The organism is Acinetobacter sp. 1542444 (assembly GCF_000581835.1).
Classification (GTDB): Bacteria; Pseudomonadota; Gammaproteobacteria; order Pseudomonadales; family Moraxellaceae; genus Acinetobacter; species Acinetobacter pittii.
In genome coordinates this window covers 346,029-403,699 of sequence record NZ_JEYA01000003.1, presented here as the reverse complement: position 1 = coordinate 403,699, position 57,671 = coordinate 346,029, and the positions used below count along the sequence as shown (strand labels likewise).

The window sequence follows — 57,671 nt, the reverse complement described above, 5'->3', positions numbered from 1 at the left end:
GCTGAAGAAGACGAACACGGCACCTATTTTATGAACTCTAAAGATTTACGTGCGGTACAACATGTAGATCGTTTAACCAAAATGGGGATTGCCTCACTGAAAATTGAAGGCCGTACTAAATCCTATTTTTACTGTGCCCGTACTGCTCAAATTTATCGAAAAGCTATTGATGATGCTTTAGCAGGTAAACCCTTTGACCCAAGCTTAATGACCCAACTCGAAGGTTTGGCAAACCGTGGTTATACCGAAGGCTTTTTGAGACGTCATGTGCATAGCGAATATCAAAACTATGCTGATGGTTCATCGCGTTTCGACTACCAACAATTTTGTGGAGAGGTTTTAGAACGTCACGGCGATTATATTCGCATTGAAGTTAAAAACCGTTTTGTGGTGGGCGACTCACTTGAGCTGATGACGCCTCAAGGCAATATCACCTTTACCTTAACCGAAATGCGCGATTTAAAAGGTAACCCAATTACCGATGCTAAAGGTTCGGGGCATTTTGTTGAAATTCCACTCTCACAAGATGTTGAGGTTAGTTATGCCTTACTCATACGCAATTTGCCTCATGCCAAGGAAAACATTACTGCCTCTACGTTAACCTATTCAGCGAGTTAAATATGGCGCTTTTGATTACAAGTGACTGCATCAATTGTGATATGTGCTTACCAGAATGCCCCAATACAGCTATTTTTGAAGGCAACAAGGTTTATGAAATTGATCCACACCGTTGTACCGAATGTGTAGGCTTTTATGATGCACCCACATGTAAGGCGGTTTGCCCTATCGATTGCGTAAAACCAGACCCTGCACATATTGAAAATAAAGAGCAACTGCTAGAGAAATTTAAGGATTTAAATATACTCGGCGAATCTATCTCTTAAAAAGTCTATCGAGGATCAGGCTAAGGTGGCTGATCCTCTTAAATGACTATACAGATCAATGATTAAATAAATGAATAAATAGCTTAAGCCACTTTGCTAATGATAAAATCAAATGATCAGTTCAGTTTGTTTTACTGGTATTTTTGTACCCCAAAAATTGCACAATCGTTAAAACTGGTCTAACCATTTCAACATTTCATATAGATTGATTAAAACTCTTTCTGGCGTAGCTCCCCATGTCTTATCTTTATTTAGCAATTGCAATTGCTTGTGAAGTCGTTGCAACTTCAGCCTTAAAAGCATCTCAAGGTTTTACTGTTCCCATTCCGTCCATCGTTACTGTTGTGGGCTATGCAATTGCTTTTTATTTATTATCCCTGACGCTAAAAACAATTCCGATCGGGATTGCATATGCCATTTGGTCGGGTGCGGGTATTATTTTAATTTCTGCAATTGGCTGGATATTTTACAAACAGCATTTAGACTTGGCGGCCTGTATTGGTCTTACTTTAATGATTGCAGGTATTATCATTATTAATGTGTTTTCTAAAAATACCCATTTATAAAATATAAATAAAAAGAAACCGAGTACGATGAAACTCTTTTTATAAAAAATTTCACCTTACTCGGTATGAACAGCTTATTTCAAACTGCCCGTCAAAAATTGTTTTAAACGCTCACTTTTCGGGTTATTGAGTACTTCATCAGGATGGCCCTGTTCCTCAATTTTCCCTTGATGCAAAAAAATCACTTGATTAGATACATGACGCGCGAAGCCCATTTCATGTGTCACCACAATCATAGTACGTCCTTCTTCAGCCAAGCCCTGCATTACCTTTAGTACCTCACCCACCAACTCTGGATCAAGCGCGCTGGTTGGTTCATCGAACAACATAACTTCTGGTTCCATAGCCAAAGCACGAGCAATCGCTACACGTTGCTGCTGACCACCAGATAAAAATGCCGGATATTTACTTTCAACACTTTCAGGTAATCCAACTTTGCGTAGATATTTCCTTGCACGCTCTTCAGCTTCAGCACGTTTCACCCCAAGTACGTGAATGGGCCCTTCAATGACATTTTCCAGCACTGTCATGTGAGACCACAAATTAAAATGCTGAAATACCATCATGAGCTGGGTACGCATTTTTTGTAGTTGCTTTGGTTGAACTACTTTTAAATTGCCTTTTTTATCAAAGACTGTACGCAGTTTTTCACCATTAAGCTTAATGGTGCCATTGCTCGGTTGTTCCAAAAAGTTAATACAACGCAGCAAGGTACTTTTACCTGAACCCGATGAACCAATGATACTAATTACATCACCGGCATTTGCATCAAGTGATATTCCTTTAAGCACTTCATGATCGCCGAATTTCTTATGTAAATCGCGAATCACTAGTTTTGCAACGTGTTCCATTTATGTCTCCTAATGATTCGATGGCTTTAAAAATGCCAACCAACGTTTTTCCAACTTACGAAATATCCAAATCAAAATAAATGCCAGCATTGCATACAACACCGCGGCAATTCCAAAAGCATTGAAGGTGTCATAGGTTGCCGCATTCACATCACGCGCAATTTTTAAAATGTCAGGAACAGTTGCTGTAAATGCAATGGTTGTCGCGTGCAACATTAAAATGACTTCATTGCCGTAAAAAGGTAAAGCACGGCGTAACATCGATGGAATGATAATGCGAGTGTACCGTTTCCATTTTGACATACCGAAAGCTTGTGCAGCCTCAATCTCTCCATGGGGAATAGAACGAATCGCCCCAGCGAAGATTTCAGTGGTATATGCACCAGTATTGAGCGCGAATGCCAAAATGGTGCAATTTATGCCCTCTCGAAAAAAAGCATCAAGTGTCTGGTGCTCATGGACATAATCAAAGCTATAAATACCTGAATAAATAATCAGCAGTTGGATATAAAGTGGTGTGCCACGAAAAACATAGGTATATAACCAAACTGGGCCACGCAACCAGATATTTTCTGATACTCGTGCAAGTGATAAAGGCACAGCAAGCACAAAACCAATGCCAATAGAAAGCACCAATAACCAAGTCGTCATCGCTACGCCAGTCATTTGCAAACCATCAGTCCAAAGGTATGCCTGCCAATATTGTTGAAGGATTTCAATCATAATTGTCCCTTCCTTACACCAGCAGAATAACGACGTTCAAGCCACATTAAAATCAGATTCGACACGGTGGTAATTGCTAAATAAATGGCAGCAGCTACGATGCTGAAAAAGAACAGTTGCATGGTACTTCTACCCGCATCTTGCGTAATTTTTACAATGTCAGTCAGGCCAATAATAGAAACTAGTGCGGTCGCCTTAATCAAAACTTGCCAGTTATTACCAATACCAGGCAAAGCGAAACGCATCATTTGAGGGAATAATACACGGTGAAAAACCTGCCACGGAGTCATTCCATAGGCCATTGCTGCTTCAATTTGGCCTTTAGGAACCGATTGAAATGCACCACGAAAGGTCTCGGTAAAATATGCACCATAAATGAACGCTAAAGTAATCACCCCCGCCACAAATGGGTTGATATCAATTTGGTCCATTTGCAGTGCTTCAGTAATTTGGTTGAGCCCCAACTGCAAGCTATAAAATAACAGCAGCATAATCACCAAGTCAGGCACACTTCGAATGAGCGTAGTGTAAGCGGTTGCTATATAACGTAAAATTTTAATACTAGAGAGTTTTGAGCTCGCACCAATTAAGCCAATAATCACAGAAAGTAAAAGTGACAACAACGCAAGCTGTATGGTCATCCATGTCCCGCTGAGCAGGAGTGGCCCAAAGCCAGAAAAAAACATGACTCATCTTCTCCTTAAAAACAATATCTAATATTGATGAGATGAGAATAGATCTAAAAATGTCGGCTTAAAGCCGACATTTTTCACATCATTAGTAAATGCTAAAGGAGAAATATTTTTTCTCGAGTTTTTTGTATGTACCATCTGCAATGATTGCAGCGAGTGCTTTATTAATATTGGCTTTTAAATCCGCATCTTCTTTGCGTAAACCAATAGCTGCGCCTACACCTAGTGTTTTTGCATCAACCACATTACCGCCAGCAAAACTGAAGTTTTTACCTTTTGGTTGTTTTAAGAAAGCGCCATCAACCATAATTGCGTCTTGTAAAGTTGCATCCAAGCGACCTGACATCATGTCTTGATAAATCAAATCTTGGACTGGATAAGGTACAACCGTTACACCTTTTGGCGCCCAATAGGTTTTAGCATAAGTTTCTTGAATTGTGCCCTGTTGTACACCGACACGTTTACCTTTCAAAGAGGCAGCTGTAGGTAATAAAGGCGAGCCTTTTTTTGCAACCATACGGGTTGGTGTATTGTAGATTTTGCTACTAAATGCAATTTGTTTTGCACGTTCATCAGTGACTGTCATTGATGAAAGAATGCCATCAAATTTTTTCGCTTTAAGTGCTGGAATCATCCCATCAAAAGAGTTTTCAACCCAAACACATTTGGCTTTGAGTTTTGCACAAATTGCATTACCCAAATCAACATCAAAACCAGTTAACTTGCCATCTGGTGTTTTATATTCAAACGGCGCATAAGACGACTCAGTACCAAAACGAATCACCTTCCAATCCTTTGCTTGAACATTCGTCGCAACAGCAGCCAAAACTAGGGTTGTTGAAACGAACATTTTTTTCATAAAGCTTGCCATCTTGAAGCTTCTCCTTAAAATCCTAATAAGGTGATAAAAACTTGAGCAATTTCTAAATTACTCTTCTGCTGAAAGAATTGCAATTTCTATACCAGTAAATTAAGGATTTATGAAGATGACTAAACAGTGGATTCTATTAATTGATTAAATGTTGAAAAATCACTCAAATTTTAAGTTAGTTTTTGAGTGTATAAGCTTCTGCCATATTTTCATTTTCAACCAATGTCCGAATGGTGTATTCATGATTATGTTCTTTAGCACTGGCAAATTCACATTTTTGATCCAATGACATTGAACAACCACTCAACAATGGACAACCTGCAAATAATTCAGCCACCCAATCTACGAAGACTCGAACTTTAGGCGATAAATGACGATTTTGTAGATAAACGACTGATATTGGCATAGGTGCAGGTAACCATTCAGTCAATACTTCCCTAAGTGCACCAGATTCCAAATGTTTTGCTACCATGTAATATGGGCATTGAATTAAGCCAAAACCTTGCACTGCCAAATCAATATATGAATCACCATCGTTGACAGAAACACGCCCTTTCACACCAACGCTATGAATCTCACCGTTCACCATGAAATCCCAGTCGATATTGCGTCCTGTACGGCTGTTAAAGTAATGCACGACCTGATGTTTTTGTAGATCCTCAATAGTTTTGGGTTCGCCATGCTCCATTAAATAACGTGGTGCAGCAACTGTCACACACTGAATTGTTCCGATACGGCGCGCAACTAAACTTGAATCTTTCAGTTGACCAATACGAATGACACAGTCCACTGCATCTTGAACCAAATCGACCGGACGATCACTCATTCCAATCACCAAATCAATATCAGGATACTTGGAATGAAAATCACAAAGCATCGGAATCAGAATCAGCCGCCCGATTGAAGCTTTAACATCAATACGCAGTCGTCCTCGTGGTCCGCGCTCCGAATCATGAAAAGTTGATTCTACGTCTTCGACATCAGCTAAAATTCGCGAAGTACGCTCATAATAAACCGCACCATCTGGTGTCAAACTAAGTTTGCGGGTTGTTCGGTTAAGCAATCGAACTTGTAAATGTTTCTCTAAAGCCTGAATAGTTGTAGTCACTGAAGCACGCGGTAGGCCTAAACTGTCAGCCGCTAAACTGAAACTATTTGTTTCGACAACTTTGTTAAATACTTTCATGGCATGAAATAGATCCACACGCACACTCCTATCAATCAATGCATTTTTTAATCAAATACACCAATTGTTATAAAAATACGAATAGTGTTATCGAATTTAATATATTTATTCGTGATTGACAAACTTTTATGCTCCGTCCATCCCATAAACCCTGTTTCTCCCATACGGACCAAAACTAAAAGTCTGAAAACAGGTATCCAAATAACTAGGAGCACCTCATGTCATTTTCCCGCAAACAGTTCGCACTGTCTGCCATCTTTGTTGCCCTTTTAGCAACAGGAGGCAGTTTTATGTTTTTACATGAAAATGCCGATGCAAAAGCTGCACCGACCACAGCCCAACAAGCTGCAACTGTTGATATTTCTAATGTCATCAGCAAAACCATTACCGATTGGCAAGAATATTCCGGTCGTTTAGAAGCCATTGATCAAGTCGATATTCGGCCTCAAGTTTCCGGCAAACTCATTGCCGTTCACTTCAAAGATGGAAGTCTCATAAAAAAAGGCGACTTACTTTTTACCATTGATCCACGGCCTTTCGAGGCAGAACTGAATCGTGCCCAAGCTCAACTCACTTCAGCTGAAGCACAAGTCACTTATACGAGTTCTAACCTTTCTCGTATTCAACGTTTAATTCAAAGTAATGCTGTCTCACGTCAAGAGCTAGATTTAGCTCAAAATGATGCACGCTCAGCCAGCGCCAACTTGCAAGCCGCTAGAGCAGCCGTTCAATCTGCCCGCTTAAATCTAGAGTACACCCGTATTACTGCGCCTGTCAGCGGTCGAATTTCCCGTGCCGAGGTGACCGTCGGCAATGTAGTTTCTGCAGGTAACGGCGCACAGGTCTTAACAAGTTTAGTATCTGTCTCTCGTCTCTATGCATCTTTCGATGTTGATGAACAAACTTATCTGAAATACATCAGTAACCAGCGTAATTCTGCACAAGTTCCTGTTTATATGGGACTTGCTAATGAAATTGGTTTCTCTCGCGAAGGTACGATCAACTCAATTGACAATAACCTAGATGCAACCTCAGGCACGATTCGTGTTCGTGCGACTTTTGATAATCCAAACGGTGTTTTATTACCAGGCTTATATGCACGAATCCGTTTAGGCGGTGGACAACCTCGTTCAGCAATTCTGATTAGCCCAACCGCAGTTGGGGTCGATCAAGATAAACGCTTTGTCGTAGTAGTTGATGCTAAAAATCAGACGGCTTACCGTGAAGTAAAACTCGGTGCACAACAAGATGGTTTGCAAATCGTGAATAGCGGATTACAAGCGGGTGATCGTATTGTGGTGAACGGTTTACAGCGAATTCGTCCAGGTGACCCTGTGACCCCGCACCTCGTTCCTATGCCAAATTCACAAATCACTGCTAATGCTACTCCTCCTCAACCTCAGCCAACAGATAAAACATCAACTCCGGCAAAAGGTTAATCAAATATGAATATTTCTAAATTTTTTATTGATCGGCCGATCTTTGCTGGTGTGTTATCAGTACTGATTTTACTCGCCGGTCTGCTTTCGGTATTCCAGTTACCGATTTCTGAATATCCAGAAGTTGTTCCGCCATCTGTGGTGGTACGTGCTCAATATCCGGGTGCAAACCCGAAAGTAATTGCTGAAACTGTTGCTTCTCCGCTTGAAGAGTCGATCAACGGCGTCGAAGACATGCTGTACATGCAATCTCAGGCTAACAGCGACGGCAACTTAACCATTACGGTGAACTTTAAACTTGGTATTGATCCAGACAAAGCGCAACAACTGGTTCAAAACCGTGTGTCTCAGGCCATGCCTCGTTTACCGGAAGACGTACAGCGTTTAGGTGTCACTACTTTAAAAAGCTCACCAACTTTAACCATGGTAGTACATCTGACCTCACCAGATAGTCGCTATGACATGACTTACTTACGTAACTATGCGGTACTCAACGTGAAAGACCGTTTAGCGCGTTTACAAGGAGTTGGTGAAGTCGGATTATTTGGTTCTGGTGACTACGCGATGCGCGTATGGCTCGACCCGCAAAAAGTAGCACAGCGTAACCTTACCGCGACTGAAATTGTGAATGCAATTCGTGAACAAAATATTCAGGTTGCAGCGGGTACAATCGGTGCATCACCAAGTAATTCCCCTTTACAGCTTTCAGTCAATGCTCAAGGACGTTTAACGACTGAGCAAGAATTCGCAGATATCATTTTAAAAACTGCACCAGATGGTGCGGTCACCCGATTGGGTGATGTTGCTCGTGTTGAACTTGCAGCTTCACAATATGGCTTTCGTTCATTACTCGATAATAAACAAGCAGTCGCAATTCCAATTTTCCAAGCACCAGGTGCTAATGCTTTACAAGTTTCCGATCAAGTGCGCAGCACGATGAAGGAGCTTTCAAAAGATTTCCCATCTTCAATTAAATACGACATTGTTTATGACCCGACTCAATTCGTACGTGCCAGTATTAAAGCGGTAGTTCACACCTTACTTGAAGCAATTGCACTGGTTGTTGTGGTTGTTATTTTATTCTTACAAACATGGCGTGCCTCAATCATTCCATTGCTTGCTGTACCAGTTTCAATTATTGGTACATTTGCGCTCATGCTCGCTTTTGGTTACTCAATCAATGCGCTATCACTGTTCGGGATGGTACTTGCCATCGGGATTGTGGTCGATGACGCCATTGTGGTCGTCGAAAATGTCGAGAGGAATATTGAAGCTGGCTTAAGCCCAAGAGATGCAACTTATCGCGCGATGAGAGAAGTGAGCGGACCAATTATTGCGATTGCTTTAACGCTCGTTGCCGTGTTCGTACCACTTGCATTTATGACAGGCTTAACAGGGCAGTTTTATAAACAATTTGCCATGACCATTGCCATTTCAACGGTTATTTCGGCATTTAACTCCCTTACCCTATCTCCTGCTTTGGCTGCCATGTTACTAAAAGGACATGATGCTAAACCTGATGCATTAACACGCCTTATGAACCGTGTATTCGGACGTTTCTTTGCATTATTTAACCGCGTATTTACTAGAGCGTCGGACAACTATGGTAAAGGCGTAAGTCGTGTTATCTCTCATAAAGCTTCGGCAATAGGTGTCTATGCTGCGCTTTTAGGTTTAACCGTCGGTATCTCTTATATTGTTCCGGGCGGTTTCGTTCCTGCGCAGGACAAACAATATTTGATTAGCTTTGCTCAATTACCAAATGGCGCATCATTAGATCGTACTGAAGCGGTCATCCGTAAAATGAGTGATACGGCACTTAAACAACCTGGTGTGGAAAGTGCTGTTGCCTTCCCTGGCCTCTCAATTAACGGTTTTACCAACAGTTCGAGTGCCGGTATTGTCTTTGTAACCTTAAAGCCATTCGATGAACGTAAGGCTAAAGACTTATCTGCAAATGCAATTGCTGGTGCACTCAACCAGAAATATTCAGCCATTCAAGATGCCTATATTGCAGTTTTCCCACCACCACCTGTGATGGGTTTAGGAACCATGGGTGGCTTTAAGCTCCAACTCGAAGACCGAGGTGCCTTAGGCTATTCAGCCTTAAATGATGCTGCCCAAAACTTTATGAAAGCAGCACAATCAGCCCCTGAACTGGGTCCAATGTTCTCAAGTTATCAAATTAACGTACCTCAACTCAATGTAGATTTGGACCGCGTGAAAGCTAAACAGCAAGGTGTTGCCGTGACAGATGTTTTCAACACCATGCAGATTTATTTAGGTTCTCAATACGTTAACGACTTTAACCGCTTTGGACGTGTTTATCAGGTTCGTGCACAAGCCGATGCTCCTTTCCGTGCAAATCCTGAAGATATTTTGCAGCTTAAAACCCGAAACAGTGCGGGACAAATGGTGCCGTTATCTTCATTGGTAAATGTAACTCAAACCTATGGTCCTGAAATGGTCGTTCGTTATAACGGCTATACCTCAGCAGATATTAACGGTGGCCCTGCCCCAGGTTATTCATCTAGCCAAGCTGAAGCTGCGGTTGAACGTATTGCTGCACAAACTCTACCTCGTGGCATCAAGTTTGAATGGACAGATTTAACTTACCAAAAAATCTTGGCTGGTAATGCAGGACTCTGGGTATTCCCAATTAGCGTATTACTGGTATTCTTGGTTTTAGCTGCTCAATATGAAAGTCTGACTTTGCCTTTAGCTGTAATTTTAATTGTACCGATGGGAATCTTGGCGGCTCTGACAGGTGTTTGGCTGACAGGTGGAGATAACAACATCTTTACCCAAATTGGTCTGATGGTACTAGTCGGGCTGGCTTGTAAAAATGCCATCTTAATTGTTGAGTTTGCACGAGAACTTGAAATGCAAGGTGCAACTGCCTTTAAAGCAGCTGTTGAAGCAAGTCGTCTACGTTTACGCCCAATTTTAATGACTTCTATTGCATTCATTATGGGTGTCGTACCACTGGTTACCTCAACAGGTGCAGGTTCTGAAATGCGTCATGCCATGGGTATTGCAGTGTTCTTCGGCATGATCGGTGTAACGCTGTTTGGTTTGTTCCTGACCCCTGCCTTTTATGTCCTGATTCGCACATTGAATAGCAAACATAAATTGCATTCGGCAGCAGTTCATGAAGCACCTTTATCTACCCCACATGATCATTAAGGAGGACATTTAATGGCTACAGCAAAACAAAGCTTATTATTGTCCTCACTCATGGGAAGCCTGCTGCTTGCAGGCTGCTCTTTGGCTCCAGAATATCAACCTGCAAAGGTCATAGTTCCCGTCAAATTTAAAGAGTCTGACCCTAAACTTGAAGACAATAACTGGAAAATTGCTCAACCTGCCGATCAGCAGGTTCGAGGTGAATGGTGGCGTGTTTTTAATGATGCTCAATTAAATGAGCTCGAACAACAAGCCATTTCTGGAAACCAGAGCCTTAAAGCGGCAGCGGCTAATATTCAGGCTTCACGTGCGTTACGTTCCGCAGCACAAGCTGAACGTTTGCCAAATATTGGTGCTGGCTTTGGCCCAACTCGTCAAAAACCCTCTCCGGCTTCATTGGGTTTAGATGACAACGCTCATACATCTGCACAAACCTTATGGCGTGCTCAAGCGAATGTTTCATATGAACTCGATTTATTTGGGCGTATCGCCAGTAGTGTCAATGCAGCAACAGCTGATGTACAGCAACAAGAAGCCTTATATCAGTCGGCGCTTTTAGCCTTACAAGCAGATGTTGCCCAAGGTTATTTCCTGATCCGTCAGTTGGATGCTGAACAAGCAATTTATAATCGCACTATTAAACTGCTTGGTGAGACAAGAGACTTAGTTCAAACACGTTTTAGAAATGGTTTAGTCAGTGAATTAGATGTTTCTCGCGCACAGACTGAACTGGCTACCGCCCAGACCAATGCACTGAACATTGCTCGTAACCGAGCCAATGCAGAACATGCACTTGCAGTATTGTTAGGCAAAACACCTGCTGAGTTTAGCTTGACAGTTCAACCTTTAACTGCAAACAGCATTCGTCTTCCAGCAGGTTTACCTTCGGCTTTACTGGAAAGACGACCTGACATTGCGGCTGCCGAGCGTGCTATGGCAGCAGATAATGCGCGTATTGGAATTGCACGTGCTGCTTTCTTCCCAAAACTGGACCTAACAGGTGCACTCGGTTATGAATCATCAAGTTTAGGTGAGTTGGGTAAATGGTCGAGCCGTACATTCTTACTTGGTCCAGTCGCAGGTACTATTTTATCTTTGCCATTATTTGACGGTGGACAACGTAAGGCTGGAGTTGCTCAAGCACGAGCTGCCTATGAAGAAAGCGTGGCAAACTATCGCCAAACTGTATTGAATGCATTTCGCGAAGTTGAAAATGGTTTATCAGATCAAAGAATACTTGATCAGCAAATTCAAGCTCAAAATCAAGCACTCTCCTCTTCTCGTCATGCAAATCAACTGTCTCATTTACGTTATCGAGAAGGTGCTATCAGTTATCTTGATGTGATTGACTCAGATCGGACTATTTTGCAACAAGAACAACTTTCTGCACAGCTTAACGGCACTAGAATGATGGCTAGTGTAAATTTAATCCGTGCATTAGGTGGTGGCTGGCATAATGCCGAGTCATCGGTAAAATCTAAAAGTTAATTCTTATCTAATTAACTTGATAAAAAAAAGCGCCATACGGCGCTTTTTTTATATTTACAACTTATTGTGCGTATACAGGGAATTTTGCACAAACAGTTTCAACTTTCGCTTTTACGTCAGCAATAACTTTTTCGTCACCTTTGCTGTCAATCACGTCAGCGATCCAACCAGCAAGTTCACGAACTTCAGCTTCACCGAAACCACGAGTTGTTACCGCTGGAGTACCGATACGGATACCAGAAGTCACGAATGGAGAACGTGGGTCATTTGGAACTGAGTTTTTGTTCACAGTAATGTGAGCAGCACCTAACCAAGCATCTGCATCTTTACCAGTTACATCTTGCTTGATTAAAGATAACAAGAACAAGTGGTTGTCTGTACCGCCAGAAACAACATCATAACCACGAGCGATGAATACTTCAGCCATAGCTTGAGCATTTTTCACAACTTGTTGTTGGTAAGCTTTGAAGTCATCAGACATAGCTTCTTTGAAGCAGATTGCTTTAGCAGCAATCGCATGCATTAATGGACCACCTTGGTTACCAGGGAATACAGCTGATTGAAGTTTTTTCTCGATTTCTTCATTCGCTTTCGCAAGGATTAAACCAGAACGTGGACCACGAAGTGTTTTGTGAGTCGTCGTCGTTGTTACGTCAGCAATTTGAACTGGGTTTGGATATACACCAGCAGCAACAAGACCTGCAACGTGAGCCATATCAACAAAAAGGTAAGCGCCAACTTTGTCCGCGATGTCGCGGAAACGTTGCCAATCTACAACACGGCTATAAGCAGAGAAACCAGCAACGATCATACGTGGCTTGTGCTCTAACGCTAAACGTTCAACTTCTTCGTAATCGATCTCGCCAGTTTCAGCGTTTAGACCGTATTGAACTGCATTATAAGTTTTACCAGAGAAGCTTACTTTTGCACCGTGAGTCAAGTGACCACCGTGAGCCAAGCTCATACCTAAAACTGTATCGCCCGGATTAAGAAGCGCTAAATAAACAGCAGAGTTAGCTTGTGAACCAGCGTGTGGTTGAACGTTTGCGTAATCTGCACCAAAAAGTTCTTTAGCACGATCAATCGCCATTTGCTCGATGATATCCACATACTCGCAACCGCCATAATAGCGTTTGCCTGGATAACCTTCTGCATATTTGTTCGTAAGTTTTGATCCTTGCGCTTCCATCACAGCAGGAGAGCAATAGTTTTCAGATGCAATTAACTCGATATGTGCTTCTTGACGCTCACCTTCAGAAGCAATTGCTTGAGCTAATTCTGGATCAAATTCAGAAATGGAAATATTGGCAAACATTAGCGGGGGTCCTATAAATTAGGGCTTTTAAGCCGTGCTAAGATTGCGGCATATTGTAGCATGAACTTTATAATTAAACAGAATGAAGTTAGCTCAGTTTTAAATAAAAATGGCTCAAGTTTTATAAAAAATGAGCCATTGTTTATAAATCAATTAAAAAGCTCGTTTAAAGCTTATATTTTAAATTTCTCTATCATTAATTTTAGCTCTCGCCAATATTAAAAAAGTATTAAATATCAATGACTCTATTGAGCTGACAGTAAGGTCTGAACATTTCCAACAATATTATCTACATTACTGCTCATCACCGTGCCATGATCCCAGTTACCCGTCACATAGCTATTAATTTTAGTGCCTACGACAGTGGCATTAGATATCAAAATATCAGTAGCTACTTTTGGAACAGTTTTATCAGCTACCCCTTGATAAATAATAATCGGTGTCGTGACTTTTACTTGTAAGGGCTGCGAATCTTTATCTAAAAATGTTTTAACTAGCTGAACAGCCATAAAGTTAGGTTGTGTGCGTGTATACCCGTCCAGCGTTCCATTATGATCTGTAGCATACTTAGTCATACCTGCGCCAAAAGCTTGGCCCAATGGTCCAGAACAAATCGTTTCTGCTTGTGCGGCAATACTTGAGACTTGCGAGGTAAAGACTTGTGAATAATTAAAGGCAGGTTGAGTGTTACGAATCCCCGCAGTAACTAAAGCCGTATAAGTATCAAGTTGAGCATACATTGATATCTTCTTATCTAGAGTTGCATTAGCAACAGATTGCTCTCCCGCCACTAGAATAAAGCCTAAATTAGAAGCAGGTGCTACCGCTACTGTACCTTTATAGTCTAGTTGTGCACGGCTCGCATATTGTGCAGCACCTAATGCAGCATGCCCACCCTGAGAATGTCCTATTGTTAACCATTTTTTTGAAGTTAATAAGTTACGCTGTAATAAATAATTGCGTGTTGCAACCACCGCATCTGTAATTGAAAAAGCCTCACTTTTAACATTTAAAAAAGGATGTATGCCTGGTGTACCTAAACCTTCATAGTCAGGTGCGACCACAACATAACCAGCTGCTAATAATTTACTAATTAAATCTTTTGTACTATCTGCTAAAGCTGCTTTACTTGGTGCGCAAGCATCTGCCACACCCGTAGTACCATGCGCCCAGACTACAATTGGCCAACCGCCTACTGGTGGTGGAGTGTTTGGTGTAAATACCAAACTGGTTGCCTGCACTTCTTGACCACTTTGACCCAACATTTTATAAGTCAAAATACTACTTTCTGCGGCAACTGATCCTAAGTTGGTGCTTGTGTAAGCCTCGACCTTAACGACTGGATTTTGAATATTATTGGTTGGAGTCCCAGATGGATTAGTAGGAGCTGGGCCATCATCACTACTCCCTCCTCCACAAGCGACTAAAAATAAACTCGTGCTCAGAACGCTCGTCATTAATAGGTTCATTTTCATTGGTATATCTTCCCTTAAATTCCATTTTTGTTTTGCTTTAGTTTTTTAATCAACATTTCCTAATGTCTTAAAAATATTTACGCCTAATCTTTATTTTCCGCAAGGTCTATTGGATGAAATTAATCTCTGAAAACTTTATTTTTAATATAAATTAACGTTCTCACTACTCTCAGGCCTCACTTCATGTTTTAAAGTGGGTAGCCAACTGTTAACATTCTTGATTACTCGTGATTGATTAAAGGGCCAGTTATGCAAACCATTATTTTAGATACAGAAACACATACACTAAATGGTTTGCCTATTGAAATTGCGTATGCCCCAATTGAAATTAATGAAGGCAAATTGACTTTAGATAAGAGCAAATTGTTTGATCAGCTCTATCAAGTCGGTACCCCTATTTCTTACGCGGCTATGGCAGTTCACCATATATTAGAGTCAGATTTAGAAAACCAGCCCCACTATAAAACTTTTAAATTGCCAGAGACTACAACTTATATTATTGGTCACAATATTGATTACGATATTGCAGCGATTGCTCGTTGTGGTGTGGATGTATCGAATATCAAACCGATTTGTACACTAGCTTTAGCGCGTAAAACTTGGCCTGAAGCAGAAGCGCATAATATTTCTGCACTCATCTATATGATTTCTCAAGGCAGCGGTAAAGCGCGAGAATTGCTCAAAGGCGCGCACCGAGCCGATGCGGATATTATTTTGACTGCTAATATTTTGATGCATATTGTCTATCATTTAAATATTCAAGACATTGAAGAGCTTTACCGAGTTTCTGAAGAAGCACGTATCCCTACGACTATTAATTTTGGTAAGCATAAAGGCACAGCAATTGCTGAACTTCCTAAAGACTATATTCAATGGTTATTACGTCAAGATGAACTTGACATCTATTTACGTAAAGCGTTAGAAGGCGCATTTTAAAGTCTTAAATAGATGATATTCATCAATTCTTCATTATATTGTCATTTTTGAGTTTTATCGTTAACCCCATTTATATTTTATTAAAAACAGTACTGTTCAACCAAGAAAATTGGACAGTCTGATTTATTTTTTATTTGGGGAAAAATGATGGCTGGTTTTTATCGAACTAATTTAGGAAGAGTCGCGCTTCAACAACGCAACATTACTTTAAATGCAAAACAAAGACGTTTACTACTATTAATAGATCACGAAGATTTTCAAAATTTAAATAGCGAATTTAAAAAACGTATTGCATCTCCAGAGCTTATTCAACAGCTTATCGACTTAAAACTCATTGCTCCTTCTGGCGAAAATTATTCAGAATTAAATGAACAAATATCTTTCCCACAATCATCCGTAACTGCAATAGAAGCTCATCAAAAAAATACTATTGATGATAATAAAAGTGGCGATATAGTTGGAGAAATTCAGGTTACTCAATCATCATCTTTTCAACTTTCACCTACTGAAATTACCCAGCCACCAATTCCAGTTCAACAGCTCTCTTTTGAAGAGATACAACAGTTGATGAAGCAAACCTTGAGTCAATATTGTGGGCTTATGGCAAAACCACTTATTCAGAAAATAGAGCAAATAAAAACGCTTCAAGAGCTTAAAATGTGCCAAATGCAATGGATTACTAGCTTACAGGAGTCGCGTATTCCCCCTAATGAACTAGCACATACGCTTCATTCTATTAATTATTCAATTCAACTTATTCAACAACACATCTAAAAAAACAACAAGCTGCTGTTTAATTAAGCATTAAACTCACTTGTTACCTATTTCATGCTTTACCTATGGGTGTTTTTTTCCTATGATGTGGCCCACACATGTGCGCTCGTAGCTCAGTTGGATAGAGTACAGGTTTCCGAAGCCTGGGGTCGTGGGTTCGATCCCCGCCGGGCGCACCAGTTTATATATAATAACTTCATAAATTTATCTCAATTTTATAAAATTCCGACTATTTTACTTGGTTTATTAATCATTATCGCTCAAAATATACCCCTCTTTCATAATGTGAGAATTTCATGACTGATGCTTTGGTTTTAAGAGATTTGTCCAAAACATATCGTAATGGTTTTCAGGCGTTAAAAGGTATTAACCTCACTGTGCCTGAAGGTGAATTTTATGCGTTGTTAGGCCCAAATGGTGCCGGCAAATCAACAACCATTGGTATTATCAGTTCCCTCACGAAAAAAACCGAAGGAACAGTTGAGATTTTTGGACATAATCTCGACACTCATCCATCTTTGGCAAAACAACAACTGGGCGTTGTCCCTCAAGAATTTAACTTTGGACAGTTCGAAAAAGCGTTCGATATTTTAGTCACTCAAGCTGGCTATTACGGCATTCATAAAAAGATTGCAGAAAAACGCGCTGAACATTATTTAGAAAAACTAGGCCTCTGGGAAAAACGTAATATACAAGCACGCATGCTGTCTGGTGGTATGAAACGCCGACTCATGATTGCACGTGCCATGATGCATGAACCTAAACTTCTTATTTTAGATGAGCCTACCGCAGGTGTAGATATTGAGTTACGCCGTTCTATGTGGGATTTTCTGACCGAAATGAACGAAAGCGGGACCTCTATTATTTTGACTACACATTATCTCGAAGAAGCAGAAATGTTGTGTCGTCAAATTGCTATCATTGACCGCGGTGTCATTAAAGAAGACACCAGCATGAAAAGTTTCTTAAACCAGCTAAGTGAAGAATCTTTTATTTTTGATTTGGCAGAACCCATTGCCCCACTCCAGTTAAATATTATTGGTGTGAAGTTCAACTTAATTGATAGCAGCACTTTAGAAGTGACGATGGATAAGGCACATACATTAAATGACTTATTCCAACTTTTAGAATCACAAGGTATTCGTGTTCGTAGTATGCGAAACAAATCGAACCGTCTAGAAGAGCTATTCGTCAAAATGGTCGAGAAAAATCTTGAAGGAGAGGCAAAATGAATTTTAGCCAACTGCAAATTGCCCTCTGGACTCTAGTCCGTAAAGAAGTACGCCGATTTCTACGTATTTGGCCACAAACCTTGTTACCACCTGCGATCACGATGAGTTTGTACTTTGTTATTTTTGGTAATTTGGTTGGTTCGCGCATTGGACAAATGGGCGGCGTAAGCTATATGCAATTTATCGTACCCGGCCTGATTATGATGGCGGTTATTACCAACAGTTATGCTAACGTATCTTCAAGTTTCTTTAGTGTGAAATTCCAAAAGAGCATTGAAGAACTGATTATGAGTCCCGTACCACTACATATTATATTGTGGGGCTATGTCATTGGTGGTATTTGCCGTGGTGTATTGGTCGGAGCAATTGTGACGACAATGAGCATGTTCTTTACAGACCTCTTTATACATAACTGGTTCGTAACTATATATACAGTCTTGATTACCTCGGTTCTTTTCTCATTAGGTGGTTTTATTAATGCAGTTTATGCAAAATCATTTGATGATATTTCTATTATTCCAACTTTTGTCCTTACACCTTTAACCTATTTAGGTGGTGTGTTCTATGCCATTAGTGCACTTGGCCCTTTTTGGCAAAAACTTTCTTTAATTAATCCTATTGTGTATATGGTTAACGCTTTCCGTTTCGGCATTTTAGGTCATAGTGACGTGAACGTTACGTTCTCTTTAATCATTGTGACATTATGCTGTGCTGTACTTTACGGAATTGCTTACTATTTACTTGCTCGTGGTTCAGGAATGCGTGAATGAGTGTCGAACAGTCTTTATTGGGTAAAGAAACTCAATATCCAACTAACTATCAACCTGATGTTTTATTTCCAATTGCTCGTGCTCAGTCTCGTGAAGCCTACTCGCATATTGAAGGTATTACACAAGGTAAAGATTGGTGGCATGTTTTTGAAATTTCATGGTTAAACGCTCATGCTATCCCGCAAGTTGCTATTGGCAGAATTACACTGCCAGCTTCTTCACCAAATTTGATTGAATCAAAGTCATTAAAACTTTACTTCAATAGCCTTAACTTCACTCAGTTTGACTCTAAACAGTCGTTTATTGAAACGGTTGAAAAAGATCTATCTGCTGCGGCAGGTGCAAAAGTTGAGTTAACGTTATTTCAAGTAGATGATTTAGAGATTTCTAAGCCTCAAGGCATTTGTATTGATGACTTAGATCCAGAGCGTTTAGAGCAACATCCAGATGCGACTCTATTAAAACGAGATGCGTCTGATGAAGAAGTCGAAATTGAACTATATTCTCATCTTTTAAGAAGTAACTGCCCAGTCACGGGACAACCAGATTGGGGTACAGTTTTTATCCGTTTTAAGGGCAAAAAACCTTGTTATCGTAGTGTTTTAGCTTATATTATCTCGTACCGTCAGCATAACGGCTTTCACGAACAATGTGTCGAGCAGATTTTTGCGGATATTTGGCAAAATTTGCAGCCTGAAAAGCTGATGGTTTATGCAACTTATACTCGTCGCGGCGGACTTGATATTAACCCTTGCCGAGTATCGGATCTTTCATGGATGCCAAAACCGATTCGATTGGCACGACAATAAAACGAATAATTTGAGGATACACCATGTCGTTTTTTGGTTTTACCCCTTCTGAAGGCTTATTGAACGATATACAAACTGGAATTGCGAACAAAAATTCTAGTGAGCCTTTATATCCACTTCGCGATAAGATTGCTTTGCAACTTAATGAAGAGATTATTGATAATGTCTTAATTCAGTTAGTTCAGCACTTCCCTGCAAGTGAAAAGCGCGATACTGCCGAAAAACTAGCAGGCTATGTCAAATCAACAGTCGCTGTTCTTTTAAAACAATTGTTAAGCAAAGCGCCAAACGATGTTGTTAAACAGTCAGTAGAGTTCTCTGAAAAAAGCTTATTTAAAGATCCACAAGGTCAATATAAAGTAGGTGTAACTCTAGATCCTAGCTTAGTCACTAATCTTCAGCATAACTTCACTGAGCTTAAGGCGGGTAACGATATCAATAAAGCTGCATTGGCTGAACTGTATAAACAGTTTGGAGATGCTATGGTTAAACATTTTATGTCTGATTTTAATAAGACATTAGACCTTGGCATGATCAAGCGTAAAGCAGCTGATATTGGTGCGGCAGCTGTAACAAAAGCAGTTCATATTGCGATCGACAAACTCATCCCTAGCTTAAATCGCACTGAACTAAAAGCGATGGCTGAATATCACGAAAGTCTATTCTTTAACTAATAAGAAATAGCCTATCGGAAACCTAGCGAGAGCTAGGTTTTTTTATTGCAAAATATTGATATACATTGCCATTAATCAGGTTTATGTTAGCATGCGCCAAGCACTGATTGACCTAGTTAACGCCGCATGTCTCCTAGCCCACAATATAAGTTTTTACGCCAAGCTCCTCGAGATGGTCTTAGCACCGCTATGCAACCATCAAGGTGGCAACAACTCCACATTGACCCGTGGTTATGTCTATTTTTGCTATTAAATGCGCTATTAGGTTTAACCGTACTATATAGTGCTTCTGCACAGGATGTAGGTCTGGTCAGTAAACAAGCCATGAGTTTTGGTATTGGCTTTTTAGTGATGTTTGGTCTAGCCCAAATTCCGCCTAAGGTCTATCAAGCGTTTTCCCCATACTTTTATTTGTTCGGCCTATTTTCGCTTGTGGCAGTTATGGTATTCGGTGAAGTCCGAATGGGTGCTCAGCGCTGGATTGATATTCCTGGTTTCGGAAGTGTCCAACCCAGTGAGTTCATGAAAATCGGCATGCCGATGATGATTGCATGGTTTCTAGCACGAAAACCTCTTCCTCCTAGTTTTTCACAAGTTGTTTTATCATTAATGTTAATTGGTATTCCCTTTTTACTGATTGCAGAACAACCTGATTTAGGGACATCACTTTTAGTATTAGCAAGCGGTATATTTGTCTTATTTTTAAGTGGACTATCGTGGCGAATGATTGGTGCAGCTGCCGCATGTGCAGCAATCGTAATTCCAATTGCGTGGGAATTTCTTTTACACGACTATCAACGCCAAAGGGTTTTAACTTTACTTGACCCAGAAGCAGATGCACTCGGTACGGGGTGGAATATTATTCAATCTAAAACTGCAATTGGTTCTGGTGGTTTTTCAGGTAAAGGCTTCCTTGAAGGCACCCAATCACATTTACACTTTTTACCCGAAGGACATACTGACTTTATTATTGCTGCATATTCCGAAGAATTTGGACTCATCGGTGTACTTATTTTAGTAGTCCTTTATTTTGCCATTATTTTTAGAACATTCCAGATCGGTTTACAAAGCTTCCATAACTATGGACGTTTAGTTGCTGGCGCCTTTGGTTTGTCTTTTTTTGTTTATGTATTTGTAAATGCGGGAATGGTCAGTGGTATTTTACCTGTAGTAGGTGTTCCTTTACCTTTTATGAGTTATGGCGGAACAGCTATTATTACTTTAATGGCCACCTTTGGTTTAGTCATGTCCATTCATACACATCGATAATCTGGAATTTTAAAACGATATGTTGTCTCAACACTTAAATAAAACTTTAAAAATGCTCGCTTTGTGTACTGGCTTAATCAGTACAAGTCATTTCGCTCAGGCCAACGATTTTGCAACACATCCTGATTATTTGAATTTTAAACAAAAAACGATGAATGCTTATGGCTTAAGTAGCGATCAAGTCGATGCAGCCATGAGTGGGGCAAAAAATTTACCAAACATTCTAAATATTATGACTCGCCCGGGTGAAAGTAAGCCTTGGTATGATTATCGCTCTATGTTCTTGGTTGAAGGCACAATTCAACGTGGTGTCCGTTTTAAAAATCAATATGCAGATGCGTTAAATCGTGCAGAACAACAATATGGCGTATCTCAAGCTGTCATTTTAGGTATTTTGGGCGTTGAAACAGGTTATGGCGCAAATAAAGGTTCTTTTATTACACGTGATGCTTTAGCTACCCTTGCTTTTGGCTACCCTCGCCGTGCTGAATATTTTGGTGATGAGCTAGCTGCTCTTATTGCTTGGACTTATAAAGAAGGCTACCCAACAAATAGTATTGTTGGTTCCTATGCAGGTGCGATTGGCTATCCACAATTTATGCCAAGCAATATTAGTAAATATGGGGTGGATTATGACGGTAATGGACATATCGACTTAAGAAACTCAGCAGAAGATGCTATTGGATCAATTGCAAACTACTTAGCAAAACAAGGTTGGCAACGCGACCAACCGATCGGGTTTATGGCTCGTTACACTGGGGCAAATCCAGAAAGTATTATTGCTAAAGATTTAACGCAACCTTTCCCATATGGTGCATTAAAGACACTCGGTATTTCTCCATTGAATCCTTTAGTTAAAATTGATGATCTCGATATGGTGAATGTTATTCAATTACAAGACTATAATGGACCAATTTACTATTTAACTTACCCGAATTTTCAAGTGATTACGACTTATAATAAGAGCCGTATGTACGCTACTGCTGTATGGTTATTAGGCACCGAAGTAGCTAGCCGATAGGCTAGCTTTTTTATACTTTATGTAAAAGTCAATAAATATTTTTGTTAAATAGATCACAATACATACATTTTTAATAATTTGTTACATTATTGATTATTTTTTAGACTGAAACTGTAAGTTTTTGCCCTTTTTGTAAAGATTTCTCATTAAAGACTAGACACTCTCCGTAACCGATGAATATTATCCACCCCAATATAGCAATTGCAAAAGTGAATAATAAGGCATGTTCACTTTAAATTTCAGTCAATGGCTGAAAGAAAAAAGTACATGTTCTCAGGAGTTTATACAAATGCAGTTATCGCTGAAATACGTTCTTGCACTGACGGCTAGTTTAAGTATGGCCCCACTGCACGCTGAAATGGTGCAGTCATCATCATTAAACAGTGATGTAGATGGTCCTAATCTAGCAGCACGTGTATTGAGTAAAGATACTCAAAACTTTAATTCTCGTTTTTCTAACATTAACAGTCTTTCAATCACTGAACGTTCTGGCGATCAAATCCGTCGTCAAGCTATCGCAGCAAAAATTGAAATCCCTGAAGATGAGCCTTCAGTGATTGAAAAACTTAACACAGTAGCTTCAAACACTGTTCGTAAGTTTAGCCAAACTGGTATGGCATCTTGGTATGGCCGCCAATTCCATGGTCGTAAAACTGCAAGTGGTGAAACATTCGACATGAATGCTTTAACTGCTGCTCACCGTAGCCTACCGTTGAACTGTTACATTCGAGTAACGAATAAAGACAATGGTAAAAGTGTGGTTGTAAAAGTAAATGACCGTGGTCCTTTCCATGGCAACCGTGTACTTGACCTATCATACGGTGCAGCTAAACGTCTTGGTATTACCAATGCTGGTACAGCTAAAGTAAATATTGAGCGTGTTGATGGCCCAACTTCATAAGTTATAGCCTCTCGAGTTCATGTAAAAAGCCGCAATTTTTTCTGCGGCTTTTTTATATTTTAAGTTATCAAAATAATTCCTAACGTAAAGTTAAAAAATCCTCTTTTTTTGACCCTTATCCAGCTCTGAATTTGAATATTTTTTAAACAAAAAACTATGTTTATTTAATACCAGTTAATTTTACGTCTAATTTGCGTTTAAAGCGTCTTTTTTAAATTTGCGCTACCCTAGTACCATTTCCCCAAAATAAACGCTATTTATGGCGTTTTTAGAGTAGATGAGTAGAGCTTTTTCATACAATTTTCCCATCAATCTCAAAATTACGCTTTTTTAGATGATTTCATCATCTAGCAACACAGAAAAAATATTATGAAAAATCGCCCCATTCTTGTGGTCGAATTGTCCACCTTGTCAATCACACTCGCATTATTTTTTCATTTGCCCTTTCTTAGTTTTTTTAAAACAACGCTCCCTATAGTTGAATAGTGTTAGTTTCTTGTCGAGATCCTCAAGAACAGGCTAAAATATACTCACAAAAAATAAATCAAAGTTAAAACAAGGAGTGTGCTACTAATGAAATCCATTACTGAATGGTTTGATGAATATAGCGAAAGTCATCAAAATCCAACCAATAAACAAATTCACTGGCTTTGCGTTCCCGCCATTTTATTTTCTATTATTGGAATCATTGCACATTTCAGCACATTGCTTACTGCTTTATTACTTGTGTTGACCTTAGTATTTTATGCACGTTTAGATCTTGTACTTGCTGTGGCAATGGCTGCTTTACTTGTTGTTATGGCATGGCTCATTTATACCCTACCTGTAGGAGTCGGGTTTTATATCGCTATTTTTGTGATTGCTTGGGTTGGACAATTTTACGGACATAAAGTCGAAGGCAAAAAACCTTCGTTCTTTAAAGATTTACAATTCCTACTAATTGGACCAGTTTGGTGTATGGATGCTTATCTCTCAAAAATTTTACCTAAATGGAAAAGCAGACAACAACAAGCTCCTGCTTAAAGATTAACTTAAAGCTGAATCCTTTCGATTCAGCTTTTGCATGTTAGTAATTTATTAGAAAATTTATAAAATAAAAAAATCCTAAACTTGCTATCACACTTAAAAGAACTTTTTTTAGGTACATAGCAATCACAATACAAAAAATTGCTGCATAAATATAAGGATTATTTATCACGCCTCTTAAATGATTACCATCGAAAAAAATAACTGGAATACAAATTGCAGTTAACAAACAAGGTGCAGAATAGTTAAGCATCTTATTCAGAATAAGCGGCAGTTTAATTTTTACTTGAGGTTCTAAAAAATAATAGCGATTAAAAAAGACGATTGCTGCCAAGCCTAAAATCATAAACCAAGACATATTATTGCTCCTTACCCATTTTTTCAGTTAAAACAGCAATCAACATTCCCATCAATCCTGAAAGTAAAATCGCACCCTCAATTTGATAAAATCTAAATAAAAACCCACTTAAACAAGTTGTTAGCACACCAGCTATGACTGAAAATCCTTTACATAACGGCACAATCATAGCAATAAAAATAGCAACAATCGAAAAATCCAAATGGTAATTTAAAAGATCAGGTATCACTGTCGCCAGTAGTATTCCCACCAAACTAAAAGCAACCCAAAATAAATAAAAACATAGTCCAGCTCCTAGCAGGTATTCTGAACTTCTTTTTTCAAATGGAGCACTCACCGCAAACAATTCATCTGTTAATAAAAAGCCTAAACTCAATCGTTTAGGTAAGGACAAAATAGAAATGTCATTTCTTAAAGTTAATGCATAAATAAAATGCTGAGCCGTTAAAAAGAAAATAGTCAAATAAATTGTAAAAACAGAAGCACCTTCCATAGCCATGCTTAAGCTAACCAACTGAGCAGCTCCAGCAAAGACGAGTCCAGACAGTGCTAGTGCTTTATAGAAAGATAATCCTGCATGAATTGCCATAGATCCCGCTAAGATTGCCCACGGAATAACAGAAATTGATAAGGGCAAAATATCCATTGCGCCACGTAAAAATAAATAGGATGGCTTATTTTTTGAAAACCCAACTGGCTGATTAAGCTGAATATTCATATATAAAATCCAATATAAGAAACATCTCTATACCATGCTTGATGAGTGCCGACTTATATTGGATAAAATTGCTTTAAAACTAATTTATTTATATATTCAAACTTGCTACATATTGAGTGGGTGTGACGCCCATTGCTTTTTTAAAGTGACGGTTAAAATGGCTTTGGTCAGAAAAACCACATTGTTGTGCCACCATGGCAATTTGGTCCCCCTGTTTTAATAACTGTCTTGCTTTTTGTAAACGTGCTTGTACAAGCCAAGCGTGAGGTGGCAGACCTACATATTTTTTAAATTGTCTTAAGAAATGCCAAGCGCTCAAGCCGACCATGTCAGCCAAGTCTTGTAAAGAAAAGTTTGTTTCAGGCATTTCTACGAGCAATTCTTTAACTCTTAATATTTTTGAATATGCTTCTGGTAACTCACAAAAAGTATGATTTGATTTACCGTGTCTCTTCATAAGACAAGCTAACGTTGTTAAATACATCGTTTCTTTGAGTAGGAAATTATCTTTTTGTTCTAATAAATCAAAAAGTAAGCAAAGCTGTTGAGCCAAACCTAGGTCGCGAATCACGGCTTGAGGAAACCATGGTGCGCCATGTGAATTTTCAAAAAAATCTTGGCTAACTTCTACTAACATTTCAGGTGTTGGATAGATCGCTCGATAACGCCACCCCGACTCAACAGCCGATGAACCAGTATGGATCTCGTCAGCATTGACTAAAATAATATCGCCTTTAGGAGCTACATGTAGCTGTCCTGTCCTAAAAAAAGACTGTGCTCCCTCTTCAATCACACCAATACAGTACCCTTCATGAGTATGCTTTGAAAATTGTGTTTGGTGATAATGTGCTTTTAGTAACTCTAAACCGCCCAACTCTCGCACATGCAGATAATCGGCTTGCTCCCGCTGCATAAATACGTCTCATCTATTCAATAAAAAAACCATAGCATGTTTTAATAAACTGAATAGAACAAAATTGCTCTATGAAAATAATCTGATTAAACGTTCACGTGAGCTTTATTGATAGATCTGTCCGTCATGTTTAAGCCAACCACTTTCATGACGACCTTGTGGATCGTGATGAGTCCAATGTAGTACACCACCTTTCGGGTTGTATTCATATTCGCCATAAAACTCAACGATGTCACCTTTATTTAGATTAGAAATTTTAGGTGCCAAATCGATATTATGTGCAACCAAAATTGAAAGACCATTTTTTAATACTAGAATGAATTTCTGGTGTCTTGACCCATCATTATCATCTCTTAAAATTGCTTTGACTCGACCACTTCCCTGCACTTGAACATTACTTTGTCTCTGCTCATAAGCAGCTTTTACAGTGTCCACCCCATTATTTGAAAGTGTAGTTTCATTACGCTGAGCTGCGGGTATAGTTGATGATGGTGATTGATTTTGCTTATGCCCAGATAAATCTAGACCAAAATACGCAGCAATCAATAAAATAATCACACCAGCAATACTGAGATTTTTTTTATTTGTCATTGTATACCCTTATTTTAACTGAGATAAAAAAAGCCCCAATGGGGCTTTTTTTATTGTGATACGAATTACTTCGCAGCAGCTTGAGCAGCAGCAACTTCTTCAGCGAAGCTAAGTTCTGCTTTCTTCTCAATACCTTCACCAACTTCGAAACGTACGAATTCAGCAACAGTAGTACCAGTTGCTTTTAATACATCAGCAACTTTCTTGTCGTTGTCGATTACATACATTTGACGATCAAGAGCAACTTCGTTCAAGTATTTATCAACTGAACCAGTTACCATTTTCTCAACGATGTTAGCTGGCTTACCAGATTCTAACGCTTTCGCTTCAGCAATTTCTTTTTCTTTAGCGATAAGGTCAGCAGGAACAGCTTCAGCATTTACAGCTACTGGGTTGAATGCAGCAACGTGCATTGCAATACCTTTACCAGTATCAGCATCACCAGTATAAGAAACTACAACACCGATTTTTAAACCGTGTTTGTAGATAGCCAAGTTTTCGCCTTCAACGATTTTCGCGCGACGAACTTGGATGTTTTCACCGATTTTTTGAACAAGTGCAATACGAGCTTCTTCAACTGATTGACCGTCTGCTAATTTTAATTCAGCGATTTTAGCAGCATCAGTTTCACCAGCAGCTAAAGCAGCAGTAGCAACAGCTTTTGAGAAGTTAGAGAAGTTTTCGTCTTTAGCAACGAAGTCAGTTTGACAGTTAACTTCAACTAAAATTGCTTTGTTGCCTTCTTGAACGATTGTGATTGCACCGTCAGCAGCAATGTTACCAGCTTTTTTAGCAGCTTTAGCTTGACCAGATTTACGAAGGTTATCAATAGCAAGCTCGATGTCACCGTTCGCTTCTGTTAATGCTTTTTTGCATTCCATCATTGCAAGACCAGTACGGTCACGTAATTCTTTTACCATGCTTGCAGTAATTGCAGTCATGTTGATCTCCTAAAATCGGTAGAAAATAAATCTTTTCAACAAAAACGGCCCAAAGAAACTCTGGGCCGTTTGCACTCTCGACGCTTAATTTGCCACCATTACATGTCGCAAAAATGACAAGCCTGCGTCAAAACGCATTAAGCCTCAGAAGCGTCTTTCGCAGCGTCATCGCCTTTTGCTTGAGCGTTCGCTTGAGATTGAGCGTATTCTTTACCAGCAAGAATTGCGTCAGCCATAGCTGAAGCATATAGAGTTACTGCACGGATCGCATCGTCGTTACCAGGAATAACGTAATCAACGTTGTCTGGGTTAGAGTTTGTATCAACGATACCGATAACAGGAATACCTAAGTTCTTAGCTTCTTTGATTGCAATCGCTTCGTGATCAACGTCGATTACAAATAATGCGTCAGGTAAACCACCCATGTTTTTAACGCCGCCTAAAGAGCGCTCAAGTTTTTCCATCTCACGAGCACGTTCTAAAGCTTCACGTTTAGTAAGCTTAGCAAAAGTACCATCTTGAGATTGAGTTTGAAGATCTTTTAAACGGTTGATAGATTGGCGAAGTGTTTTCCAGTTCGTCAACATACCACCTAACCAACGGTGATCTACATATGGTTGACCAGCGCGTTGAGCTTGTTCACGGATGATGTTAGAAGCAGCACGTTTTGTACCAACGAACAAAACTTTGTTCTTTTTGCTTGCTAATTGGTTAGCGAAGTTCAAAGCATCATTTAACGCAGGAACAGTGTGCTCAAGGTTGATGATGTGAATTTTGTTGCGCGCGCCAAAAATGTATTGACGCATTTTTGGGTTCCAGAAACGAGTTTGGTGACCAAAGTGCGCACCTGCTTGAAGAAGGTCGCGCATGCTTACGTTGTAATCTGCCATTTTCTTTACCTTAAAAGTTGGGTTAGGCCTCCATATATCCGCATTCTCCACCTTTTTACGGGCACCCAGAGTAATGTGACGATATATGTGCGGATTTTTTACTCCATCTATCAAAATTGTTCGTAAAAGATATTCACGAAAAGCATTTGATAAAATGGGCGGCTATTTATACCATAGACACTTGTAAATTACCAAAAGTTTTTAGAGATCATGAACAGTACTTATACAGCTCCACGTCGATTAATCAAAACTCCAGATGAAATTGAAAAAATGCGCATTGCAGGACGACTGGCGGCTGAAGTTCTAGAGATGATCAAGCCCCATATTAAGGCAGGTGTGAGTACACTTGAACTTGATACCATTTGTCGTAATCACATTGAAAATGTGCAACATGCTATTCCTGCATGTGTAGGCTATGGTGGAGCTCCTGGGCGCCCTGCTTTTCAACACTCTATTTGTACTTCGGTTAACCATGTTGTCTGTCATGGTATTCCCTCTGAAAATAAAATTTTAAAAAATGGTGACATCCTTAATATTGACGTTACTGTCATTAAAGATGGTTATCACGGCGATACCAACATGATGTATATCGTTGGTGGTGAAACTTCTATTTTAGCCAACCGTCTATGCAAAGTTGCTCAAGAAGCGATGTATCGTGGGATGGCAACTGTTAGAGATGGTTCATATTTAGGTGATATCGGCCACGCAATCCAAAAGTATGTCGAATCAGAACGTTTTAGTGTAGTACGCGAATATTGTGGTCACGGTATTGGAACTGTTTTCCATGATGAACCTCAAGTACTCCATTATGGTCAAGCTGGTACAGGTATGCGTTTAGAAGCAGGTATGACTTTTACGATTGAACCTATGGTAAATGCTGGCGTATGGCAAACTAAATTGTTAGGTGACAAATGGACTGTCGTAACCAAAGACCATAAACTTTCAGCTCAGTATGAACATACTATTTTAGTTACCCAAACAGGCATTGAAGTCTTAACTGCTCGTCCTGAAGAAGACTTATCTCGCTTCAACCAATAATTTAAAAAACTTAAATAAAAGGCTACTTTGTGTAGCCTTTTATTATTTATTATGTACTTTTTATTAATAAATCTTTCTAAATATCAACAAATATTTCAAAAAAATTACAATTATTAATTTTTAATACACAATCTATTCAATAAAACAAGGTATGGTGGGCTCAATAAAAATCAGTAAACAAATGTCGGACATGGAGTCCTTTTATGATGAAAAAGTCATTATTTTGTATGACAGCTGCCTTTTTTGCTCTGCCAACATTCACCTATGCCGCTTCACCATATTTTAGTTTTAAAGATGGCGATGGCTTCAAACGTTTTTCTGTCTCTGCGGGTCCTTTATATGTAAAACCAACAGGAAAAGCTCAGCCTTTTAGGATTAATACTTCTGTTAAAGAAAATGAGCAATCTAAGGTCGGAGATATTAAAGTAAAAACTATTCAAGACAATATTTCTGATAGTAATAGTAATGTCGTTCTTGAAGAACTTATTGATGTTATTGGTTTAGGTACTGATACTATTCCCGCATGGTTAAGTGGAACCGCTGAAATTCGCGGTTTGAGTCAATGGGAAGCGGAGAATACAGGCTTAGAAGCTGATGATGTAACTACCCTCGGTCTTATGACAAATTACTTTTTTACAGATAATGTCTCATTAGAAGTAAAAGCAGGAATTCCACCTAAAGTCGATCTACAAGGTAAAGGTAAGATTTATGCGCCTTTTTCTGCTACTGCAAAACCTGCTGGCGGAATTCTTGGATCAATGGAGCTTGAAAATAATATTTTTATTACCGATCTTGAAGCCCATGGAAGTGCTGCATCCGCTCGAGCTTGGACACCAGCATTTGAATTACAATATCACTTTGGCAAAACTGGCGTAAATAAATTTAGACCGTATGTTGGACTAGGTGTGATGTATGCCTATTTCAGTGAATTAGAAATGAATCCTGAAATTGAAAATGATTTAGTCAGTGCTGGTCATATGATTGTAAATATTAAAGATGGTAAATCGGGTGCTGCTTTAGAAAGAAAAACTAGTTCTGGTGATCCTAAAGTAGACCTTGAGGCATCTGACGCAATTGCGCCCGTAGCAACTTTGGGTTTCACCTATGACTTTAATGACAAATGGTATGCGGTTGGTTCTGTCTCTTACGCTCACTTAAAAACGGATACGACCATTACAGTCAATGATGCCAAATATGGTGAATTAATTAATGCAAAAGCAGATATCGAAATTAATCCAATTTTAGGTTATGCCGGTATTGGTTACCGCTTCTAATTTTTGTGTCACCCAAAGCTATAAAAATTTATGCATGTTTTTATAGCTTTCTTTTTTCCACATTTTGCTTCTTTTTAAATCAAAATGCTAAAAAAATGAGCACTTTTATAAAGCCGATAGAAAAAATTTACCGCCTTCCTCTCTTATGACCATTTACTGATTTATTTCTGTTTTTTAATTAATTTTATTTTTAATAAACTAACTCAATAGAATTAGAAAGTAATTTTTCCTTTTTAGTAAAATTAATTTTTTGGCACAAGCTTTGCTTTATTCATAGCAAGATGAGTCAACGATGATTCAATGAATAAACCAAGACGGCCAACGATGTCCGCTCTGATCGGTCTGCAGATAGGCAATAAATTGCCATGCAAATTAAAATTTCGTTCAGTTCAGAGGGACGGCGTATGTCTTCAAATATCAATCTAGATGCAAAAAAAGCAACTGAAATAAAATTATTTAGCTTTTCTACTCCTGCAATGCGCGCTTTCCACATGACTTGGCTCGCATTCTTTGTGTGCTTCTTCGCATGGTTTGCTTGCGCACCACTCATGCCAGTTATTAAAGGTGAGTTCGGCTTAACCAAAGATCAAATTGCCAATATCAATATTGCCGCCGTTGCAATTACGATTTTAGTACGACTCGTTGTCGGTCCGCTTTGTGATAAATATGGCCCGAGGATTACCTATACAGCCCTTCTTTTGCTTGGCAGTATTCCTGTATTTGGGGTTGCTGCTGCTAACAGTTATGAGTCTTTTTTATTCTTCCGCTTACTGATTGGTGCAATTGGCGCAAGCTTTGTTATTACGCAATATCATACAAGCGTTATGTTTGCACCTAATGTTGTAGGTACAGCAAATGCGGCAGCAGCTGGTTGGGGTAATGCTGGTGGCGGTGCAACCCAAGCTCTAATGCCTTTATTACTTGGTGCAATTGTCATGTTCGGTGTCGAACAAACTATGGGCTGGCGTGTTGCACTAATCGTACCAGGCGTAATGATGGTCATTGTTGGTATTCTTTATTGGAAACTCACCCAAGACTGTCCTCAAGGAAACTTCAAAGAAGTCCGTGCACAAGGGATTGAAGTTGGCAGTGGTAAAAAAGGTGGCATGGCTATTTTAATGCAAGCTGCTCGTAACTACCGTGTCTGGATTTTATTTGTGGCTTATGGTGCATGTTTCGGGATTGAAATTTTTATCCATAACGTTGCAGCAATGTATTATGTTGATCAGTTCAAAATGGATTTAAAAACTGCTGGATTAACCGCGGGGATATTTGGTCTTCTTGCGCTCTTTGCTCGTGCACTTGGCGGTATTATTTCCGATAAAGTTGCACTCAAAAAAGGTTTAGATGGCCGCACTAAAGTACTAGTTCTCATGATTTTGGGTGAAGGTTTATTCTTGATTCTTTTCTCTCAAATGAATGTGGTCGCTCTTGCAATTATTTCTATGACGATTTTTGCCTTGTTTACTCACATGGCTTGTGGCGCGACTTATGCTCTCGTACCATTTATTGATCGTAATGCTTTAGGTGGTGTTGCAGGCATTATTGGTGCAGGTGGCAATGCGGGTGCTGTTGCAGCTGGTTTCTTATTAAAAGGTTTGCTAGATGTTCAAACTTGTCTATTTATTTTAGGTAGTTTGGTTATGGTCGCAGGCTGTAGCGTAATTCTAATTCGCTTCACGACTGAACATAAAGAAAAAGAACAAGTACTTTTTGAACAAGCATTACTTGAACGTAATTCCGCAGCATAATTTCTACAAGAAGCAGAGATCAAAATGATGTCTGCTTCTTTAATTTTCTTGTCATAAAATACGATTCTTAAGAACTTTTTAATTCTTCTTAAATATTCCCTCCAACTATATCGATATTTTTCGATATATCTTCTACAATAAATCATCATTATTATAATTTTCCATTAATCATGACTAAAACTGACAACCAATTTTCTCAGTCCCTCATCTATATGCTGATTGGCAGTGCAATTATTTTGGCCCTTTCATTAGGTGTCCGTCATGGTTTCGGTCTCTACCTTGTACCCATGAGCCATGAATTTGGCTGGGGACAGCATGTTTTTAGTCTTGCGATAGCCATGCAGAACCTGATCTGGGGAGCTGTTCAGCCTTTTACCGGTGCAATTGCAGATAAATATGGCAGTAAAGTTGTGGTTGCTGTTGGTGGCTTACTTTATACCCTAGGCCTACTTTTAATGGCTTTTAGTTCAAGTGTACTCATTTTGAATTTAAGCTTAGGTCTTATTATTGGTTTAGCTTTATCAGCAGCCTCTTTTACGGTTTTACTGAGTGCAGTAGGCAGAGCTGCCCCTCCAGAAAAAAGAAGTATGGCAATGGGTATTGCCAGTGCAGCAGGCTCTTTTGGTCAGTTTATTATGCTACCTTCCACCCTTCTCTTGCTTAAAACGGTAGGATGGTCGTCAGCTTTGATGGTGAGTGCACTATTAATTGCTCTTATTATTCCCCTAGCGTGGATGCTAAAAGGACCAAGCAATCAAACGCCAAAAGCAATTGCTGAACCACAGCTCACATTTAAACAAGTACTGAATATTGCTAGAAAACATAAGCCATTCTGGTGGTTAGCTTTAGGCTTTTTAGTCTGTGGGTTTCAGGTGGTCTTTTTAGGCGTTCATCTGCCGGGCTATTTAATCGATCATGGCTTTGATGCAGCTACAGGAACTGTGTTTCTGGCATTAGTAGGACTATTTAATATTGTGGGAACTTATGGGGCGGGTTGGCTGGGAGATCGATTCTCAAAACCTAAATTATTAATGGCACTTTACGGTAGCCGCGGCATCGCAATCATCGCCTTTTTACTATTACCTCTAAGCACTTATACGGTATATGCTTTTGGCGTCATTATGGGACTTTTATGGCTCTCTACAGTTCCACTTACCAACGGCATTGTCGCAAATATGTTCGGTGTTAAATACCTTTCAATGTTAAGTGGTATTGTGTTTTTCACCCATCAAGTCGGTTCTTTCTTTGGCGGTTGGCTTGGCGGTGTTAACCATGACTTAACAGGTAATTACAATGCGATTTGGCTATGTTCAATAGCTTTGAGTATATTAGGGGTAATCGTACATTTCTTTGTAAATGAGGAGGCTGTTATTCATGACGCATAATGCCTTACTTTTGAAAACAATTATGACTTTGCTCGTGATTACTCTGCTGGCCTGTTCAATCATTTTATGGAAACAAACTCCTGATTTATTTGTATATTTTAATCAAGCATTTTGTGCCCACTAGAGATATAGACAGCCAGACGCATACTGCAAATTGTCATAAAAATATAAAAAACCTATGGTCTAATGAAAATAAAAAAGCCCGCAAGTTTGCGGGCTTTTTTATGAAAAACTTATTTAAAATCAAAACAAACGATTCATACCATTAAGCGCAGCTACACGATATGCTTCTGCCATTGTTGGATAGTTAAACGTTGTTTCAACAAAATATTTCAGAGTATTGTTTGGGCTGTGCATAACTGCTTGCCCAATGTGGATAATTTCGGCAGCGTTATTACCAAAACAATGAATACCTAAAATTTCCATAGTGTCGCGGTGGAAAAGAATTTTTAACTCACCCACTGTATCACCAGTAATTTGTGCACGAGCCAAATGACGGAAAGAAGCTTGACCTACTTCATACGGAATTTTCTCTTCCGTTAATTCCTGTTCATTTTTACCAATTGATGAGATTTCTGGAATGGTATAGATACCTGTTGGGATATCACGTACTGGCTTCGCATCTTCACCACTCATGTTTGCACCAGCACAGCGCCCTTGGTCATAAGCAGCAGAAGCAAGTGATGGCCAACCAATCACGTCACCAGCAGCATAAATATTTTCAACTTCAGTTTGATATTGATCATTTACTGAAAGTTGACCACGGTTATTTGGTACTAACCCAACATTCTCAAGACCTAAGCCTTCTGTGTTACCTGAACGACCGTTACACCAAAGAATCGCATCGGCTTTAATCTTTTTACCACTTTGTAAATGTAGTACAACATGGTCATCAAACGTTTCAAGATGATCCATTTGCTCATTGTGACGAATCAATACACCTTGTTCACGTAAGTGATAAGACAAAGCATCAGCAATTTCATCATCTAGATAACTTAATAATTTTTGCTGAGTATTAATCAAGTCAACTTTATGGTCTAAACCAATAAAGATTGAGGCATATTCACAGCCAATAACACCCGCGCCATAAATAATGATTTTTTGAATTGAATAATCAAGATCAAGGATTTTGTCCGAATCGAATACGCGAGGATGATCAAAGTCTAAACCTTGCGGATGATAAGGACGACTACCTGTCGCAATCACGATTTGCTTACAGATAATTGTTTCTTTAATGCCTTCATGGCTAAAAACTAAAACTGTATTTTTATCTTGAATATATGCACGGCCGTGGAATACACCGATTTTGTTACGATCGTAAAAACGTGTATGCGTATCAACCTGTTGTTGAATTACTTTGTGTGCATTACGCAAAACCTGTTTCATGGTGAACTGTTTCCATTCACCTACTTTTTGAAACATTGGATCACGCTGATAGCGAATAATACTAGAAACTGTTTGACGTAATGCTTTACTTGGAATGGTACCTACGTGTGCACAGTTACCACCCAGTTGATCACGCACATCTACAATTGCAACACGCTTACCCGCTTTTGCAAGCTTCATTGCCGCGCCTTCACCTGCAGGTCCAGAACCGAGAACTACCGCATCGTATTTAACGAAATTCCCACTAACGACCTCTTTTTTACGTGGCATTGAAAGCTCCTTCCTCACTTGAATGACCATATTTTATAATAAATTATGGCTAATATGCGGTGAATTTATGTATTTCTCAACCCTATATTTCTGAATAACCACATTTATTATATGAATAGTTATTTTCCGCTATTAACTGCAGAAGTTCGCTATAATACAATGTCAATGTCTCTATAAACGAGTGGAAAAGTTAAATATGTCAGAACACCGTAAACCTGAACAGGGTGTAAAACTTCGTGGCGCAGAAAAAGTCGCAAGAATTCCTGTAAAAGTTGTACCTACGGTTGAAGTGCCGCGTAAACCTGACTGGATTCGTGTCAAGATGACGGCACCAGAAGAAGTTCAGCGTATTAAAACCACTTTACGTGCTCAAAAACTCCATACCGTTTGTGAAGAAGCGGCTTGTCCAAACCTACCAGAATGTTTTGGTGGTGGTACAGCAACATTCATGATCATGGGTGATATTTGTACACGTCGTTGCCCTTTCTGTGATGTAGCACATGGTCGTCCAAATGCACTCGATGCAGATGAACCTCGTCACATGGCAGAGACAATTGCTAATCTTAAGCTCAAATATGCGGTAATTACTTCGGTTGACCGTGATGACTTACTTGACGGCGGTGCACAACACTTTGTGGACTGTATCAAAGAAGCTCGTGCACTAAGCCCAAATACATTGCTTGAGATTTTAGTACCAGATTTCCGTGGACGTATGGACATTGCTTTACGCATTATGACTGAATGTCCGCCAGACGTATTTAACCACAACATTGAGACTGTGCCACGTCTATATAAAGCAATGCGTCCAGGTTCAGACTATCAACATTCTTTAAACTTATTAAAAATGTTTAAAGAATATTGTCCTGACATCCCAACAAAATGCGGTTTGATGGTGGGTATCGGTGAAACTGAAGAAGAAGTTATTGCTTTGCTTGATGACTTGCGTGCTCACGATGTTGACTACGTGACTATTGGTCAATACTTACAACCTTCTAAACAACACGCGCCAATTGACCGCTTTGTAACGCCAGAAGAGTTCGAACGTTATGCAGAGCATGGCCGTAAACTTGGTTTTAGAAATATTTGGTCTGCACCAATGGTTCGTTCAAGTTACTTTGCTGATCGTCAATACCACGGTGAACCAGTACCAGAAGTTCGTCGCAAAGTAGATCCAGCTAAAAAAATCGCTGTTCAAGTTGTCGAAGCTTAAAAATTAAATATCTGTAAAAGCCCTCTACTTTAGAGGGCTTTTTATTTGTATAAGAAAATCAATAACATTTCTTGACAAATCGATAAAACAACCCATTACACTTTCACTTAAAAATATCTTATACCTAAAAGTACGATATATCCCTGCTCTAGCATATACATCAATTGCGACATAAAAAATTAAATTTAAACAGCATTAAAAATTAGCTAGTTAAGCCTTAAATCTCTCCTCGCTTTTTTGTAACTTCTAACTTGAGGGCTTATCTAGCAAGGAGCAAGTATGATTTTCCTACTCTTTGTTTTAAGCGTTATCATTCAGCTTTTTGCAATATGGGCAATTTTCTTTTTTAATCTAAACAGAACCATTGCTAGTGTTATTACGATTGCTGTAGCCATACTTACTGCACTCATATTAACGCCATGGGCTCTCCTTTTAGGTATTCCCCTTATTGCCCTTAGTATCATTATTTTATTTGCACCATTACGCTTTAATCTGATTACTCAACCTGCATATAAAACATTAGCAAACTCAATGCCGAGCATCAGTACGACTGAACAAGAGGCTTTAGAGGCAGGTACCAGTTGGTGGGAAAAAGAATTATTTATGGGGGCACCCGATTGGTCACAATTTGAAAAATATCCCTACCCAACGCTGTCAGCAGAAGAACAAAGTTTTATCGACAATGAAGTTGAGCTCCTTTGTAGCATGCTAGATGAATGGGAGATTCATCATCACTTAAAAGATCTGCCACCTGAAGTTTGGCAATTTATTAAAGACAAAGGTTTTTTAGGCCTCATTATTCCAAAGTCCTTTGGTGGCAAAGAATTTAGCTCATTTGCCCAAAGCCGTATTATGAGCAAAATTGCTTCGCGCTCACTCACCACAGCTGTGAGTTGTATGGTTCCAAACTCATTAGGACCGGGTGAGCTACTCATGCACTACGGTACCGATGCACAAAAACAGCAATATTTACCGGGCCTTGCTAAAGGTGAAGAGATCCCATGCTTTGGTTTAACCAGTCCAGAAGCAGGTTCAGATGCAGGCGCGATTCCAGATTCGGGTGTTGTTTGCTACGGCGAATATGAAGGTGCTCAAGTCCTTGGACTTCGCATGAATTTCTCTAAACGCTGGATTACGCTTGCGCCAATTGCCACCGTTGTTGGTCTAGCCTTTAAACTTTATGACCCAGAAGGCCTATTGGGAGATAAAGACAAAACAGAATACGGTATTACTTGTGCCTTAATTCCTGCAAGTCATGTGGGTGTAAAAATAGGAGCACGACATTTTCCAGGTTCTCCATTTATGAATGGAACCGTAGAAGGAGAAGATGTTTTTATTCCTATTGACTGGATTATTGGTGGTCAAGAAAATGCCGGTAAAGGCTGGCGTATGCTCATGGAATGTTTAGGTGTGGGCCGTGGTATTTCCCTTCCAGCATTAGCCACAGCCGCAGGTGAAATGAGCTATTTAACCGTTGGTGCTTTTGCGAAAATTCGTCAACAGTTCAATATTTCTGTCGGTAAATTTGAAGGCGTACAAGAAGCAACCAGTGAAATTGCCAGCGATGCCTATATGCTTGAAGCATTCCGTTATTTAGTGACATGTGGCCTAAACCAAGGTGGAACACCTGCCGTGATGACTGCTATGGCAAAATATTATGCAACTGAAACGATGCGTAAAGTTATCAATCACGGAATGGATATTGCTGGCGGACGTGCAATTCAACTTGGGCCACGTAATTTCCTTGCCCTTACCTATCAGGCAATTCCAATTGCTATTACAGTAGAAGGCGCAAATATTTTGACCCGTTCATTGATGATTTTTGGTCAAGGTTCAATGCGTTGTCATCCTTATCTATTTGAAGAGTTACAACTCCTTCAATCTGAAGATAAAAATAACTCAGTCAAAAAATTTGATGATTTGTTATTTAAACATTTAGCCTATACCTTTAACCGTGGTGCAAGATCATTTGCTTATGGTTGGACAGGTGGCTCAAGCGATGCGCCTCAGTCAGCTGATCAATTCACTGCAAGTTACTATAAAACGATTAATCGTTTTAGTGCTAACTTTGCACTTGTTTCGGATATGTCACTTGGTTTACTTGCAGGAGATCTAAAACGCAAAGAAATGTTATCAGGCCGCTTGGCAGATATTCACGCGCACCTCTTTATTTCTACTGCGATTTTAAAATTTTATGAAGCTGGACAAAAAACTGAAGCTGAACAACTTCACGCTAAATTAGCGCTACAAAAAGCTTTCTTAAATATTCAGGAAGCATTTTGGGGATTATTTGAAAACTTCCCAGCTAAACTTCCAGCAGCATTTGTAAAATGGATCTGTTTCCCTTTTGGCCGTGTCATTTCAAGACCAGATGATGAGTTAAAACAACAAGTCGCTGAACTTATGATGCAAGAGCACCCTTTCAGAGAACAGCTTAAACATCACGTATTTTATTCAACCAAAGCCGATGATGTAACTGGTCGTTTAGAGCATGCTTTCCAAATTCTGCGAACGCTTGAACCGCTTTGGGATAAGTTTAAAAAAGCTGAATCTAAAGGCAAATTTACAGGACTTACTTTCGAAGAGAATATTGCACAAGCGATAAAAGAAGGCTTTATTTCTGAAAGCGAAGCTCAACAATTATTACAATACAACGCAATTCGATTCGATAGCATGCTTACAGATGTGTTTGATGAGGATTTAAATAAAGATCTTCCTTTGTCGAACCCTCATCAAATTTAGTGACTGATGCCTCCACTAATTCACTATTGCAATCATTTTTGATTCGCATTAATTAATAAACAGCCATAAAAGCGTCAATCGACGCTTTTATTTTTAGGAGAAATTAATGTCTAAGCAAGATTACGAAAATGGATTAAAAGTTCGCACAGAAGTGATGGGAGAAGCTTTTGTAAAGCGTGCCCAAGAAAATACCGTGCCCTTTACCCTGCCTTTACAAGACTGGATTAATGAACATGCATGGGGATCGACTTGGCAGCGTGAAGGTGTGCTACCTCGTAAATATCGTTCATTAATTACTTTGGCAATGCTCACGGCACTTAAATCACCAACCGAACTTAAAGGCCATGTTCGTGGTGCACTCAACAATGGCTGTACAGTTGAAGAGATTCAAGAAACTTTATTGCACAGCCTGCCATATTGCGGCGCCCCTGCTACACAAGAAGCTTTTCGTGCTGCTTTAGAAGTCATTCAAGAATATCAACAAAAATAACTTCAATATGAGCCAGCACTCTACTGGCTCTTTTTATCTAATTCAATTTTGATGAATACATCTGAAAATTACGATCATCAATCACAATAGCCTGACGACAAATCCCTTCTACTTGACGCTGCTTTTCAAAAACTGCCGCTGACATCGGTTCAAAACTATCAAAAAAGCAGATTTCTTTTTGATCTATAGAATAAATGAGCGACTGATTTCCAACACCTTCTAAAGTATCGTAGTACACAATCACCATTTTTCCGTTTTGAATTGCAACTTGAATATCTTGATAGCTCAGCGCCGGTCCAGTTGGAATTCTTAATACCTTTGCTTCTTTATAGCTCATACGTTCGCTTTGGCTAATGCTAGGATCCTCATCTGAATGAAATGACACCTCAAATCCTAGTTTCTTTAAAGCAACGGCTAAAGCAATCGTATAGGTGCCTCCTTCATCGTGTCGGCAAACATTAATCAGCTCAACCACATCAATTTGTACTCCATGATGCTGAAGCACCATCCAAACCGCAAAAACACCGCTATTCGCTTCAAGGTTTGCCAAAGATTCGGGAATATTTAAGGCCATAATTTAAATCTAAAGTCGTAATTAAGCAGATAATAAACAAAACTGGATTGGCACTAAAAGCTTTTCCAAGTACAATGTTTCGCTAGTCGAGGGATGCTGCGACAAGTGATCGGCACTAAAGATCAATTTGCCAGGCTCGACAATCGGTTAAACACTCGTTTTAACCAACAACGGCATCCGCGAACAGAACGATCCATACTATTTTTTCCCTAGGAGATCCTGATGAACGCGGTTAATGCTTCATTTACAGATTACAAAGTTGCTGACATCTCACTTGCTGACTACGGTCGTAAAGAAATCAAACTTGCTGAAGCAGAAATGCCAGCTTTAATTGGTTTACGTAAACGTTATGCAGCGTCTAAACCACTCGCTGGTGCAAAAATCCTTGGTTGTATTCATATGACCATTCAAACAGCGGTTCTTATTGAAACGCTTATTGAATTAGGTGCTGAAGTTCGTTGGACTTCATGTAACATTTTCTCAACTCAAGACCATGCTGCTGCTGCAATTGCTGCTCGCGGTATTCCAGTTTTTGCTTGGAAAGGCGAAACTGAAGAAGAATATATGTGGTGCCTTGAACAACAAGTTAATGTTAATGGTCAACCCTGGGATGCCAACATGATCTTGGATGATGGCGGTGACTTAACTGCTCTTGTTCATGACAAATACCCTGCTCTTTTAGAACGCATTCACGGTATTACCGAAGAAACCACAACAGGTGTTCAACGTCTTATCGAAATGTGGAAAGACGGTTCTTTGAAAGTACCTGCAATCAACGTAAATGACTCAGTTACTAAATCTAAAAACGACAACAAATATGGTTGCCGCCACTCATTAAATGACGCAATCAAACGCGCAACTGACATGCTTTTGTCTGGTCGCCGTGCGCTTGTGATCGGTTATGGTGATGTTGGTAAAGGTTCTGCTCAATCTTTACGTCAAGAAGGCATGATCGTTCGTGTAACTGAAGTTGACCCAATTTGTGCAATGCAAGCATGTATGGACGGCTATGAAGTTGTATCTCCATACAAAAACGGCGTACAAACAGGTAAAAAAGAAGATATTAACCAAGATCTTCTTGGCAACACTGACCTCGTTGTAACAACAACTGGTAACTACCACGTATGCGATGCAGCAATGTTAGATAGCTTAAAAGCTGGTGCAGTTGTATGTAACATCGGTCACTTCGACACAGAAATCGATACAGCTTATTTACGTGGTTACAAGTGGGTTGAAGTTAAGCCACAAGTTCACCAAGTTTATCGTTCAGAAGATGAAAATAACTACCTTATCCTTCTTTCTGAAGGTCGCCTTGTAAACCTAGGTAATGCAACTGGTCACCCATCACGTGTAATGGACGGTTCTTTTGCTAACCAAGTTTTAGGTCAAATTCACTTATTCCAAGAGAAATTTGCTGATCTTCCTGCAAGTGAAAAAGCTGAAAAAATTCGTGTAGAAGTTCTTCCTAAGAAACTTGATGAAGAAGTTGCTGCTGCAATGGTTGCAGGTTTCGGTGGTGTACTTACCCAGTTAACTCAAGAGCAAGCCGATTATTTAGGCGTAGCTGTTGAGGGGCCATTCAAGTCTGACGCTTACAAATACTAAGAACTTAAGGGCAGACGGTGAACCGACTGCCCTTTTTTCTAAAATGTTTCGCTGTTTACAAGGATTTGACATGACTAAACGTACACCTATTTCTTTTGAGTTTTTTCCACCAAAAACTGATGCTGGTGCTGAAAAACTTCGTATTGTTCACCAAGAATTACAACTTCTGAACCCTGAGTTTTTCTCAATTACTTATGGGGCTGGTGGTTCTACTCGCGAACGTACTCTTGCTGCTATTGATGATTTCAATGGTAAAGGTACACCAGTTGCACCTCACCTTTCTTGTATTGGTGATGATAAAGCTCGTATTGCCGAGTTACTGGATTTATATAAAGCTCAAGGCATTAACCGTATTGTTGCTTTACGCGGTGATTTACCTTCTGGTCAGGTTGGACTTGGGGAACTTCCTTACGCACAGGATTTAGTACGTTTTATTCGTGAGCACTCAGGTGACCATTTTCATATTGAAGTTGCAGCTTATCCAGAAATGCATCCTCAAGCTGAAAATCTTGATTCAGATATTCAACGTTTTATTGAAAAAGTACAAGCTGGTGCCAATGCAGGAATTACTCAATTCTTCTTTAATCCAGATTCGTACTTTTATTTTATAGAGCGTTTAGAGCAAGCTGGAATTAACATTCCGGTGGCTCCAGGAATCATGCCAATTACCAACGCAAGTAACTTAATTCGCTTTGCAGACGGTACGGGTGCTGAAATTCCTCGCTGGATCCGTAAGCAATTACAAGCCTATGGTGATGACAGTGAAAGTATTAAAGCTTTCGGTCATGAAGTTGTTGTTAAGTTGTGTGAACGCCTTATTGCAGGTGGTGCGCCAAGCTTACACTTCTATTCAATGAATCAAATCGAACCAACTCGTCAACTTGTTGTTGATCTTGGTTTAAATTAATTTTGTAAGGCGTACCCAATGAACCGTTTTTTTATCGAAACTGAACTTACAGTTGGCTCAACAATTCAACTGACAGAATCAGTATTCCATCATTGGGTGCGTGTTTTACGTGCACAACTACAAGAACAAGCGACTCTATTTAATGGACAAGGTGGGGAATATCTCGCGACTTTGACCGAAATTAATAAAAAAAATGCATTTGTCACAATTGAGAATTTTCACCCTGCAAACCGTGATGCCCCTTTTAAAGCTATTTTAGGTCAAGTCATGAGTAAAGGCGATCGAATGGATTATGCCATTCAGAAAGCCACTGAATTGGGTGTAAGTCAGATTCAATTGCTAACTAGTGAGCGTTGTGAAATGCGCTTAAAATACGATCGAGATCAAAAAAAATTAGATCACTGGCAAGCTGTTGCAATTGCAGCATGTGAACAATGTGGCCTCAATTTGGTTCCAGAAGTTTTAGCGCCTATTTCTCTTCATGAATGGTTAAGTTCTTCTGAGCTTCCACAATCTAAATTTGTTTTAGCACCAGAAAAAGAACAAAAAGATGTATTGGCGGGAATACAGCCTGAACTTGCCTTATTGATTGGCCCAGAAGGGGGCCTAAGTGAAAGTGAAATTAACCAAGCCAATCAAGCTGGATTTATGAACTGGTGCATTGGTGACCGAGTTTTGCGTACAGAAACTGCCCCTGTTGTTGCCTTGTCTATTTTAAATTATCGATTTTTATCCACCTAAGTTCTCTGCACATTGATTAAATCATTATTTAAAGTTAACTTACTTTTATTGTATGAATAAAATTTCAAATTCTTTTTCACTGATAAATCAGATTCTTTCTGTATATATGTAAAAAAATAGGATAGAAAAATCTTATGTCTGGGCTTCAGGAAGAATATCTACAGCATCAAACAAAAATTGAACAGCTGAAACTTTCAACTCAATATATCCGCTGGTATTTAATTAGCCTGATATTACTGTGCCTTATTTCATATGGTATTTTTTCTTATTATTTTTCATCTGCAATAACAATATTTAGCTGGTCTATTGGCCTTACCGTCGTCGCTCTTGTCTGCTTATTATTTATTCCAAATATTTTAACTCACTATCGCACGATTGATTTTACCAAAAAAGCTGATCGTGTCTTACAAAGTATTTGTTTATTCTCAGGAATTTTAATTGGAATAAATGTCACAATTATTCATTTTTATCTACCTCCTGACTTAATTGCACTACCAGATGCTCATATTTTAATTGCTTTATTTATTACTTCGGCTCATATCATTGGCCTTACTTTTTTAACACAGCAACCCCGATATTTTTATCTCTTATTTATTCCTAGTACCCTCCCTCTATTAATTGCTCAATTCACACATAATCCCATAACTCAGCTACCTTTTTATTTCGCCTATAACCTCACCTTTGTAGCAACTGTGCTTTGTGCATATGCAACTCAACGCAATTACCAAAAGATCTCTCAATTATTATTAAAAAACAAACAGCTTGTTCAAATTTCAGACCAGCATACCCAGTGGGCTGAAGAATTATGTGTACAACTCCAACAAGAAGTGAATAAGTCCAAAGATATTGAAGCCCAGCTTCAATTTAATAATCATTTGCTTGAGCAAAAAGTACGAGAACGTACCTTTGATCTCACAAAAATGAATGAGCAACTCGAAAGCCATCACTATAATTTAGCTTTTGCACATGAAACTGCGGGTATTCGGCCTTGGGATTGGGATATTGAAAGTCAAAGATTGGAAATTACATTTTTCGATCAACAAAAACAAACTCAAACCGCCGTTATTCATCTCAACACGATATTAGATCGTATACACCCAAGCGATAAAAAACTTTTTGACGAACGTTTAAAACAACATTTGGAAGGCGTTACAGATCATTTTAATATCACCTTTCGAATTTTACGTCGAGATGGTTCTTGGAGATGGATTCATGATGTAGGCCGTGTCATCACCAGAGATCCAAAGACACAAAAAGCGCTTCGTATGGTGGGAATGACCCGTGATATACATCAAGAGAAAAAGGATCAAGAACATCTAAGACTATCTGCAATTGTGCTCGAGCAAGCTGCGGAAGGAATATTTATTTTAGATGAGCACCTAAACTATATTGATGTAAATCCCTACTATGAAAAATTAACAGGATTTTCTAAATCAGAACTTGTTAATAAAGAATTATTTAGCATAACAATCAATCAAAAAGAACTACAACAACAGTTTCATACATCAATAACGCAACAACTTCTGGAGACAGGAGAATATATGGGCCAGTTTGATGAAAAGTTTAGTTCTGGTAAAAGCGTATATTTATGGTTGCATATCAATGTGGTCAAAGATGAATTCAATCAAATTACCAATTATATTGGATTTGCACGCGACCTCACTGAGCAAAAGCGCCAAGAGCAGCACCTATCTTACTTAAAAAACTACGATAGCCTCACCCATCTGCCTAATCGTCTTTACTACTACAATCAATTACATCAATATCTTGTAAACCCTTCATATAACATTAAAAATCTAGCATTAATACGGGTAAATATTGACCGCTTCCGAGCTTTCAATGAATTTTTAAATAATGATAGTGGTGATGAGTTACTTAAACAGTTCGCACAAAGATTACGCTTAATCAATATCAATGCGATTTTAGTCGCCTATTTAAATAGTGATGATTTTGCAATCATTTATGAAATTTCGCCAATTCATCCAAATGTTGAGCAATATTGCCAAAACATTTTACAAGCACTCAATGCACCTTTTTACATTGATAATCACGAATATTTTATTACCGCATCTATCGGTGTTGCATGTTTTCCTGAACATGGCAGACAAATTGATCATCTCAACAATCATGCAGAGCAAGCACTTTCCGAGGCAAAACGTTTAGGTGGTAATACAATTTGCTATTACTGCAATAAAACAAATCACTCATATAAAACTGCCGATTTAGAGCAAGAGCTACGTAAAGCCATTCAAAATGATGAATTTGTCATTTATTACCAGCCCAAAATTAATCTACACGATCAATCAATTATTGGTTTTGAAGCACTCATTCGTTGGCAGCATCCTGAAAAAGGATTAATCCTGCCAAATATGTTCATACCATTTGCTGAGCGTAGTAGCCTGATTTCAGATATTGGGAAAGTTGTTTTAGATAAAGTTGGAAAGCAACTCCAAGAGTGGAAAAATGCTGGTTATATCAATATTCAAGTCTCTGTAAATATTGTCGCTCAACAAATACATCGAGGCTTATTACTCAACGACTTAGATGAGGTTTTGCAAAAATATAATATTCAAGGTTCAGATCTCGAACTTGAAATTACAGAGTCAGCCCTTTTAGACAATACTGCCAATGTAAAAACGCTATTACATGCGATAAAACAACGAGATATCTCCATTGCCTTAGATGACTTTGGTACGGGTTATTCATCTTTAGCCTATCTGACAGAGTACCCAATTGACGTATTAAAAATTGATCGTGCTTTCATTTCGAAAATTGGTGATCACAAACAAGAAGCAATTGTAAATGCAATGATCGCGATGGGTAAAAGCATGGGACTTAAACTGGTTGCTGAGGGTGTAGAAACAAAAGAACAAGTCACCTATCTACAAAAACAGCAATGTGATTTTTTACAAGGCTATTTCTTTAGTCGCCCTATTCCTGCCGAGCAGATTATTCCTTATCTACAAACAAATCCGCATATTTATTAATTGTTCCAATCATCTATTTTACCTATGCTGCTTTTTCCAAAAATGAGCGTTTTTGACTGTGAGAAATAAAGAAGTAGTGTTATATTCTTTAGCATTTAGCTCACCACGGGGCTATTGGCAATTCGTCTACTATTCTCTTAATTGGTAAAAATTAAAGCGTAGTTAAAGAAGTGAGTTGCCTCTCCCTAAATGAGCAATTTGACTAGTTTGCTTTTTTGTATCAAATAGAGACTCAGATGGACGATCAATCTTTAAAACAGGCCGCTTTAAATTACCATGAATATCCAAACCCAGGGAAAATCAGCGTCACCCCAAGTAAGCAACTTGTCAACCAACGAGATTTGGCTCTAGCCTACTCACCAGGAGTTGCTGCGCCATGTTTAGAGATTGAACGTGATCCATCTGCTGCTGCTAAATACACAGCTCGCGGAAACTTGGTTGCCGTAGTCAGTAATGGTACAGCTGTTCTTGGTTTAGGTAATATTGGACCATTAGCGTCTAAACCTGTAATGGAAGGTAAAGGCGTACTCTTCAAGAAGTTTGCTGGTGTTGACGTATTTGACATCGAAATTGCAGAAAACGATCCAGATAAAATTGTAGATATTGTTGCCTCTCTTGAGCCAACTTTCGGTGGTATCAACCTCGAAGATATTAAAGCGCCAGAATGTTTCTATATCGAAAAGAAACTTCGCGAACGCATGAAAATTCCTGTATTCCATGACGATCAACACGGTACAAGTATCATTGTAGGTTCAGCTTTGCTTAATGCATTGCAACTTGTAAATAAGAAAATTGATGAAATCAAAATTGTAGCTTCAGGTGCAGGCGCTGCTGCTCTTTCTTGTTTAGATTTACTTTGTGCTTTAGGCGTAAATAAAGAAAATATCATTGTTGCCGATTCTCGCGGTCTACTCACTACTTCACGTGAAGGCTTGGATGAATCGAAAAAACGTTATGTTCAAGACATCAAAGCAACTCAGTTACATGAAGTAATGGCTGGGGCTGATATGTTCTTGGGTCTTTCTGCTGCTGGTATTCTCACCAAAGAAATGGTGAAACAGATGGCTGAGAACCCTATTATTTTTGCTTTAGCAAACCCAGATCCAGAAATTTTACCTGAACATGCACATGAAGTACGTCCTGATGTAATCATGGCAACTGGTCGTTCTGACTATCCAAACCAAGTAAACAACGCATTATGTTTCCCTTATATTTTCCGTGGTGCGCTTGACGTTGGTGCAACAACAATTAATGAAGACATGAAAATTGCATGTGTACATGCAATTGCACGTATGGCACACGTAGAAGCAGATGCAGCTACTTATGGTGAGAAATCTGCTTCATTTGGTCGTGACTATTTAATTCCACGTCCACTTGATCAACGTTTAATTTTAGAAATTGCCCCTGCCGTTGCTAAAGCTGCAATGGATTCAGGTGTTGCAACTCGTCCGATCGAAGATTTCTCTGCATACCGTCAAAAATTATCTGAGTTCGTTTATAACTCTGCATTCTTGATGAAACCGATTTTTGCTCAAGCAAAAACTGATCCTAAACGCATCGCATATGCTGAAGGTGAAGATGAGCGCGTATTACGTGCAGTGCAAATCGCAGTTGATGAAGATTTAGCAAAACCAATTTTAGTAGGTCGTACTGCTGTAATTGAAGCTAATATCAAAAAATTAGGCCTACGTTTACAACATGGCGTAAATATTGAGATTGTAGATCAAGAACAAAACCCGATGTATGAAGAGTTTTGGAAAGACTACTATCAAACTATGCAACGCAAAGGCATTACTGTTGAATATGCTCAACGTGAAGCTCGTCGCCGTTCAACTTTAATTGCATCTCTACTGGTTAAATTTGGGAAAGCAGACGGTATGTTATGTGGTACTTACAGTAGCTATAACATTCACCTTGATTTTGTACGCAATGTCATCGGTCTAAAAGAAGGTATGAATAACTTCTTCACCTTAAATGCATTAATGCTTGAAGATCGTAACTTGTTTATTGCTGATACATATGTAAATACAAACCCGACAGCTGAACAACTTGCTGAAATGACTATTTTAGCAGCTGAAGAAGTACGTCGTTTTGGTATTACTCCGCGTGTAGCCCTGCTTTCTCATTCAAGTTTTGGTAGTGACCAGACTGACTCAAGTGCTCAAAAAATGCGTGAAGTTTATCGTATTTTATCTGAGCAAGCTCCTGAGCTTGAAGTTGAAGGTGAAATGCACGGTGATGCAGCATTAGACGAAAACATTCGTCAATTTGCATTCCCTGGCTCACGTTTCAAAGGTTCGGCAAACTTGCTCATTATGCCAAACCTAGATGCAGCAAATATTTCGTTTAACTTGTTGAAAGCGACTTCTGGTAACAACGTTACTATTGGTCCAATTTTACTTGGGGCAGCAAAACCTGTTCATATTTTAACACCGACAGCAACGACTCGTCGTCTTATCAATATGACTGCTTTAACTGTTGCTGAAATCCAACAACAAGAAAAGTAATTTAGAAACTGCTTTTTACGAAAAGCATCTCTAATGACTTGAGAAAACCTCTATTCTGTAGCATGATTGCTTGAAGAATAGAGGTTTTTTCATGCAAGTGTATTTAGTAGGCGGTGCCGTCCGTGATTTTTTACTTGGGCATCCCTATCAAGAAAAAGATTATGTTGTTGTCGGTGCAACGCCGGAACACATGCTCGCCCAAGGTTTTCAACCTGTAGGCAAAGATTTTCCTGTGTTTCTTCATCCCGAAACGAAAGAAGAATATGCACTTGCACGTACTGAAAGAAAATCTGGTAAAGGCTACCACGGCTTTCAATTTTTTACCGATACCACAGTAAGTTTAGAAGAAGATTTAATCCGCCGTGATTTAACCATCAATGCCATAGCAATGGATCAAGATGGCAAATTATACGATCCATATGGCGGTCAAACAGATTTAGAAAATAAAACTTTGCGTCATGTTTCAGAAGCTTTTGCTGAAGATCCTTTACGTGTTTTACGTGTTGCACGCTTTGCGGCTCGCTATTCTTCATATGGTTTTCAGATTGCGCCAGAGACAATGCAGCTTATGCAAACCATGGCCGAATCAGGTGAGCTTGATGCCTTAACACCAGAACGTGTATGGAAAGAGACTTCTCGCGCACTTTTAGAAGATCATGCAGATGTTTATTTTCAAACATTGCGTGACTGTGGGGCGTTAAAACATCTTTTCCCTGAAATTGACGCATTATTTGGTGTACCACAGCGCCCTGAATATCATCCAGAAGTGGACTGCGGTATACATACCTTAATGTCGTTACAGCAAGCTTGTAAATCAAACTATTCGCTTGATGTTCGATTTGCTGTATTAGTACATGATTTGGGTAAAGCATTGACTCCAGCTAACGAACTTCCTCGTCACATCATGCATGAAGAACGTGGAGTAAAACCTGTTACCGAATTATGTGAACGTTTAAAAGTTCCAACTCAAACTCGACAGTTGGCATTATCAGTATGTAAAGAACATCTAAAATGTCATCAGATTATGTCGTTAAAACCAGGAACTGTATGGCGCCTATTACAGCGTCTAGACGTACTACGTCGCCCTGAGAGAGTAGAAGCTTTTGTACAAGCATGTGAATGTGATGCTAAAGGAAGGTTAGGTTTAGAAGACCGACCTTATCCACAAGCTCAGTACATTTTGGATGCGATGCAAATCGTTCGCTCTATTAAAGTTCAGGATTTACCTGAAAACATTAAAGGTGCTGAGATTGGTGAAATGCTCATTCAGTACCGTATTGATGCTTTAACTGAGTTCAAACATCAGCATCAAGCACTATCTCATACTTAATTAACACCAAGAAAAAAGCCTCATTACGAGGCTTTTTTATCTTTACTGTTTAGGCAGCGGTATAAATTGTGATTGAGTATTTTGGTTTTTTCTTTCCCCTACTGTCACCACAAAGTTTTGTTGCTTCCCATCTCGCTCGACCATTACATTAATTTCGCTGTTAGGCGCTTGTAATGCAACATAATTAATCAAATGAGATGCTGAAGTGATTTGTTGATTATTCACCTGAATAATTTTATCACCAATCTTAATACCTGCTGATGCAGCTGGACCATTTTTCAAGACATCTGCAACCACAACACCAATTTGCTGTTTAGGTGCTAATACGTCTTCTTGTGTAGGTGGTACTAAACTAATACCTAACCATCCACGGACTACACGGCCATCTTTCAAAATCGAGTTTAAAACTTGTTGGCAAACTTTAGCGGGAATTGCAAAACCAATTCCTAAAGAACCACCTGACTGAGAGAAAATAGCAGTATTTACACCAATTAAATTCCCAGCCACATCAATTAATGCTCCACCAGAGTTACCTGGATTAATTGCGGCATCCGTTTGAATAAAGTCTTCATAGGTATTAATGCCTAAATCAGAGCGTTCAGTCGCAGAAATAATACCTTGAGTTACCGTTTGGCCTACACCAAATGGATTACCAATTGCTAAGACCACGTCACCTACTTCATTACCACTCAACTTAAATGGCAATACAGGTAATTTATCTAAATCGATTTTAATGACAGCTAAATCAGTATCAGGGTCTGTTCCAACAATCGTTGCTTCTGCACGACGGCCGTCATGTAATGCAACTACAATCTGATCAGCTTGAGCAATCACATGATTATTCGTCAAAATATAACCATCAGCTCGTACAATAACCCCAGAGCCTAAGCTATTTTCATTTTGCTGTTGTTGTTCTGGAACCTGATTTCCAAAAAATTCGCGGAAGACCGGATCACTTAATAATGGATGATTTTGTTTAACTTTCTGGGTCGTAAAAATATTAACAACTGCTGGCGCTGCAACTTTTACTGCAGCGCTATAAGATACCACCCCGCCCGCTCGCGAAGTATCAACGAGTGGTTCAACTTTCTCAGCAGGCATTTGCACCCCATCAACTGCAACAGTTGGTTTCGGCTGATGGTATTTTTGCCATGCAATAAAACTGGCAATTACAATAATAAGTAACACCCAAGGTAACCATGTAAAGGTGCGGCGCACGTTCATATCCTCTACGCAAAGAAGTTTTTAATTAAATTAATATATTGAACAAAAAGAGTTTTCAGTTAAGCATTTTAAATTAAATATGTCGATATACATAAAAAAGTCAAAAAAGATTTGTCTAGCTTTAGTTACACAACAAAATATGTTTCTATAGCTTTAGCAATTATTTACTACTCAATTCAGGAAATATCATGGCAAATTTGCATGAAATTATTCAGTGGTGCGACCAAACCTTAAAAGCGGCAGAATTTAAAGATTACGCACCAAATGGCCTGCAAATTGAAGGTTCAACTGAAGTAAAGCGTATCGTTTGTACGGTTACTGCTTCCGAAGATGCGATTGATGCAGCAATTGCTCAAAATGCAGATTTATTACTCGTACATCATGGTTATTTTTGGAAGGGCGAACCATATCCAATTACAGGAATGCGAGGTAACCGCATTAAAAAACTCATTCAAAATAATATTTCATTAGTCGCTTATCATCTACCTTTAGATGCCCACCCAACTTTGGGCAACAATGTAGCCATTGCAGAAAAACTAAACTTGAAGAATTTAGAACCACTCGATTTAACCGAAAAACATCCGATTGGTAATATTGGTTATCTAGAGCAAGCAATTTCGGTGGATGAATTTAAAGCACAGCTTCAAAACAGTTTTGATTTTAAGGTAATTCATTTGCCAGCAGAGAAGCAAAGCATTCAAAAAGTAGGCTTCTGTACAGGTGGCGCTCAAGATTTTATTGCTAAAGCTGCTTTGCAAAATTGTGATGCTTACATTTCAGGTGAAGTCAGTGAACGAACTTTTTATGAAGCAAAAGAGCTAGGGGTTCACTATTTCGCCTGTGGTCACCATGCTACTGAGCGTTATGGAGTTCAGCGTTTGGCACAAGCGATCTCAAAACAGTTTTCAATTGAAGCTGAATATTTTGAATTGAATAATCCGATTTAATTAAGTCTTTTTTTCAATCTGTGTTATGCGTATTAATTAGATCTTTATTGTGTATAGTTCTTTAAAACGATGCCCTATTGTTACCAGAATCATTTACAATAGAGCCACTTAATTGTATAACCCAGCAAATGCAAGGAATAGGAACATGACAACCATTACTTTACCTGCACTTCCATATGGCTATGATGATTTAGCGCCACATATTAGTAAAGAAACTTTAGAATACCATCACGATAAACACCACAATACCTATGTTGTTAACTTAAACAACTTAATCAAAGGGACTGACCTTGAAGGTAAAACTTTAGAAGAAATCATTAAAGCGACTGCTGGTGATGCATCTAAAGCTGGTATTTTCAACAATGCTGCTCAAGTTTGGAATCATACTTTCTACTGGAACAGCATGAAGCCAAATGGTGGTGGTAAGCCTACTGGCGCAATCGCTGCTAAAATTGACGAAGCTTTTGGTAGTTACGAAAAGTTTGCAGAAGAATTTACTGCTGCTGCAACAACTCAATTCGGTTCAGGTTGGGCTTGGTTAGTTGCTGATGAAGTAAACGGTAAATTATCTATTACTAAAACTTCTAATGCAGACACTCCACTTGCACATGGTCAAATTGCTGTATTAACAATTGACGTATGGGAACATGCTTACTACATCGATTTCCGTAACTTACGTCCTAAATACATCGCAACTTTCTTAGAAAGCCTTGTGAACTGGGACTATGCAAATGCAAAACTTGCAGGTCAACCAGCTGGTGTAGAGAAATAATTTTATTTCTTTATGAAAAACCACCCTATTTTGGGTGGTTTTTTTATTTTTAATACAGCAAAAGCATATTAATCAAGCAAACGATTCATTTTCTTTAATATTCTTATTGACGCTTTTAGATTTCATCCATAAAATGCGCATCAGATTCTCCAATAGCTCAGTCGGTAGAGCGACGGACTGTTAATCCGCAGGTCCCTGGTTCGAGCCCAGGTTGGAGAGCCATCTACTAATCTCCCATAGCTCAGTCGGTAGAGCGACGGACTGTTAATCCGCAGGTCCCTGGTTCGAGCCCAGGTGGGAGAGCCAAGATTCTAAAAGCCCGCATTTATTGCGGGTTTTTTCTTTTCTAATCATTTAATAATTTTTCATTATTTTGAATAAAATCAATGTTTCGAGTATTTTTAAACCAAACGATGAGATATTCACTCTAATTCTGTTATTAAGGCTTGACCCAGCCCTCTTTCCTGCCTAAAATCCTTTTCCAGATTCTCCCATAGCTCAGTCGGTAGAGCGACGGACTGTTAATCCGCAGGTCCCTGGTTCGAGCCCAGGTGGGAGAGCCAAGATTCTAAAAGCCCGCATTTATTGCGGGTTTTTTCTTTTCTAATCATTTAATAATTTTTCATTATTTTGAATAAAATCAATGTTTCGAGTATTTTTAAACCAAACGATGAGATATTCACTCTAATTCTGTTATTAAGGCTTGACCCAGCCCTCTTTCCTGCCTAAAATCCTTTTCCAGATTCTCCCATAGCTCAGTCGGTAGAGCGACGGACTGTTAATCCGCAGGTCCCTGGTTCGAGCCCAGGTGGGAGAGCCAAGATTCTTAAAAACCCACTCATCATGAGTGGGTTTTTATTTGTATGATGCCTTCACATGTTCGAATCGAGTCACTTATTTTTTATTGTTTTAGGTTGCGTAAGCACCTGTATTTTTCTTCTTGTTTGTTTACGCCCTTATTTATTTCCAAAACAAAAATTCTTTGCTCGCCCTGTCATTACAAACTTTGAAACTCAAATGTTTATACGTTTAAAACAAAGTTTTCCAAATTATCATGTGTTAACACAAGTGGCTTTTAGCGCTTTAATTACCAGTAATGACTATAAAATTCGTAGTCAGTTCAATCGTAAAGTTACTGACTTTGTCGTGCTCAACGACAAGATGGAAGTCATGGCCATCATTGAGCTAGATGACCCTACCCATCTTGAAAAAGTAGAAGAAGACCGTATTCGTGATCAAATGCTCACTGAAGCAGGCTACCTTGTAAAGCGTTACACAAATATTCCTACTGTACGCCAATTACAAAAGGATATTCATTAACAAGCTATTTCGATTCAGAATTTGCAGCTTCTTTCTCAGCTATTCTTTTTGCCATCTCTAAACGCTGCTGTTCATATTGTTTTTTATTCTTAGCATCACTTTTTGCAGCCAAGAAAAGTATTCCAATAATTAGTAAAGGAATAAGTAAACCTAACCCCATTAATAACCAAGGAACAGATTTTTTTTCAACAGGTTGTTGGCTCATAAGTTTTTCAAACTCAAATAGTATCAACTTCAGAATGCGTAACAATATAACAAAAAAAGGGCCTTCTTTAAGACCCTTTTAATTTGAATATTTTAAATATAAAAAATTATTGTGCTATTCCAGTACACTCAACATTCTTACTAGCATCTATTACTGATGGATCAAGCACTATATTTGTTTTAGCTGGCATCTTAGATTGAACAAATTGATAAATTTCAGCATTTCTACATACAATCGCCTGAGTATGGGCAGCTCCAACAACTGGTACAAATGTCACATCAGTTCCCATTTTTTTAAGTCCCTCTTGTAAGGCATTAGTAACAGGATATGGTACAGCCATATCCGCAGTACCTTGAACAATCATGACTGGTGAATTAATTTTTTTGGTAGCAGGCTGATTATCTACCAAGAATTTTTGCACCGTTGGATTCTCCTGGAAATTACCAGCTAGGCCTGGATAATCTAGAACTGTTTTACCAGTATTAGTCGCAAGAAAATCTCGAATATCATCTGCAAATTTATTATGCAAATCAGTTAAACAGACTCCATTTTCACCCGTAGTGCCTTCTGCAAACTCAGCTATACTTTGAGAACGTTGTTGAAAGATTTCACGATAATTAAATTTAGGTTCATAAGCAGTAATACCCACTGTGGTATATGCAGCATATGCAAGTAGCTCAGCATATACTTCTACAGCCGTACCAACAGGTGCGGTACCAGCCTGCTCTTTTTGAAGAATGTCTCTAATTGCTTGCGGAGCAACTACAGAAATAATATAGCCAAGACTAGAAGCTGGTGCTGTTGCAACCGCTCCTTTGTAGTTACTGTCGTTATTAGCAAATTCAGCTGTTCCTAATGAAGCATGACCTCCTTGAGATTGTCCAATCGACATCCATGAACTATTCAATTGACTACCGTAATGATCTTTAGCAGCTTTAACTGCTGCAATTGCAGATTTAGCCTCACTTCCCAAATTAAGGTATGGATGCATCCCTCTAGTACCTAAACCTTCATAGTCAGGTGCCACAATCACATATCCAGCAGCTAATAAAGTATCAGCTAAAATTTTAAAGCGTGGATTAATCATATTATTACTTGGTGCACAACTATCCCCTACTCCTACAGTGCCGTGCTCCCATACCACTACGCGATAACCATCCTTTGGTTGAGCAACTTTCGGGAACATGACTAAAGCGGTTGCTTCAGCTGTTTTCCCTTGTACATTTACCATGTTATAAGTCATTACTTTTATAGATGAAGCGCCACTTAAGGTATCCTTAGAATAGGCTTTTTCAGAAACATAAGTTTTATCGGGATTAACACCAATATAGTCATCATCATCGTCATTACATGCTGTAAGAAATAATGCTGAAATTGATAATGTTATAGCTAAAGCAATTTTTGACCGTTTCATAGAATATCCTTTTTATGTGTTATTTATTCCGCATATTTTTATGCACAAATATTAAGACATAAAAAAAGTGCTCTGCATAGAACACTTTTCAACCTCACGGTCATTTTTACTATATGAAATTTAAAAATATTCCTAGAAAAATGATTAATCCAACCCAGCGATTGTGACGAAATGCCCAAAAACATACTTGAGGGTTGCGGTCTTTGGTTTTAATTGTTTGATATACAAAATCGAATGCCACTACAATTAAAGCAATAATTGCCCATGGGAATAAAATATTTTCTAAATATAGTGCAGTACCAATCAAAACAAGACTAGTTGCTTGTAAAAGAGCAATGATCTGGATGTCATATCGACCAAAAAGAATAGCTGTAGATTTCACGCCAATCTTTAAATCATATTCACGATCTGTAATTGCATATTGAGTGTCATAAGCCACAGTCCAAGCCAAATTACCAAAATAGAGCAACCAGCAAGTCAAATCTGGAGTTTTACCTACCGCGGTAAAAGCCATAGGAATTGACCATGAAAATGCTGCACCTAAAAATACTTGGGGTAAGTTGGTATAGCGTTTCATAAATGGATAAATAAACGCTAGAAGTAATGCCCCAAATGACCAGTAGAAAGTTTCGATCGGTAAAAAGAACAAAAGACATGCGCTTGCTAAAACAAGACCCAAGAAAACGTATACGGCTTCCCTTGCGCGAATAACTCCCGTTGCTAAAGGGCGCGTTTTAGTACGCTCAACATGGGCATCTACTTTACGATCAGCAAAGTCATTAATCGCACATCCAGCAGCGCGCATAAAAATCACGCCTAAAATCATGACAAATAAAATACCTAAATCAGGTATTCCTTTTGATGCAACCCAAAGTGCCCACATGGTTGGCCAAAACACCAGTTCAGTACCAATTGGCTTATCAAATCGACATAGATAATAATAAGCTTCTAAACGCTGACGCCATGTTGTGCCTGTTGCAGTCGTCATAGTAATTCCTTGTCGTGCTGCTGATTTAAAAAAGCTTCAAAAGCCGGTAAGAATGTTTCTTGGACGATAAATTTACATCCATGCCAAGTATAGCAACTTTGTCGC

53 protein-coding genes and 5 tRNA genes (2 of these 58 cut by a window edge) are annotated in these 57,671 nt (G+C 39.0%); 38 read left to right on the top strand and 20 right to left on the bottom strand.

Translation table 11 applies throughout. The features are described from left to right. The 3 genes from yegQ to abeS form a co-directional block, all read left to right on the top strand. Window positions 1-618, top strand: the final stretch of a protein-coding gene (yegQ, locus tag J580_RS13985) for a tRNA 5-hydroxyuridine modification protein YegQ (protein ID WP_032004610.1). Its footprint begins 753 nt before the window's first position; only the last 618 of its 1,371 coding nucleotides appear in the window; its start codon lies off the left edge, out of view; it ends in the stop codon at window positions 616-618. Between the two features lie 2 nt (window positions 619-620). Further along, window positions 621-884 (top strand): YfhL family 4Fe-4S dicluster ferredoxin, encoded by a 264-nt coding sequence (locus J580_RS13980; RefSeq protein WP_032004609.1) that lies wholly within the window; start codon window positions 621-623, stop codon window positions 882-884. A gap of 236 nt (window positions 885-1,120) precedes the next feature. Beyond that, window positions 1,121-1,450, top strand: a complete 330-nt coding sequence (gene abeS / locus J580_RS13975; RefSeq protein ID WP_002118134.1) for a multidrug efflux SMR transporter AbeS — start codon at window positions 1,121-1,123, stop codon at window positions 1,448-1,450. 74 nt (window positions 1,451-1,524) lie between these two features. Here abeS and J580_RS13970 read toward each other — a convergent pair whose 3' ends face one another. The 5 genes from J580_RS13970 to J580_RS13950 form a co-directional block, all read right to left on the bottom strand. Then, the gene (locus J580_RS13970) at window positions 1,525-2,301 is read right to left on the bottom strand and encodes an ABC transporter ATP-binding protein (RefSeq protein ID WP_032004608.1); all 777 of its coding nucleotides are present in this window, start codon (window positions 2,299-2,301) and stop codon (window positions 1,525-1,527) included. A 9-nt stretch (window positions 2,302-2,310) separates the two neighbouring features. Further along, window positions 2,311-3,024, bottom strand: coding sequence for an ABC transporter permease (locus tag J580_RS13965; RefSeq protein ID WP_005073446.1), 714 nt, complete (start codon window positions 3,022-3,024; stop codon window positions 2,311-2,313). Next, the gene (locus tag J580_RS13960) at window positions 3,021-3,710 is read right to left on the bottom strand and encodes an ABC transporter permease (protein WP_005073444.1); all 690 of its coding nucleotides are present in this window, start codon (window positions 3,708-3,710) and stop codon (window positions 3,021-3,023) included. The genes J580_RS13965 and J580_RS13960 overlap by 4 nt, the downstream gene beginning before the upstream one ends. A gap of 91 nt (window positions 3,711-3,801) precedes the next feature. Then, window positions 3,802-4,587, bottom strand: coding sequence for an ABC transporter substrate-binding protein (locus J580_RS13955; protein ID WP_014207231.1), 786 nt, complete (start codon window positions 4,585-4,587; stop codon window positions 3,802-3,804). A gap of 175 nt (window positions 4,588-4,762) precedes the next feature. Next, complete coding sequence (locus J580_RS13950) at window positions 4,763-5,791, bottom strand: LysR family transcriptional regulator (RefSeq protein WP_005068243.1); 1,029 nt, start codon at window positions 5,789-5,791, stop codon at window positions 4,763-4,765. Window positions 5,792-5,991: 200 nt separating this feature from the next. Here J580_RS13950 and adeF point away from each other — a divergent pair, with 200 nt between their 5' ends. From adeF to J580_RS13935, 3 genes are read left to right on the top strand one after another with little or no spacing between them, the layout of a single operon-like run. Beyond that, a complete protein-coding gene (gene adeF, locus J580_RS13945) occupies window positions 5,992-7,212 on the top strand; it encodes a multidrug efflux RND transporter periplasmic adaptor subunit AdeF (RefSeq protein ID WP_032004607.1) in 1,221 nt (406 codons plus the stop codon). A 6-nt stretch (window positions 7,213-7,218) separates the two neighbouring features. Beyond that, entirely contained in the window at window positions 7,219-10,398 is a 3,180-nt protein-coding gene (gene adeG / locus J580_RS13940) for a multidrug efflux RND transporter permease subunit AdeG (protein WP_032004606.1), read from the top strand. Window positions 10,399-10,410: 12 nt separating this feature from the next. Then, window positions 10,411-11,886 carry an efflux transporter outer membrane subunit gene (locus tag J580_RS13935; RefSeq protein WP_032004605.1) on the top strand — a complete coding sequence of 492 codons (1,476 nt, stop codon included), beginning with the start codon at window positions 10,411-10,413 and terminating at the stop codon, window positions 11,884-11,886. A 61-nt stretch (window positions 11,887-11,947) separates the two neighbouring features. On the opposite strand, the gene glyA is transcribed toward J580_RS13935, so the two are convergent. Continuing rightward, window positions 11,948-13,201 (bottom strand): serine hydroxymethyltransferase, encoded by a 1,254-nt coding sequence (gene glyA, locus J580_RS13930; protein ID WP_002118126.1) that lies wholly within the window; start codon window positions 13,199-13,201, stop codon window positions 11,948-11,950. A gap of 60 nt (window positions 13,202-13,261) precedes the next feature. Here glyA and J580_RS23190 point away from each other — a divergent pair, with 60 nt between their 5' ends. Further along, the gene (locus J580_RS23190; protein WP_080591596.1) at window positions 13,262-13,423 is read left to right on the top strand and encodes a hypothetical protein; all 162 of its coding nucleotides are present in this window, start codon (window positions 13,262-13,264) and stop codon (window positions 13,421-13,423) included. A 23-nt stretch (window positions 13,424-13,446) separates the two neighbouring features. On the opposite strand, the gene J580_RS13925 is transcribed toward J580_RS23190, so the two are convergent. Continuing rightward, window positions 13,447-14,676 carry an alpha/beta hydrolase gene (locus tag J580_RS13925; protein WP_032004603.1) on the bottom strand — a complete coding sequence of 410 codons (1,230 nt, stop codon included), beginning with the start codon at window positions 14,674-14,676 and terminating at the stop codon, window positions 13,447-13,449. A 249-nt stretch (window positions 14,677-14,925) separates the two neighbouring features. On the opposite strand from J580_RS13925, the gene J580_RS13920 reads away from it, so the two are divergent. The 11 genes from J580_RS13920 (at window position 14,926) to J580_RS13870 (ending at window position 24,085) form a co-directional block, all read left to right on the top strand. Then, a complete protein-coding gene (locus J580_RS13920) occupies window positions 14,926-15,612 on the top strand; it encodes a putative quorum-sensing-regulated virulence factor (protein ID WP_032004601.1) in 687 nt (228 codons plus the stop codon). A 144-nt stretch (window positions 15,613-15,756) separates the two neighbouring features. Beyond that, the gene (locus tag J580_RS13915; protein ID WP_081403651.1) at window positions 15,757-16,386 is read left to right on the top strand and encodes a hypothetical protein; all 630 of its coding nucleotides are present in this window, start codon (window positions 15,757-15,759) and stop codon (window positions 16,384-16,386) included. Window positions 16,387-16,488: 102 nt separating this feature from the next. Then, window positions 16,489-16,565, top strand: a tRNA-Arg gene (locus J580_RS13910). 117 nt (window positions 16,566-16,682) lie between these two features. Further along, on the top strand, window positions 16,683-17,618 hold the full coding sequence (locus tag J580_RS13905; RefSeq protein WP_002118101.1) for an ABC transporter ATP-binding protein: 936 nt from the start codon (window positions 16,683-16,685) through the stop codon (window positions 17,616-17,618). Beyond that, on the top strand, window positions 17,615-18,388 hold the full coding sequence (locus J580_RS13900) for an ABC transporter permease (protein ID WP_002118099.1): 774 nt from the start codon (window positions 17,615-17,617) through the stop codon (window positions 18,386-18,388). The genes J580_RS13905 and J580_RS13900 overlap by 4 nt, the downstream gene beginning before the upstream one ends. Continuing rightward, window positions 18,385-19,197 (top strand): NADPH-dependent 7-cyano-7-deazaguanine reductase QueF, encoded by an 813-nt coding sequence (gene queF, locus J580_RS13895; RefSeq protein WP_014207239.1) that lies wholly within the window; start codon window positions 18,385-18,387, stop codon window positions 19,195-19,197. Before J580_RS13900 ends, queF begins: the two co-directional genes overlap by 4 nt. A gap of 23 nt (window positions 19,198-19,220) precedes the next feature. Further along, window positions 19,221-19,871 (top strand): hypothetical protein, encoded by a 651-nt coding sequence (locus tag J580_RS13890; RefSeq protein WP_032004597.1) that lies wholly within the window; start codon window positions 19,221-19,223, stop codon window positions 19,869-19,871. Window positions 19,872-19,997: 126 nt separating this feature from the next. Next, entirely contained in the window at window positions 19,998-21,140 is a 1,143-nt protein-coding gene (rodA, locus tag J580_RS13885; RefSeq protein ID WP_017398602.1) for a rod shape-determining protein RodA, read from the top strand. 19 nt (window positions 21,141-21,159) lie between these two features. Continuing rightward, on the top strand, window positions 21,160-22,161 hold the full coding sequence (mltB, locus tag J580_RS13880) for a lytic murein transglycosylase B (RefSeq protein WP_032004596.1): 1,002 nt from the start codon (window positions 21,160-21,162) through the stop codon (window positions 22,159-22,161). A 289-nt stretch (window positions 22,162-22,450) separates the two neighbouring features. After that, window positions 22,451-23,062 (top strand): septal ring lytic transglycosylase RlpA family protein, encoded by a 612-nt coding sequence (locus J580_RS13875; RefSeq protein ID WP_002118141.1) that lies wholly within the window; start codon window positions 22,451-22,453, stop codon window positions 23,060-23,062. Window positions 23,063-23,635: 573 nt separating this feature from the next. Next, window positions 23,636-24,085, top strand: a complete 450-nt coding sequence (locus J580_RS13870) for a DUF962 domain-containing protein (protein WP_032004595.1) — start codon at window positions 23,636-23,638, stop codon at window positions 24,083-24,085. Window positions 24,086-24,128: 43 nt separating this feature from the next. On the opposite strand, the gene J580_RS13865 is transcribed toward J580_RS13870, so the two are convergent. The 6 genes from J580_RS13865 to rpsB all read right to left on the bottom strand — a co-directional run bounded on the left by J580_RS13865 (window position 24,129) and on the right by rpsB (window position 28,499). After that, window positions 24,129-24,446: an AzlD domain-containing protein gene (locus tag J580_RS13865; protein ID WP_016145923.1), complete on the bottom strand. Its 318-nt coding sequence runs from the start codon at window positions 24,444-24,446 to the stop codon at window positions 24,129-24,131. A 1-nt stretch (window position 24,447) separates the two neighbouring features. After that, window positions 24,448-25,164 carry an AzlC family ABC transporter permease gene (locus J580_RS13860; RefSeq protein ID WP_032004594.1) on the bottom strand — a complete coding sequence of 239 codons (717 nt, stop codon included), beginning with the start codon at window positions 25,162-25,164 and terminating at the stop codon, window positions 24,448-24,450. Window positions 25,165-25,252: 88 nt separating this feature from the next. Then, window positions 25,253-26,077 (bottom strand): helix-turn-helix transcriptional regulator, encoded by an 825-nt coding sequence (locus J580_RS13855; RefSeq protein ID WP_032004593.1) that lies wholly within the window; start codon window positions 26,075-26,077, stop codon window positions 25,253-25,255. Window positions 26,078-26,182: 105 nt separating this feature from the next. After that, on the bottom strand, window positions 26,183-26,668 hold the full coding sequence (locus J580_RS13850) for a DUF3465 domain-containing protein (RefSeq protein ID WP_032004591.1): 486 nt from the start codon (window positions 26,666-26,668) through the stop codon (window positions 26,183-26,185). A 65-nt stretch (window positions 26,669-26,733) separates the two neighbouring features. Continuing rightward, the gene (tsf, locus tag J580_RS13845) at window positions 26,734-27,609 is read right to left on the bottom strand and encodes a translation elongation factor Ts (RefSeq protein WP_002118238.1); all 876 of its coding nucleotides are present in this window, start codon (window positions 27,607-27,609) and stop codon (window positions 26,734-26,736) included. Between the two features lie 137 nt (window positions 27,610-27,746). Further along, window positions 27,747-28,499 carry a 30S ribosomal protein S2 gene (gene rpsB / locus J580_RS13840; protein ID WP_002118204.1) on the bottom strand — a complete coding sequence of 251 codons (753 nt, stop codon included), beginning with the start codon at window positions 28,497-28,499 and terminating at the stop codon, window positions 27,747-27,749. Between the two features lie 210 nt (window positions 28,500-28,709). On the opposite strand from rpsB, the gene map reads away from it, so the two are divergent. From map to J580_RS13820, 4 genes are all read left to right on the top strand, one after another. Further along, window positions 28,710-29,537 carry a type I methionyl aminopeptidase gene (gene map, locus J580_RS13835; RefSeq protein WP_032004590.1) on the top strand — a complete coding sequence of 276 codons (828 nt, stop codon included), beginning with the start codon at window positions 28,710-28,712 and terminating at the stop codon, window positions 29,535-29,537. A 203-nt stretch (window positions 29,538-29,740) separates the two neighbouring features. Next, window positions 29,741-30,811, top strand: coding sequence for an OmpW/AlkL family protein (locus tag J580_RS13830; protein ID WP_014207246.1), 1,071 nt, complete (start codon window positions 29,741-29,743; stop codon window positions 30,809-30,811). Between the two features lie 404 nt (window positions 30,812-31,215). Then, window positions 31,216-32,562 (top strand): MFS transporter, encoded by a 1,347-nt coding sequence (locus tag J580_RS13825; RefSeq protein ID WP_032004588.1) that lies wholly within the window; start codon window positions 31,216-31,218, stop codon window positions 32,560-32,562. Between the two features lie 170 nt (window positions 32,563-32,732). Next, window positions 32,733-33,947, top strand: coding sequence for an MFS transporter (locus J580_RS13820; protein WP_032004586.1), 1,215 nt, complete (start codon window positions 32,733-32,735; stop codon window positions 33,945-33,947). 243 nt (window positions 33,948-34,190) lie between these two features. Here J580_RS13820 and sthA read toward each other — a convergent pair whose 3' ends face one another. After that, window positions 34,191-35,603: a Si-specific NAD(P)(+) transhydrogenase gene (gene sthA, locus J580_RS13810; protein ID WP_002118117.1), complete on the bottom strand. Its 1,413-nt coding sequence runs from the start codon at window positions 35,601-35,603 to the stop codon at window positions 34,191-34,193. 196 nt (window positions 35,604-35,799) lie between these two features. Here sthA and lipA point away from each other — a divergent pair, with 196 nt between their 5' ends. The 3 genes from lipA to J580_RS13795 all read left to right on the top strand — a co-directional run bounded on the left by lipA (window position 35,800) and on the right by J580_RS13795 (window position 40,045). Beyond that, the gene (lipA, locus tag J580_RS13805; protein WP_002118167.1) at window positions 35,800-36,813 is read left to right on the top strand and encodes a lipoyl synthase; all 1,014 of its coding nucleotides are present in this window, start codon (window positions 35,800-35,802) and stop codon (window positions 36,811-36,813) included. A 279-nt stretch (window positions 36,814-37,092) separates the two neighbouring features. Further along, window positions 37,093-39,555, top strand: coding sequence for an acyl-CoA dehydrogenase (locus J580_RS13800; RefSeq protein ID WP_032004585.1), 2,463 nt, complete (start codon window positions 37,093-37,095; stop codon window positions 39,553-39,555). Between the two features lie 106 nt (window positions 39,556-39,661). Continuing rightward, window positions 39,662-40,045 (top strand): carboxymuconolactone decarboxylase family protein, encoded by a 384-nt coding sequence (locus J580_RS13795; protein ID WP_032004584.1) that lies wholly within the window; start codon window positions 39,662-39,664, stop codon window positions 40,043-40,045. A gap of 37 nt (window positions 40,046-40,082) precedes the next feature. Here J580_RS13795 and J580_RS13790 read toward each other — a convergent pair whose 3' ends face one another. After that, window positions 40,083-40,619: a cysteine peptidase family C39 domain-containing protein gene (locus J580_RS13790; RefSeq protein ID WP_032004582.1), complete on the bottom strand. Its 537-nt coding sequence runs from the start codon at window positions 40,617-40,619 to the stop codon at window positions 40,083-40,085. Between the two features lie 222 nt (window positions 40,620-40,841). On the opposite strand from J580_RS13790, the gene ahcY reads away from it, so the two are divergent. From ahcY to J580_RS13760, 6 genes are all read left to right on the top strand, one after another. Continuing rightward, a complete protein-coding gene (ahcY, locus tag J580_RS13785) occupies window positions 40,842-42,224 on the top strand; it encodes an adenosylhomocysteinase (RefSeq protein WP_032004581.1) in 1,383 nt (460 codons plus the stop codon). A 70-nt stretch (window positions 42,225-42,294) separates the two neighbouring features. Then, the gene (metF, locus tag J580_RS13780) at window positions 42,295-43,131 is read left to right on the top strand and encodes a methylenetetrahydrofolate reductase [NAD(P)H] (protein WP_032004580.1); all 837 of its coding nucleotides are present in this window, start codon (window positions 42,295-42,297) and stop codon (window positions 43,129-43,131) included. Window positions 43,132-43,149: 18 nt separating this feature from the next. Next, a complete protein-coding gene (locus tag J580_RS13775; protein WP_032004579.1) occupies window positions 43,150-43,872 on the top strand; it encodes a 16S rRNA (uracil(1498)-N(3))-methyltransferase in 723 nt (240 codons plus the stop codon). Window positions 43,873-44,006: 134 nt separating this feature from the next. Further along, window positions 44,007-46,859, top strand: a complete 2,853-nt coding sequence (locus tag J580_RS13770; protein ID WP_032004578.1) for a putative bifunctional diguanylate cyclase/phosphodiesterase — start codon at window positions 44,007-44,009, stop codon at window positions 46,857-46,859. A gap of 236 nt (window positions 46,860-47,095) precedes the next feature. Continuing rightward, window positions 47,096-49,366, top strand: a complete 2,271-nt coding sequence (locus J580_RS13765; protein ID WP_002118176.1) for an NADP-dependent malic enzyme — start codon at window positions 47,096-47,098, stop codon at window positions 49,364-49,366. 91 nt (window positions 49,367-49,457) lie between these two features. After that, window positions 49,458-50,696, top strand: a complete 1,239-nt coding sequence (locus tag J580_RS13760) for a multifunctional CCA addition/repair protein (protein WP_032004577.1) — start codon at window positions 49,458-49,460, stop codon at window positions 50,694-50,696. A 42-nt stretch (window positions 50,697-50,738) separates the two neighbouring features. Here J580_RS13760 and J580_RS13755 read toward each other — a convergent pair whose 3' ends face one another. Continuing rightward, window positions 50,739-51,914, bottom strand: coding sequence for a S1C family serine protease (locus J580_RS13755; RefSeq protein WP_005068179.1), 1,176 nt, complete (start codon window positions 51,912-51,914; stop codon window positions 50,739-50,741). A 194-nt stretch (window positions 51,915-52,108) separates the two neighbouring features. Between J580_RS13755 and J580_RS13750 the strand changes: the two genes are divergently transcribed. The 7 genes from J580_RS13750 (at window position 52,109) to J580_RS13720 (ending at window position 54,959) form a co-directional block, all read left to right on the top strand. Then, window positions 52,109-52,867, top strand: a complete 759-nt coding sequence (locus tag J580_RS13750) for a Nif3-like dinuclear metal center hexameric protein (protein WP_032004576.1) — start codon at window positions 52,109-52,111, stop codon at window positions 52,865-52,867. Window positions 52,868-53,012: 145 nt separating this feature from the next. After that, window positions 53,013-53,639, top strand: a complete 627-nt coding sequence (locus J580_RS13745; RefSeq protein ID WP_000208083.1) for a superoxide dismutase — start codon at window positions 53,013-53,015, stop codon at window positions 53,637-53,639. Window positions 53,640-53,785: 146 nt separating this feature from the next. Next, a tRNA-Asn gene (locus J580_RS13740) sits at window positions 53,786-53,861 on the top strand. A gap of 8 nt (window positions 53,862-53,869) precedes the next feature. Continuing rightward, a tRNA-Asn gene (locus tag J580_RS13735) sits at window positions 53,870-53,945 on the top strand. Between the two features lie 181 nt (window positions 53,946-54,126). Then, a tRNA-Asn gene (locus tag J580_RS13730) sits at window positions 54,127-54,202 on the top strand. 181 nt (window positions 54,203-54,383) lie between these two features. Further along, window positions 54,384-54,459, top strand: a tRNA-Asn gene (locus J580_RS13725). A 56-nt stretch (window positions 54,460-54,515) separates the two neighbouring features. After that, window positions 54,516-54,959: a DUF2726 domain-containing protein gene (locus tag J580_RS13720; protein WP_032004574.1), complete on the top strand. Its 444-nt coding sequence runs from the start codon at window positions 54,516-54,518 to the stop codon at window positions 54,957-54,959. A 4-nt stretch (window positions 54,960-54,963) separates the two neighbouring features. Here J580_RS13720 and J580_RS13715 read toward each other — a convergent pair whose 3' ends face one another. The 4 genes from J580_RS13715 to J580_RS13700 all read right to left on the bottom strand — a co-directional run. Further along, the gene (locus J580_RS13715; protein WP_032004572.1) at window positions 54,964-55,164 is read right to left on the bottom strand and encodes a hypothetical protein; all 201 of its coding nucleotides are present in this window, start codon (window positions 55,162-55,164) and stop codon (window positions 54,964-54,966) included. Between the two features lie 106 nt (window positions 55,165-55,270). Further along, the gene (locus J580_RS13710) at window positions 55,271-56,578 is read right to left on the bottom strand and encodes an alpha/beta hydrolase (protein WP_032004570.1); all 1,308 of its coding nucleotides are present in this window, start codon (window positions 56,576-56,578) and stop codon (window positions 55,271-55,273) included. Between the two features lie 109 nt (window positions 56,579-56,687). Then, on the bottom strand, window positions 56,688-57,566 hold the full coding sequence (ubiA, locus tag J580_RS13705; protein WP_032004568.1) for a 4-hydroxybenzoate octaprenyltransferase: 879 nt from the start codon (window positions 57,564-57,566) through the stop codon (window positions 56,688-56,690). After that, window positions 57,563-57,671 carry the final stretch of a chorismate--pyruvate lyase family protein gene (locus tag J580_RS13700; RefSeq protein ID WP_032004566.1) on the bottom strand. The gene runs 401 nt beyond the window's last position, so only the last 109 of its 510 coding nucleotides appear in the window; its start codon lies beyond the right edge, outside the window — the gene reads right to left on this strand; its stop codon occupies window positions 57,563-57,565. Before J580_RS13700 ends, ubiA begins: the two co-directional genes overlap by 4 nt.

Coding starts and splice junctions, on each gene's coding strand:
- J580_RS13980 (WP_032004609.1), top strand. CDS start 621: ATGGCGCTTTTGATTACAAGTGACTGCATCAATTGTGATATGTGCTTA.
- abeS (WP_002118134.1), top strand. CDS start 1,121: ATGTCTTATCTTTATTTAGCAATTGCAATTGCTTGTGAAGTCGTTGCA.
- J580_RS13970 (WP_032004608.1), bottom strand. CDS start 2,301: ATGGAACACGTTGCAAAACTAGTGATTCGCGATTTACATAAGAAATTC.
- J580_RS13965 (WP_005073446.1), bottom strand. CDS start 3,024: ATGATTGAAATCCTTCAACAATATTGGCAGGCATACCTTTGGACTGAT.
- J580_RS13960 (WP_005073444.1), bottom strand. CDS start 3,710: ATGTTTTTTTCTGGCTTTGGGCCACTCCTGCTCAGCGGGACATGGATG.
- J580_RS13955 (WP_014207231.1), bottom strand. CDS start 4,587: ATGGCAAGCTTTATGAAAAAAATGTTCGTTTCAACAACCCTAGTTTTG.
- adeF (WP_032004607.1), top strand. CDS start 5,992: ATGTCATTTTCCCGCAAACAGTTCGCACTGTCTGCCATCTTTGTTGCC.
- adeG (WP_032004606.1), top strand. CDS start 7,219: ATGAATATTTCTAAATTTTTTATTGATCGGCCGATCTTTGCTGGTGTG.
- J580_RS13935 (WP_032004605.1), top strand. CDS start 10,411: ATGGCTACAGCAAAACAAAGCTTATTATTGTCCTCACTCATGGGAAGC.
- glyA (WP_002118126.1), bottom strand. CDS start 13,201: ATGTTTGCCAATATTTCCATTTCTGAATTTGATCCAGAATTAGCTCAA.
- J580_RS23190 (WP_080591596.1), top strand. CDS start 13,262: ATGAACTTTATAATTAAACAGAATGAAGTTAGCTCAGTTTTAAATAAA.
- J580_RS13925 (WP_032004603.1), bottom strand. CDS start 14,676: ATGAAAATGAACCTATTAATGACGAGCGTTCTGAGCACGAGTTTATTT.
- J580_RS13920 (WP_032004601.1), top strand. CDS start 14,926: ATGCAAACCATTATTTTAGATACAGAAACACATACACTAAATGGTTTG.
- J580_RS13915 (WP_081403651.1), top strand. CDS start 15,757: ATGATGGCTGGTTTTTATCGAACTAATTTAGGAAGAGTCGCGCTTCAA.
- J580_RS13905 (WP_002118101.1), top strand. CDS start 16,683: ATGACTGATGCTTTGGTTTTAAGAGATTTGTCCAAAACATATCGTAAT.
- J580_RS13900 (WP_002118099.1), top strand. CDS start 17,615: ATGAATTTTAGCCAACTGCAAATTGCCCTCTGGACTCTAGTCCGTAAA.
- queF (WP_014207239.1), top strand. CDS start 18,385: ATGAGTGTCGAACAGTCTTTATTGGGTAAAGAAACTCAATATCCAACT.
- J580_RS13890 (WP_032004597.1), top strand. CDS start 19,221: ATGTCGTTTTTTGGTTTTACCCCTTCTGAAGGCTTATTGAACGATATA.
- rodA (WP_017398602.1), top strand. CDS start 19,998: ATGTCTCCTAGCCCACAATATAAGTTTTTACGCCAAGCTCCTCGAGAT.
- mltB (WP_032004596.1), top strand. CDS start 21,160: ATGTTGTCTCAACACTTAAATAAAACTTTAAAAATGCTCGCTTTGTGT.
- J580_RS13875 (WP_002118141.1), top strand. CDS start 22,451: ATGCAGTTATCGCTGAAATACGTTCTTGCACTGACGGCTAGTTTAAGT.
- J580_RS13870 (WP_032004595.1), top strand. CDS start 23,636: ATGAAATCCATTACTGAATGGTTTGATGAATATAGCGAAAGTCATCAA.
- J580_RS13865 (WP_016145923.1), bottom strand. CDS start 24,446: ATGTCTTGGTTTATGATTTTAGGCTTGGCAGCAATCGTCTTTTTTAAT.
- J580_RS13860 (WP_032004594.1), bottom strand. CDS start 25,164: ATGAATATTCAGCTTAATCAGCCAGTTGGGTTTTCAAAAAATAAGCCA.
- J580_RS13855 (WP_032004593.1), bottom strand. CDS start 26,077: ATGCAGCGGGAGCAAGCCGATTATCTGCATGTGCGAGAGTTGGGCGGT.
- J580_RS13850 (WP_032004591.1), bottom strand. CDS start 26,668: ATGACAAATAAAAAAAATCTCAGTATTGCTGGTGTGATTATTTTATTG.
- tsf (WP_002118238.1), bottom strand. CDS start 27,609: ATGACTGCAATTACTGCAAGCATGGTAAAAGAATTACGTGACCGTACT.
- rpsB (WP_002118204.1), bottom strand. CDS start 28,499: ATGGCAGATTACAACGTAAGCATGCGCGACCTTCTTCAAGCAGGTGCG.
- map (WP_032004590.1), top strand. CDS start 28,710: ATGAACAGTACTTATACAGCTCCACGTCGATTAATCAAAACTCCAGAT.
- J580_RS13830 (WP_014207246.1), top strand. CDS start 29,741: ATGATGAAAAAGTCATTATTTTGTATGACAGCTGCCTTTTTTGCTCTG.
- J580_RS13825 (WP_032004588.1), top strand. CDS start 31,216: ATGTCTTCAAATATCAATCTAGATGCAAAAAAAGCAACTGAAATAAAA.
- J580_RS13820 (WP_032004586.1), top strand. CDS start 32,733: ATGACTAAAACTGACAACCAATTTTCTCAGTCCCTCATCTATATGCTG.
- sthA (WP_002118117.1), bottom strand. CDS start 35,603: ATGCCACGTAAAAAAGAGGTCGTTAGTGGGAATTTCGTTAAATACGAT.
- lipA (WP_002118167.1), top strand. CDS start 35,800: ATGTCAGAACACCGTAAACCTGAACAGGGTGTAAAACTTCGTGGCGCA.
- J580_RS13800 (WP_032004585.1), top strand. CDS start 37,093: ATGATTTTCCTACTCTTTGTTTTAAGCGTTATCATTCAGCTTTTTGCA.
- J580_RS13795 (WP_032004584.1), top strand. CDS start 39,662: ATGTCTAAGCAAGATTACGAAAATGGATTAAAAGTTCGCACAGAAGTG.
- J580_RS13790 (WP_032004582.1), bottom strand. CDS start 40,619: ATGGCCTTAAATATTCCCGAATCTTTGGCAAACCTTGAAGCGAATAGC.
- ahcY (WP_032004581.1), top strand. CDS start 40,842: ATGAACGCGGTTAATGCTTCATTTACAGATTACAAAGTTGCTGACATC.
- metF (WP_032004580.1), top strand. CDS start 42,295: ATGACTAAACGTACACCTATTTCTTTTGAGTTTTTTCCACCAAAAACT.
- J580_RS13775 (WP_032004579.1), top strand. CDS start 43,150: ATGAACCGTTTTTTTATCGAAACTGAACTTACAGTTGGCTCAACAATT.
- J580_RS13770 (WP_032004578.1), top strand. CDS start 44,007: ATGTCTGGGCTTCAGGAAGAATATCTACAGCATCAAACAAAAATTGAA.
- J580_RS13765 (WP_002118176.1), top strand. CDS start 47,096: ATGGACGATCAATCTTTAAAACAGGCCGCTTTAAATTACCATGAATAT.
- J580_RS13760 (WP_032004577.1), top strand. CDS start 49,458: ATGCAAGTGTATTTAGTAGGCGGTGCCGTCCGTGATTTTTTACTTGGG.
- J580_RS13750 (WP_032004576.1), top strand. CDS start 52,109: ATGGCAAATTTGCATGAAATTATTCAGTGGTGCGACCAAACCTTAAAA.
- J580_RS13745 (WP_000208083.1), top strand. CDS start 53,013: ATGACAACCATTACTTTACCTGCACTTCCATATGGCTATGATGATTTA.
- J580_RS13720 (WP_032004574.1), top strand. CDS start 54,516: ATGTTCGAATCGAGTCACTTATTTTTTATTGTTTTAGGTTGCGTAAGC.
- J580_RS13715 (WP_032004572.1), bottom strand. CDS start 55,164: ATGAGCCAACAACCTGTTGAAAAAAAATCTGTTCCTTGGTTATTAATG.
- J580_RS13710 (WP_032004570.1), bottom strand. CDS start 56,578: ATGAAACGGTCAAAAATTGCTTTAGCTATAACATTATCAATTTCAGCA.
- ubiA (WP_032004568.1), bottom strand. CDS start 57,566: ATGACGACTGCAACAGGCACAACATGGCGTCAGCGTTTAGAAGCTTAT.